General features: G+C 62.5%; 43 protein-coding genes (1 of these 43 running past the window's edge). 15 read left to right on the plus strand and 28 right to left on the minus strand.

Annotation, left to right across the window (positions count from 1 at the left end):
- Nucleotides 1-181 precede the first annotated feature (181 nt).
- On the plus strand, nucleotides 182-1,102 hold the full coding sequence (gene yegS / locus HX792_RS21750; RefSeq protein WP_176998024.1) for a lipid kinase YegS: 921 nt from the start codon (nucleotides 182-184) through the stop codon (nucleotides 1,100-1,102).
- Here yegS and HX792_RS21755 read toward each other — a convergent pair.
- The 3 genes from HX792_RS21755 to HX792_RS21765 form a co-directional block, all read right to left on the minus strand.
- Entirely contained in the window at nucleotides 1,061-1,720 is a 660-nt protein-coding gene (locus HX792_RS21755) for a response regulator transcription factor (RefSeq protein WP_176998025.1), read from the minus strand. The two genes, yegS and HX792_RS21755, sit on opposite strands and share 42 nt — an antisense overlap.
- Nucleotides 1,717-2,610: a sensor histidine kinase gene (locus HX792_RS21760; protein ID WP_176998114.1), complete on the minus strand. Its 894-nt coding sequence runs from the start codon at nucleotides 2,608-2,610 to the stop codon at nucleotides 1,717-1,719. Before HX792_RS21760 ends, HX792_RS21755 begins: the two co-directional genes overlap by 4 nt.
- 366 nt (nucleotides 2,611-2,976) lie before the next feature.
- Complete coding sequence (locus HX792_RS21765; protein ID WP_176998026.1) at nucleotides 2,977-3,426, minus strand: hypothetical protein; 450 nt, start codon at nucleotides 3,424-3,426, stop codon at nucleotides 2,977-2,979.
- A 553-nt stretch (nucleotides 3,427-3,979) separates the two neighbouring features.
- Here HX792_RS21765 and HX792_RS21770 point away from each other — a divergent pair.
- Together HX792_RS21770 and HX792_RS21775 are read left to right on the plus strand one after the other, a co-directional pair.
- Nucleotides 3,980-4,915 (plus strand): chemotaxis protein CheV, encoded by a 936-nt coding sequence (locus HX792_RS21770; protein WP_176998027.1) that lies wholly within the window; start codon nucleotides 3,980-3,982, stop codon nucleotides 4,913-4,915.
- Nucleotides 4,916-5,078: 163 nt separating this feature from the next.
- Nucleotides 5,079-5,885, plus strand: a complete 807-nt coding sequence (locus HX792_RS21775; protein WP_176998028.1) for an MOSC domain-containing protein — start codon at nucleotides 5,079-5,081, stop codon at nucleotides 5,883-5,885.
- A gap of 50 nt (nucleotides 5,886-5,935) precedes the next feature.
- On the opposite strand, the gene HX792_RS21780 is transcribed toward HX792_RS21775, so the two are convergent.
- The 8 genes from HX792_RS21780 to HX792_RS21815 all read right to left on the minus strand — a co-directional run bounded on the left by HX792_RS21780 (nucleotide 5,936) and on the right by HX792_RS21815 (nucleotide 15,246).
- Nucleotides 5,936-6,220, minus strand: coding sequence for a pyrimidine/purine nucleoside phosphorylase (locus tag HX792_RS21780; RefSeq protein WP_176998029.1), 285 nt, complete (start codon nucleotides 6,218-6,220; stop codon nucleotides 5,936-5,938).
- Between the two features lie 179 nt (nucleotides 6,221-6,399).
- On the minus strand, nucleotides 6,400-6,942 hold the full coding sequence (locus tag HX792_RS21785) for an exonuclease domain-containing protein (protein WP_176998030.1): 543 nt from the start codon (nucleotides 6,940-6,942) through the stop codon (nucleotides 6,400-6,402).
- Between the two features lie 73 nt (nucleotides 6,943-7,015).
- Entirely contained in the window at nucleotides 7,016-8,899 is a 1,884-nt protein-coding gene (locus HX792_RS21790; RefSeq protein ID WP_176998031.1) for an acetyl/propionyl/methylcrotonyl-CoA carboxylase subunit alpha, read from the minus strand.
- Between the two features lie 134 nt (nucleotides 8,900-9,033).
- Complete coding sequence (locus HX792_RS21795) at nucleotides 9,034-9,795, minus strand: enoyl-CoA hydratase/isomerase family protein (RefSeq protein WP_176998032.1); 762 nt, start codon at nucleotides 9,793-9,795, stop codon at nucleotides 9,034-9,036.
- Nucleotides 9,792-10,949: a citronellyl-CoA dehydrogenase gene (atuD, locus tag HX792_RS21800; protein ID WP_176998033.1), complete on the minus strand. Its 1,158-nt coding sequence runs from the start codon at nucleotides 10,947-10,949 to the stop codon at nucleotides 9,792-9,794. Before atuD ends, HX792_RS21795 begins: the two co-directional genes overlap by 4 nt.
- A gap of 13 nt (nucleotides 10,950-10,962) precedes the next feature.
- Nucleotides 10,963-12,579 (minus strand): geranyl-CoA carboxylase subunit beta, encoded by a 1,617-nt coding sequence (gene atuC / locus HX792_RS21805; RefSeq protein ID WP_176998034.1) that lies wholly within the window; start codon nucleotides 12,577-12,579, stop codon nucleotides 10,963-10,965.
- A 3-nt stretch (nucleotides 12,580-12,582) separates the two neighbouring features.
- A complete protein-coding gene (locus HX792_RS21810; protein WP_176998035.1) occupies nucleotides 12,583-13,455 on the minus strand; it encodes an SDR family oxidoreductase in 873 nt (290 codons plus the stop codon).
- A gap of 12 nt (nucleotides 13,456-13,467) precedes the next feature.
- The gene (locus HX792_RS21815; RefSeq protein ID WP_176998036.1) at nucleotides 13,468-15,246 is read right to left on the minus strand and encodes an acyclic terpene utilization AtuA family protein; all 1,779 of its coding nucleotides are present in this window, start codon (nucleotides 15,244-15,246) and stop codon (nucleotides 13,468-13,470) included.
- A 154-nt stretch (nucleotides 15,247-15,400) separates the two neighbouring features.
- Here HX792_RS21815 and HX792_RS21820 point away from each other — a divergent pair, with 154 nt between their 5' ends.
- Together HX792_RS21820 and HX792_RS21825 are read left to right on the plus strand one after the other, a co-directional pair.
- Nucleotides 15,401-16,024: a TetR/AcrR family transcriptional regulator gene (locus HX792_RS21820; protein WP_176998037.1), complete on the plus strand. Its 624-nt coding sequence runs from the start codon at nucleotides 15,401-15,403 to the stop codon at nucleotides 16,022-16,024.
- 93 nt (nucleotides 16,025-16,117) lie between these two features.
- Nucleotides 16,118-16,906, plus strand: a complete 789-nt coding sequence (locus HX792_RS21825; RefSeq protein WP_176998038.1) for an ABC transporter substrate-binding protein — start codon at nucleotides 16,118-16,120, stop codon at nucleotides 16,904-16,906.
- 122 nt (nucleotides 16,907-17,028) lie between these two features.
- Here HX792_RS21825 and HX792_RS21830 read toward each other — a convergent pair whose 3' ends face one another.
- Nucleotides 17,029-17,580, minus strand: a complete 552-nt coding sequence (locus HX792_RS21830; protein WP_176998039.1) for an RNA polymerase factor sigma-70 — start codon at nucleotides 17,578-17,580, stop codon at nucleotides 17,029-17,031.
- A 302-nt stretch (nucleotides 17,581-17,882) separates the two neighbouring features.
- Here HX792_RS21830 and HX792_RS21835 point away from each other — a divergent pair, with 302 nt between their 5' ends.
- The 3 genes from HX792_RS21835 to HX792_RS21845 all read left to right on the plus strand — a co-directional run bounded on the left by HX792_RS21835 (nucleotide 17,883) and on the right by HX792_RS21845 (nucleotide 34,397).
- Entirely contained in the window at nucleotides 17,883-18,635 is a 753-nt protein-coding gene (locus HX792_RS21835) for a thioesterase II family protein (RefSeq protein ID WP_176998040.1), read from the plus strand.
- A 51-nt stretch (nucleotides 18,636-18,686) separates the two neighbouring features.
- Nucleotides 18,687-31,565 (plus strand): non-ribosomal peptide synthetase, encoded by a 12,879-nt coding sequence (locus HX792_RS21840; RefSeq protein ID WP_176998041.1) that lies wholly within the window; start codon nucleotides 18,687-18,689, stop codon nucleotides 31,563-31,565.
- Between the two features lie 150 nt (nucleotides 31,566-31,715).
- Nucleotides 31,716-34,397 (plus strand): hypothetical protein, encoded by a 2,682-nt coding sequence (locus tag HX792_RS21845; protein WP_176998042.1) that lies wholly within the window; start codon nucleotides 31,716-31,718, stop codon nucleotides 34,395-34,397.
- 255 nt (nucleotides 34,398-34,652) lie between these two features.
- Here the strand turns inward: HX792_RS21845 and dsbG are convergent, their stop codons facing one another.
- Genes dsbG through dsbD form a run of 3 tightly spaced genes read right to left on the minus strand, consistent with a single transcriptional unit; the run spans nucleotide 34,653 to nucleotide 37,962 of the window.
- Nucleotides 34,653-35,414 (minus strand): thiol:disulfide interchange protein DsbG, encoded by a 762-nt coding sequence (dsbG, locus tag HX792_RS21850; RefSeq protein WP_176998043.1) that lies wholly within the window; start codon nucleotides 35,412-35,414, stop codon nucleotides 34,653-34,655.
- On the minus strand, nucleotides 35,390-36,232 hold the full coding sequence (locus HX792_RS21855) for a TlpA disulfide reductase family protein (RefSeq protein ID WP_176998044.1): 843 nt from the start codon (nucleotides 36,230-36,232) through the stop codon (nucleotides 35,390-35,392). The genes dsbG and HX792_RS21855 overlap by 25 nt, the downstream gene beginning before the upstream one ends.
- Nucleotides 36,232-37,962: a protein-disulfide reductase DsbD gene (gene dsbD, locus HX792_RS21860; protein WP_176998045.1), complete on the minus strand. Its 1,731-nt coding sequence runs from the start codon at nucleotides 37,960-37,962 to the stop codon at nucleotides 36,232-36,234. Before dsbD ends, HX792_RS21855 begins: the two co-directional genes overlap by 1 nt.
- A 174-nt stretch (nucleotides 37,963-38,136) precedes the next feature.
- Here dsbD and HX792_RS21865 point away from each other — a divergent pair, with 174 nt between their 5' ends.
- From HX792_RS21865 to HX792_RS21885, 5 genes are all read left to right on the plus strand, one after another.
- Nucleotides 38,137-38,820 (plus strand): response regulator, encoded by a 684-nt coding sequence (locus HX792_RS21865; RefSeq protein WP_176998046.1) that lies wholly within the window; start codon nucleotides 38,137-38,139, stop codon nucleotides 38,818-38,820.
- Complete coding sequence (locus tag HX792_RS21870) at nucleotides 38,817-40,139, plus strand: ATP-binding protein (protein WP_176998047.1); 1,323 nt, start codon at nucleotides 38,817-38,819, stop codon at nucleotides 40,137-40,139. The genes HX792_RS21865 and HX792_RS21870 overlap by 4 nt, the downstream gene beginning before the upstream one ends.
- Nucleotides 40,140-40,264: 125 nt before the next feature.
- Nucleotides 40,265-41,032, plus strand: coding sequence for an N-acetylmuramoyl-L-alanine amidase (locus tag HX792_RS21875; protein WP_176998048.1), 768 nt, complete (start codon nucleotides 40,265-40,267; stop codon nucleotides 41,030-41,032).
- Between the two features lie 247 nt (nucleotides 41,033-41,279).
- Entirely contained in the window at nucleotides 41,280-42,674 is a 1,395-nt protein-coding gene (locus HX792_RS21880; RefSeq protein WP_176998049.1) for an aspartate aminotransferase family protein, read from the plus strand.
- Nucleotides 42,675-42,757: 83 nt separating this feature from the next.
- Entirely contained in the window at nucleotides 42,758-42,982 is a 225-nt protein-coding gene (locus HX792_RS21885; RefSeq protein ID WP_176998050.1) for an MbtH family protein, read from the plus strand.
- A 75-nt stretch (nucleotides 42,983-43,057) separates the two neighbouring features.
- Here HX792_RS21885 and HX792_RS21890 read toward each other — a convergent pair whose 3' ends face one another.
- From HX792_RS21890 to minC, 7 genes are all read right to left on the minus strand, one after another.
- On the minus strand, nucleotides 43,058-45,211 hold the full coding sequence (locus tag HX792_RS21890; RefSeq protein ID WP_176998051.1) for a mechanosensitive ion channel family protein: 2,154 nt from the start codon (nucleotides 45,209-45,211) through the stop codon (nucleotides 43,058-43,060).
- A 72-nt stretch (nucleotides 45,212-45,283) separates the two neighbouring features.
- Nucleotides 45,284-45,460 carry a hypothetical protein gene (locus HX792_RS21895; protein ID WP_176998052.1) on the minus strand — a complete coding sequence of 59 codons (177 nt, stop codon included), beginning with the start codon at nucleotides 45,458-45,460 and terminating at the stop codon, nucleotides 45,284-45,286.
- A gap of 191 nt (nucleotides 45,461-45,651) precedes the next feature.
- Entirely contained in the window at nucleotides 45,652-46,941 is a 1,290-nt protein-coding gene (locus tag HX792_RS21900) for a M18 family aminopeptidase (RefSeq protein WP_176998053.1), read from the minus strand.
- Nucleotides 46,942-47,136: 195 nt separating this feature from the next.
- Nucleotides 47,137-47,772 (minus strand): RluA family pseudouridine synthase, encoded by a 636-nt coding sequence (locus tag HX792_RS21905; protein ID WP_005789965.1) that lies wholly within the window; start codon nucleotides 47,770-47,772, stop codon nucleotides 47,137-47,139.
- A 96-nt stretch (nucleotides 47,773-47,868) separates the two neighbouring features.
- The gene (gene minE / locus HX792_RS21910) at nucleotides 47,869-48,123 is read right to left on the minus strand and encodes a cell division topological specificity factor MinE (protein ID WP_010208824.1); all 255 of its coding nucleotides are present in this window, start codon (nucleotides 48,121-48,123) and stop codon (nucleotides 47,869-47,871) included.
- Between the two features lie 3 nt (nucleotides 48,124-48,126).
- Entirely contained in the window at nucleotides 48,127-48,939 is an 813-nt protein-coding gene (gene minD, locus HX792_RS21915) for a septum site-determining protein MinD (protein ID WP_016970146.1), read from the minus strand.
- A 165-nt stretch (nucleotides 48,940-49,104) separates the two neighbouring features.
- Complete coding sequence (gene minC / locus HX792_RS21920; protein WP_034117002.1) at nucleotides 49,105-49,842, minus strand: septum site-determining protein MinC; 738 nt, start codon at nucleotides 49,840-49,842, stop codon at nucleotides 49,105-49,107.
- A gap of 119 nt (nucleotides 49,843-49,961) precedes the next feature.
- On the opposite strand from minC, the gene HX792_RS21925 reads away from it, so the two are divergent.
- Nucleotides 49,962-50,897 carry a lipid A biosynthesis lauroyl acyltransferase gene (locus tag HX792_RS21925; protein WP_176998054.1) on the plus strand — a complete coding sequence of 312 codons (936 nt, stop codon included), beginning with the start codon at nucleotides 49,962-49,964 and terminating at the stop codon, nucleotides 50,895-50,897.
- 30 nt (nucleotides 50,898-50,927) lie between these two features.
- A complete protein-coding gene (locus HX792_RS21930; RefSeq protein ID WP_176998055.1) occupies nucleotides 50,928-52,058 on the plus strand; it encodes a patatin-like phospholipase family protein in 1,131 nt (376 codons plus the stop codon).
- An 88-nt stretch (nucleotides 52,059-52,146) separates the two neighbouring features.
- Here the strand turns inward: HX792_RS21930 and HX792_RS21935 are convergent, their stop codons facing one another.
- The 6 genes from HX792_RS21935 to alc form a co-directional block, all read right to left on the minus strand.
- Nucleotides 52,147-52,932 (minus strand): outer membrane protein OmpK, encoded by a 786-nt coding sequence (locus HX792_RS21935; RefSeq protein WP_176998056.1) that lies wholly within the window; start codon nucleotides 52,930-52,932, stop codon nucleotides 52,147-52,149.
- Nucleotides 52,933-52,947: 15 nt separating this feature from the next.
- On the minus strand, nucleotides 52,948-53,325 hold the full coding sequence (locus HX792_RS21940; protein WP_176998057.1) for a hypothetical protein: 378 nt from the start codon (nucleotides 53,323-53,325) through the stop codon (nucleotides 52,948-52,950).
- A 44-nt stretch (nucleotides 53,326-53,369) separates the two neighbouring features.
- Nucleotides 53,370-54,716, minus strand: coding sequence for a nucleobase:cation symporter-2 family protein (locus HX792_RS21945; protein ID WP_176998058.1), 1,347 nt, complete (start codon nucleotides 54,714-54,716; stop codon nucleotides 53,370-53,372).
- A gap of 225 nt (nucleotides 54,717-54,941) precedes the next feature.
- The gene (locus HX792_RS21950) at nucleotides 54,942-56,237 is read right to left on the minus strand and encodes a urate hydroxylase PuuD (protein ID WP_176998059.1); all 1,296 of its coding nucleotides are present in this window, start codon (nucleotides 56,235-56,237) and stop codon (nucleotides 54,942-54,944) included.
- Between the two features lie 51 nt (nucleotides 56,238-56,288).
- Nucleotides 56,289-56,792: an ureidoglycolate lyase gene (locus HX792_RS21955; RefSeq protein ID WP_016976354.1), complete on the minus strand. Its 504-nt coding sequence runs from the start codon at nucleotides 56,790-56,792 to the stop codon at nucleotides 56,289-56,291.
- Between the two features lie 120 nt (nucleotides 56,793-56,912).
- A protein-coding gene (gene alc, locus HX792_RS21960) for an allantoicase (protein ID WP_056786303.1) crosses the window boundary here: on the minus strand, nucleotides 56,913-57,671 show its 3' portion. Its footprint extends 237 nt past the window's final position; the window shows 759 of its 996 coding nt (coding positions 238-996); its start codon lies beyond the right edge, outside the window; the stop codon is at nucleotides 56,913-56,915.

The raw sequence follows: 57,671 nt of genomic DNA on the forward strand, positions 1-57,671 counted from the left end.
GCCGAGTGTTGGGGCAAGAGCGCTTTGCTTACTTTCGCGCTCTTCGAAAGTGAGCCGCCGTAAGGGCGGAACCAATATCAGCCGTTACCTAAATAACGGATATACACCCGGTAAACCAAACCAATCCCCCTCCCCAAAGGTCCACATCCTCCAAGCACCTTCGAATCAGGAGATTCACCCCATGACCACCCCCAAAGCCCTACTCATCCTCCACGGCAAGCAAGCCCTGAACGAGGACGTTCGCGCCGCCGTGCAGGCCAGGCGAGAACAAGGCTGGGAGCTGGCAGTACGGGTCACCTGGGAAGGCGGCGACGCCCAACGCCTGGTCAACGAAGCCCTGGAAGGCAACTACACCCATATCATCGCCGGCGGCGGCGACGGCACCCTGCGCGACGTGGCCGAAGCCATGGCCCTGGCCAAGACCGACGCCAGCCTGGTGCTGATGCCCCTGGGCACCGCCAACGACTTCGCCAAAGCCGCCGGCGTCCCCCTGGAACCCGCCCAGGCACTGGCGCTGCTCGACGTGCCGCCCACGGCAATCGATCTCGGCCAGGCCGGCGGGCAAATCTTCCTCAACATGGCCACCGGCGGCTTCGGCAGCCAGGTCACCGCCAACACCTCCGAAGACCTCAAGAAAGTCCTGGGCGGCGCCGCCTACCTGTTCACCGGCCTGACCCGCTTCAGCGAGTTAAAGGCGGCCTACGGTGAACTGGAAGGCCCGGGCTTTCATTGGAAGGGCGACCTGCTCGCGCTGGGCATTGGCAACGGTCGCCAGGCAGGCGGTGGGCATGTGCTGTGCCCGGGGGCACTGGCCGATGACGGCCTGCTGGACATCAGCATCCTGCCGGCGCCCCAGGAGGTGGTCGGCACGCTGCTCACCCTGATGACCGACGGCTGGGGCCTGGACAACCTGTTTGTGCGGGCGCGCCTGCCCTGGGTCGAGATCAAGGTGGCCGAAGGGTTGTACATCAACCTCGATGGCGAGCCGCTCAAAGGAGACGACCTGCGTTTCAGCGCCTTGCCCAAGGCCTTGCGCGTGCACCTGCCGGTGGGGTCGCCCCTAATCGTCCAGGCTGATGATCTGCTCGCGAACGGCGAATAACACCAAGCCCGCCACATCGAATATCTGCAAGCGCTTCATGATCTGCGAGCGGTGCGCTTCCACGGTCTTGATGCTCAGGCCCAGGCCGTGGGCGATCTCCCGGGTGGATTTGCCGCGCACGATCAGGCGCAGGATCTCCAACTGGCGAGCAGTGAGGTTGTGGCTGTGGGCGGCAGGGGAGGTCGGGCCCTGGCTACGTACCAGCGCCTGGTTGATCACCGTATGGGCGATGGCGGGGCTCAGGTAGCGTTCGTTGTTGCGCAGCGCCGCCAGGGCGTGTTCCAGCTCGTTGGCCGTGGTGTCCTTGAGCAGGTAGCCATGGGCACCGCATTCCAGCGCGCGCATGATCAGCTCGGGGTCGGTGTGCATCGACAGGATCAACACCTTGCTCTTGGGGTAGGCGGCCTTGAGTTGTTGCAAGGCGTCCAGGCCACCGGTGTGCTTCATCGACAGGTCCAGCAGCACAATATCAGGCTGCAGGGCGCTGAATTTTTCCAGCAATTGCGCGCCATCGCTGGCTTCGCCGATCACCGTATAGCCATGAATATCCTGGACCAGCGCACGTACGCCGGCCCTGATCAATGCGTGGTCATCCACCAGGAGTAATTTGCAGGTCACTCGAGAACCTTAGGGGAACTGGCCCGTTCGAGGGCGCGGGGCGCCCAGGGGAAAAGCGCGTCGATCCGTGTCCCTTGGCCTGGCTGGCTGCTGACGGTCAATGAGCCGCCAAGCTGATCGATCCGCTCTGACATGCCGGCCATGCCCCGTTGGCCTTCCAGGCCGGGGTTGATGGCGGGCGAAAAGCCCTGGCCGTCATCGCAGATACTCAGCGACAGGCCTTCGGGCAGGCGTTGCAGGCGCACCAACAGATTGCGCGCCTGGGCGTGGCGTAGCATGTTGGTCACCGCTTCCTGTGTGATGCGAAAGGCCGCGACGGCCATTTCTTCCGGGAGGCCGGTCAGCCGTTGCTGGCATTCCAGGCTCCAGTGAATCGAGGTGTTTTCCAGGGTCTTGAGCAGGTGCGCGCGCAGGCTCGCCTCCAACCCCAGGCTGGCCAGCTGCCGTGGGTTGAGGATGGCGGACACGTCGCGCACCTTGGCCAGGGTTTCATTGAGGGTGTTGCACAACACGCTGCATTGGCTTTGCAGGTCTTCCGGCAGGCGACGCTTGAGCCATTCGCTTTGCAGCTTGGCGGCGGTCAGCAACTGGCCGATGTCGTCATGCAATTCGCGGCTGAGACGATGGCGCTCGTTTTCCTGGACTTGCAGCAGGCGATCGGCGAGTTCCTGCGGCTGGAATTTGATCGACTTGCGCGAGCTCCATTGTTGCAGGCCCACCACGATCAAAGTCGCCGCGTTGAGCAGCAGGATCAACAACGGCAGTGGGGCTGAGCGAGCGTAGGCCCACAGGCTGACCAGCAGCGAACACAAACACAGGGCCAGGACCATACGGCGTGCATTGCTGCGGGACACGGACCTTGCGATGAGTGACTTGAGGCTGGTGTACATAGCGGATGAAGCCAATGAAGGTTCGCTGCGGGAAGACCGGTCACGGCGGCTGACAGGGCTCAGTGTGGAATGCGGTGCCGAATCGTTTTTATACATGATGAAGTTGAGTCACTTCGAGCGGGGCATAGTACCACCACTATTACCGTTGGTCGCCTGGCGCCTCACTTGGCAGCCTTATTAACCACGCAAACACCCTGGGCGGTAATCCCAGAGTTCAAAGAGAGGGCAGTTGTATTAATAAAGTTGGTTTGTATCGTTGTTGGGGTGATGGCTAATTGATATGTCCTGCCCGCAATTATGTAGCCTGCGTTTAGGTTGACGGTCGTTTTTAGATAACTCGCCTATTAATTACGACTTGCTCGTCACCTAAGACGCGTGGTGCATGCGCTGCTGCGGTTTATAACCGAAGTCTTTTTGTGGGATTTGCAAGGTCACAGTCGCAATCAGCGTTGTTTGCTCGGTTTCATCCAGCCCTAATTCTCCGGTGCGGATGTCGATCAACTCCAGTTGCCAGGCCAACAACCTCAAGCAGTCATGCAAGGCATTAAGCGCCTGGTCATGCAATTGCATGGGGCTCGCGGCATTGGCAATCAGGTACTGAATATGGCGCGAGAACTCGCTGATCGCCTGCAAGGCCAGGCCTTCGGCCTTTTCGGCCAGCTTGGCGAGGCTGGCTTTCATGCAGTCGATGGCGTCGCTGTCGTTGCGAATCAGATGCAAGTGGTTCAGGCACTCTTCCGACTTGGCCAGCAGCATTTCTGCTTCCAGCAGAAAATCGGGAAGTGCAGTTTGCCATTCGTTCGCGTTATTCATCATGCATGTCTCCGCAACATTAGGTCCGGTGATGAGATGCCGCATCGGGTGAATGGCTTAAAACTACCGCTGAAATATGACTGAAATCTGTAGCCCGCTTCTGGATTTCCAGTAGGACGCTTATTTGAATGATCACGAAAGCCGTGCGCGGCCCTCATTATCAGGGGCGATTGCACAACTTCAGTTGCCGACACGTGAATGTCTGGAAGACCCGTGGGCCGAGGGCTTGGGATGGCAAACAAAAGCCTGACTCCATTCATGCAATGAGAATGGCGTCACATTAATGGCTATTAGATATCGCGAATATCAGGTTGGGCCTGATTGTGTATAGGGGAATCCCTTACAAGGCGGAACCTCGCGTCGATTTCAATGTCGCGCGACGTCTCTGTAATGCCGTCTGGAGAGGCCGTTGCAGTAAAGCATGATGTCAGTGTGACATCAATGAATTTACGTGGCATTTTACCGGGGTCAAGGTCTGGCGGTTGCCGCCGATAACAAACCTTAATGAGCAGCACAATCTCTCAGCGCAAACCCACGCGCCCATCAGGAGTTTTTAATGGCCGGCATTCTCGACACGGTAGACCAACGCACGCAACTGGTGGGTGAGAATCGCCTGGAGATTCTCATGTTCCGCCTGGCCGGGCGGCAGTTGTTCGCGATCAACGTGTTCAAAGTGCAGGAAGTGCTGCAACTGCCCAAGCTGACCCTGATGCCCCAGCGCCACCCATTCGTGTGTGGCGTGGTCAACCTGCGTGGCCAGACCTTGCCGGTGATCGACCTGTCCCAGGCCATCGGCATGCGCCCGCTGGTACCTGGCCCGAACAGCACCATCATCGTTACTGAATACAACCGCTCCGTGCAGGCGTTCCTGGTGGGCGGCGTCGACCGCATCGTCAACATGAACTGGGAAGCCATCCTGCCACCGCCGACCAGCGCCGGCCGCCAGCATTACCTCACGGCCATCAGCAAGGTCGATGACCAGTTGGTGGAAATCATCGACGTGGAAAAAGTTCTCGCCGAGATTGTGCCGTACAACGCCAAGGTCTCCCGCGAAAAGCTCGAAGATCCGGTGCTCGAACGCGCCCGGGGCCGCGAAGTGCTGCTGGTGGACGACTCCAACGTGGCGCTGTCGCAGTTGCGCGACACCCTCGGGCAACTGGGGGTGAAGATGCACATCGCCAGTGACGGCCTCAAGGCGCTGAACATGCTCAAGGCCTGGGCCGACAGTGGCCAGGTGATGACCGACAAGTTGCTGATGATCTTCACCGACGCCGAAATGCCCGAGATGGACGGTTACCGCCTCACCACCGAGATCCGCAACGACCCACGTCTGCGTGGGCTCTACGTGGTGCTCCACACCTCACTGTCGGGCAGCTTCAACGATTCGATGGTGAAGAAGGTCGGCTGCGACAACTTCCTGTCCAAGTTCCAGCCGGACAAACTGGTGGACGTGGTGCGCCAGCGCCTGATGCTCGACCACGCCCCTGCCTGACAGCCCGCACGGTAACTTGTAGTGAGCGGGCTTGCCCCGCGCGGCGTAGTGTCAGGCGCCTCAACCTTGACTGACACACCGCGGCGCGGGGTAAACCCGCTCACTACAAAGACGGGCGTGTTTGGGATAGGGTGGCGGTTTATTCTTGCAGGAAAGCAGGCTCATGCTTCGTCTCAGCGCGTTGTACCGTTACCCCTTGAAGTCCGGCAAGGCCGAAACCTTGCAGCAGATCGGCCTGGATAAACTGGGGTTGGACGGTGACCGACGCTGGATGCTGGTGGATGAAGCCAGCGGGCGTTTCCTGACCCAACGTGCCGTGGCCAAGATGAGCCAGTTGTCTGCCCTGTGGAACAGCAGCGGCGGCCTCACCCTCAGCACCCCGGGCCTGGCCTCGCTGGCCGTGGCATTGCCCGGCAGCGAGGCCGAGTTGCGCGGCGTGACCATCTGGCGCGACACCCTGCGTGTACCGGACGCCGGTGATGAAGCCGCCGCCTGGGTCAGCGATTTCATCGGCAAACCCACGCGCCTGGTGCAGGTGCCTTTGGAACGCGCGCGCACGACCGAGGCCGGTTATGGCAAGGATGACGACCAGGTCGGGTTTGCCGATGGCTTTCCCCTGTTGCTGATCGGCCAGGCGTCGCTGGATGATCTTTCCCAGCGCATCGGCCGCCCCATGGAAATGCTGCGCTTTCGCCCCAACCTGGTGATCGAGGGCAGCGAGGCCTTTGCCGAAGACACCTGGAAACGCGTGCGCATCGGCGACGTGGAGTTTCGCGTGGTCAAGTCCTGTTCGCGCTGCATCCTCACCACCATCGACCCGGCCAGCGGCGAACGCAGTGCCGACCGCGAGCCCTTGGCCACGCTCAAGACTTATCGCGAACAGGACGGCGATGTGATGTTCGGCCAGAACCTGGTCAACGACGGCATCGGCCAATTGGCCGTAGGCATGTCGGTGACGATCCTGGAATAAAAAATGCCCGTCTCGCGAGAGACGGGCATTTTTTTGACGGCCCGAAAAGCTTAGCCGCGGTATTCGCACAGGTAAGCGGTGTCGACGGCGACCTTCAGTTGGAACTTGCTGTTGGCCGGTACGTTGAACTGGCTGCCGGCGGCGAAGGTTTCCCAGTCGGCGGCGTCTGGCAGCTTGACGGTCAGGGCGCCGGAAACCACGTGCATGATTTCACGCTGGGCGGTGCCGAACTCGTATTCACCCGGGGCCATCACGCCGATGGTCGCCGGACCTTCTGCGGTGCCGAAAGCGATCGACTTGACGGTGCCGTCGAAGTACTCGTTGACTTTGAACATGGGCGAATCCTCGGAAAATGGGTTAAGGCTTCCCGCTCCCCGTAGGAGCCGGCTTGCCGGCGATGGCGTCCGCGCGGGCGACGCAAGGCTTGAAGGCCTCATCGCCGGCAAGCCGGCTCCTACGGGTGAGCAGTATTTCGGAAAAGGGCGGCCAGTATGCCCAAGCCAGCGGAGGCTGCCTAGACCGGCAAAATCAACGGCAGCAGGCGTGCGGTGTTGCGTGCATCTTCCAGTGCCCGGTGTTGCTGGCCATGGAACTGCATGCCCGCCAGTTGCAACGCGCCGTTGAGCCCCAGCGGCTTGTCCAGGCGCCGGGCCTTGGCAAAGCGCTGCTTGAGGTTCACGTGGGGCGTGTCGGCCAGCGCGCTGGCTAGGCCGTGGCGTTGCCATTCCAACTCCAGCTGCGCACGGTCGTAGTCGCCCCAACTGGCCCAGCCTTCCAGGCGTGTCTGGTGCTGGCCCAGCCAGCGTTCGAACAACGGCCACACCTCGGTGATCGGCGCCGCAGCGTCGATGTTGGCCTGGGTGATGTGGGTCAGTTGGCGGCAGAAGGGCGTCAGCAATGGACGGCGCAGTGGCCGCACAAAGCGCTGGAAGTGATCCAGCTCGCGGCCCTGGCGGTTCACCAGGCTCGCGCCGATCTCGATGACTTCCATCTCCGTCACGGGCCAGCCGCCTTCATCCGTTGTGGCTTCAAGGTCAATAATCAGCCAATGAGGCATCGCGCAGGTTCCCGTACTCTTCCCTTCCTGATGGGGATAGAGCGTAGCCCGGCCGCGTAGTTCCGCCCAGGCCTTATTCGATCTCCAGCAACACCTGGCGATTGCGCACCTGGTCGCCGGCCGTCACTTGCAGCGTCTTGACCACGCCATCGAGCCCGGCGACCAGCGGGTGCTCCATTTTCATGGCCTCAAGCACCAACAGCAGTTGGCCTTTGCTCACCCGCTCGCCGCTGCTGACGCGCACATCGACGATCGCACCGTCCATCGGCGCCTTGACTGTGCCGCTGCTGGCATCGGCCTGGCGGCTGGCAACGTGTTGGGTGCGATTGATCACCGTAAGGCCGGGCAGCCACAGGTGGTTGCCATCGAGGTGGTAGGCGATACGTCGGCGGATGCCGTTGAGCACCAGAATGGCGTGGCGACCATCGGCAGTGAGTGGCAGTGGCTCGGCAGTGACGGTGTGCAGCTCGCCGTTGGCTTCCAGGCGATAGATACGAGGGGCGCCGACGTTGTTGCGCCATCCCGCCAGGCTGTGGGCATGCTGATGGGCGCTGTGCTGATAAAACAGCGCGGCGGCCAGGGCCAGGTGTTCTGCCGTCGCTTCCGGCTGGGCGATGTCACTGAAGTGCTCGGTGATAAAGCCGGTGCTGAATTGGCCGTCGATAAAGTCCGGATGCTTGAGCAGGTCCACCAGCAGTTGCTGGTTGGTGGTCACCCCCAACAGCAACGTGTCTTCCACCGCCCGCAGCAGTTTGCGCCGCGCCTCTTCGCGGGTGCGGCCGTGGGCGATGATCTTGCCGAGCATGGCGTCGTAGAACGGGCTGATGCATTGGCCCTGGCTGACACCATGATCGATGCGGGCACCTGGGGCCGGCTCCCAGCGCAACACCTCACCGGTTTGCGGCAGGAAACCCTGGGCCGGGTCTTCGGCGTACAGGCGCACTTCCATGGCGTGACCGCTCAGGGTCACCTCCTGCTGGGTCAGTGGCAACGCTTGGCCGGCAGCGATCTGCAGCTGCCAGTCCACCAGGTCGAGGCCGGTGATCAGCTCGGTGACCGGGTGCTCCACCTGCAGGCGGGTGTTCATCTCCAGGAAGTAGAACTGGCCGTTGCGGTCGAGCATGAACTCCACGGTGCCGGCGCCGACATAGTTCACCGCGCGCCCGGCCTTGAGGGCGGCTTCACCCATGGCGTGGCGCAGTGGCGCGGTCATCACCGGGCAGGGCGCTTCCTCGATGACCTTCTGATGGCGACGCTGGATCGAGCAATCGCGCTCGCCAAGGTGGATCAGGTTGCCATGGCTGTCGCCGAACACTTGGATTTCCACATGGCGCGGCTCGATCAGCGCCTGTTCGAGAATCAGCTCGTCGCTGCCAAACGCGTTCCTGGCTTCAGAGCGTGCCGTGTGCAGGTTGTCCAGGAGGGCCTCGGCGCTGTGCACCAGGCGCATGCCACGCCCACCACCGCCGGCGCTGGCCTTGATCATCAGCGGGTAGCCGATGCGCTCGGCCTCGTGTTGCAGTGTGGCGTCGTCCTGGGCGCTGCCCTGGTAACCGGCGATGCACGGCACCCCGGCGTCGAGCATGGCGAGCTTGGACAGGCGCTTGCTGCCCATCAGTTCGATCGCCTCAGCGCTGGGGCCGATAAAGATCAGACCGGCGTGCTGGCAGGCGCGGGCGAATTCGGGGTTTTCCGAGAGAAAGCCGTAGCCGGGGTGGATGGCGTCGGCGCCGGTGAGTGTGGCGGCGTTGAGGATGGCGTCGAGGTTGAGGTAGGACTGTTGCACCGGGGCAGGGCCGATGCACACGGCTTCATCGGCCATCTGCACGTGCAGGGCTTGGGCGTCGGCGTCGCTGTAGACGGCCACGGTGCGGTAACCCAGGGCTTGGGCGGTGCGCTGGATGCGGCAGGCGATTTCGCCGCGGTTGGCGATGAGGATTTTGCTGAATGCGGGCATGGGGTTATCCCTTGGCTGGTGGGGTGTCGGGTTGGGCCTCATCGCCGGCGAGCCGGCTCCTACATTGGATTGGGTTCACACATCGCTATGTGTGAATGCCGTCAACTGTGGGAGCTGGCTTGCCTGCGAAGGCGTCATTTGCACCACTTTGGCTTTCTCTTCTGCACAAACGCCTGTGTCCCCTCTATCCCTTCTTCACCCCTCACGGACTCGGCAAACCACTGCGCCCCGCGATCCAGCACAGCCTCCAGAGGTTCCTCCACACTGGCCAGCAACAAGGCTTTGGTCCGCGCATTTGCTCCCGGTGCACACTTGAGCACCTGACCCAATACCTCATCCAGCCGCTCCGCCAACGCCTGTGGATCGCGCTCGGTAAAGTGCACGACGCCCAGTCGCTCGGCCTCCACCCCATCAAACCGCGCCGCCGTCAGCGCCAGCCTGCGTGCCTGGGTCAAACCAATCCTCTTCACCACAAACGGTGCAATCTGCGCTGGCAGCAACCCAAGGCTGGTCTCCGGCAAACCGAACTGCGCCTGGTGGTCGGCAATCGCAATATCGCTCACACAGGCCAAGCCAAAACCACCTCCCAGCACCGCGCCTTGCAGCACCACGATCAGCACCTGCGGCACGGCTTCGGCCTCTTGCAGCAAGGTGCCGAACGCGCGGTTCAGCGCTTCCAGTTGGTTGCCCGCAGTGACCAGGTCCTTCACGTCCGCCCCGGCACAGAAATGCCCGCCGGCGCCGCTGATCACCACCGCCCGGGTCTCACCGTCCAAATGCGCCAGCACGCTGCGCAGCTCGTTGACCATCTCCAGGCTCATCGCATTGCGGCATTCGGGGCGGTTGAGGGTGATGTGCAGCACGCCGTTGTGAGGTTCGAGCAGCAGGGTGTTCATGATTTTTTCCCGGGCAGGGTGCCCATCAGTTTGCAGATGATGCCCAGCATGATCTCGTCGGCCCCGCCGCCAATCGACACCAGGCGTACATCGCGATACGCCCGTGCCATCGGGTTGTCCCACATGAAGCCCATGCCGCCCCAGTATTGCAGGCAGCTGTCGCTGACTTCACGGCCCAGGCGCCCGGCCTTGAGCTTGGCCATGGAGGCCAGGCGGGTCACGTCCTGGCCCTTGATGTACTGCTCGGTGGCCTGGTAGACCAAGGCGCGCAGGCATTCGATTTCGGTGGCCAGTTCAGCCAGGCGAAAGTGGATGACCTGGTTGTCGATCAGCGCCTTGCCGAAGGTCTGGCGTTCCTTGCAGTAGTCGATGGTGTTGTCGATGCAGGCTTCCAGGCCCTTGATCATGTTGGCCGCACCGAACAGGCGCTCTTCCTGGAACTGCAGCATCTGCATCATGAAGCCCGCGCCTTCGTGGCCGATGCGGTTGCGTTGTGGCACGCGCACGCCGTCGAAGAACACCTGGGCCGTCTCGGAGCTGTGCATGCCGAGCTTTTCCAGGGGCGGGCTGACGCTGATGCCGGGGGTGTTCATCGGCACCATGATCAAGGATTTATTGATGTGCGGCTTGTCGTCGGAGGTGTTGGCCAACAGGCAGATAAAGTCGGCACTGGGGGAGTTGGTGATCCACATCTTGCTGCCGTTGATCACGTAGTCGTCGCCGTCTTTGCGCGCATGGGTCTTCAACCCGGCCACGTCGGAACCGGCACCGGTTTCCGACACGCCGATGCAACCCACCTGCTCGCCGCTGATGGCCGGGCGCAGGAACTCGTCGCGCAGTTCATCGGAGCCGAAGCGGGCGAGGGCGGGGGTGCACATGTCGGTCTGCACGCCGATGGACATGGGGATGCCGCCGCAGCGCACCGTGCCGAATTCTTCGGCGGCGACGATCGAATAGCTGTAATCCAGGCCCATGCCGCCGAATTGCTCCGGCTTGGAAATGCCCAGCAGGCCGAGTTCGCCGGCCTTGCGGAAGATGTCGTGGATGGGAAAGCGCCCGGCTTTTTCCCATTCGTCCACGTAGGGGTTGATCTCGCGGTCGACGAAGGCGCGCACGGTGCGGCGCAGTTCCTGGTGTTCCTGGGTAAAGATCATTTTTATTGTTCTCCTAAAAACGCGCTACACCGAAGGTATTGGCGTGCAACTCACGCACCTCGGCCTCATGGCAGATATCCAGCAAAAAGCCGAGCAAGGTGCGGGTGTCCCGAGGGTCAATCAGCCCGTCATCCCACAGGTTCGCGCTGCCGTACAGTGCGGTGGACTGGCTGTCGAGCTTCTGCGCGGTGACCTGCTCCAGCATGTCCAGCACCTTGGGGTCGGGCACCAGGCCGTCTTTCAACTGCTTGGCCTCGGTGACGATGCGCAGCACCTTGCCCGCCTGCGCGCCACCCATCACCGCCGTGCGGCTGTTGGGCCAGGCGAAGATGAAGCGCGGGTCCAGGCCACGGCCGCACATCGCGTAGTTGCCGGCGCCGTAGGAACCGCCGACCACCACCGTGAGTTTAGGCACCCGGGCGTTGGCCACCGCCTGGATCATCTTGGCGCCGTGCTTGATCACGCCTTGTTGTTCCGATTCGGTGCCCACCATGAAACCGGTGGTGTTGTGCAGGAACAGCAGCGGCGTGCGGCTCTGGTCGCACAGCTGGATAAACTGCGCGGCCTTGCTCGCGCCTTTCGGCGTGATGGGGCCGTTGTTGCCGATCACACCCACGGCGCGGCCCTGGATATGCAGGTGGCCGCAGACGGTGTGGGCGTCGAACTCGCCCTTGAATTCGAGAAACTGCGAGCCGTCGGCCAGGCGTGCGAGGATTTCGCGCACGTCGTAGGGTTTTTTCGGGTCGTCCGGGATAAGGCCCAGCAGCTCATCGATGGGGTACAAAGGCGCTGCGTAGGTCTTTTTTTGCGTCACAGGCAGGCGATCATTCCAGGGCAACAGGCCCACGATCTCCCGGGCAATACGCACACCGTCCGCATCGTTTTCCGCCAGGTATTCGGCGGTGCCGGCGATTTGCGCGTGCATCTCGGCGCCGCCCAGTGCCTCATCCGTGGCCACTTCGCCGGTCGCGGCTTTAAGCAGCGGCGGCCCGGCGAGAAACAGCTTGGCCTTGCCGCGCACCACCACCACGTAATCCGACAGCCCCGGCTGGTAGGCGCCACCCGCTGTGGCCGAACCGTGCACCACGGAGATCTGCGGCAGGCCCATGGCCGACATGCGCGCCTGGTTGGCGAAGCTGCGTGCGCCTTCTACGAAAATCTCGGCGGCGTAGTTGAGGTTGGCGCCGCCGCTTTCGGCGAGGGTCACCACCGGCAGTTGGTTTTCCATGGCGATCTGTTGCAGGCGCAGGGACTTTTTCAGGCCGGTGGGGGAAATGGTGCCGCCCTTGATTGCGCTGTTATTGGCCACCACCAGCATGCGCACGCCGCTGACGTAGCCGATGCCGGCGATCAACCCGCCACCGGCGGCGCTGCCATCCTTGTCGTCGTGGAGCTTGTAGCCGGCCAGGCCCGCCAGTTCCAGGAAGGGCGCGCCGGGGTCGAGCAGCAGGTTCAGGCGCTCGCGGGGCAACAGTTGGCCGCGCTTGTCGAACTTGGGCTTGGCCTCATCGGCCTTGGCCAGCAGGTTTTGTTCCAGCTGGCGCAGGTGGGCGAGGGCGGCGAGCATGGCTTCGCGGTTTTGGGCGAACTGGGCGCTGTGGCTGTCGATCAGGGATTCAATCACCGGCATGCTTTAGTGCTCCGCCTTGAGTACATCCGGCAGGTACGCGCGGTGGAAGCCATTGAACGGCTCGCTCGGCGGCTGCGCCTTGTGCAGCGGCCAGGCGCGGTTGCCCAGGCTGGCGGCGCCGTCGATGCGCAGGGTGCTGCCACTGATGAAGGCAGCGGCGGGGCTGAGCAGGAACACGATGGCCGCGCTGACTTCCGACTCGGTGCCGATACGCTTGAGCGGCACGTGCTCACGTAATGTCGGGATCACCGCCTTGAACGCCCCTTCGTAGGTGTCCATGCCACTGGAGGCAATCCAGCCCGGCGCCACGGCGTTGACGCGCACGCCGGCATAACCCCATTCGAAAGCGGCCGTCTTGGTGAAATTGTCCATGCCCGAACGCGCCGCGCCCGAGTGGCCCATGCCCGGCATGCCGCCCCACATGTCGGCGAGCATGTTGACGATGGCGCCGCCGTGTTTGCTCATCGACTGGTTGAACACTTCCCGCGCCATCAGGAAGCCGCCCACCAGGTTGGTGCGCAGCACGGTTTCAAACCCCTTCTGGTTGATCGAGGCGAGTGGCGACGGGTATTGGCCACCTGCGTTATTCACCAGGCCGTGGATCGGGCCATGCTCGCGCAGCACCTGGCTGACCAGCGCCTTCACCGCGTCCTCATCGCGAATGTCGCACGCCAGCCAATGGGCCGTGCCGCCGTCTTCGCTGATTTCGGCGGCCACCTTCTGCAGTTTTTCCGGCTTGCGCCCCACCAGGATCACCGTGGCGCCGAGTGCCGCCAGTTCATGGGCGGTACAGCGGCCAATGCCACTGCCGCCCCCGGTGACTATCACGGTTTGCCCCTGGAACAGGTCGGCTTTGAAGATCGAGTCGAAGGCCACGGTGACGGTCCTTTAGCGGAGTTGATCGGCGATGTGTTGCGGCACGGCGATGGGGATTTCCAGCAACTGCTGGGCGAATGCCTTGCCCTGGGGGTCGATGCGCAGGCTGGCGATACCGCCGCCACCCAAGGCGTTTTCCAGCAGGAAGTTGAGGCTGTGGCTGCCGGGCAAATACCAGCGTTCGACGCGGCCCTGCACAGGATCGAGTACGTGGCCCATCCAGTCGACGATCACCTCCGGGGTCAGCGCCTCGGCGATCCACGGCAGGTAGTCGGGATGCCTAGCGATCACGCCGATGTTGCTGTGGTTGCCCTTGTCGCCGGAACGCGCCACGGCCAGTTTCACCAGTGGCACGCTGGCGTCGGCCGCACCTTGGGGTTTGGGCGGATCGAGCGGCGCGGCGAGGGGGGCGAGGGCGGTGTCGGCAGGCAGTACGCAAACGTGGCGCTCACCCTGGAACTCGACCACCGGCTTGCAGAGGGTTTTGTCGATCAGGAAGGAGAACAGCCGAATCAGCGGGTACACCGTCGGCCGTCCGCCGACGATGCCCGTCAGCCCCGGCGCCATGCCGGTGGCCGCCTGGGCGATCTCGCGGGCGAACAGCACCAGCGCCTGTTTGTTCGGGTGACGCACCGCCAGTTTCACCACCACCTCGCGGCAGTCGTGGCGCAGGGCGTGGGCGCCGTAGGTGGCTTCACTGCCGAGCAGTTCGATATTCACTTCGGTGTAGGGCGCCCAGCCGCGCTGGCTGAACAGCTCCGAGGTCTTGTTGATGATCGCCTGGCTGACGCGCTCAGCCTTGGCCACGGCGTCGATCCCCGCCAGCAGGCAACTGGCGGTGCAGCGAAACCCGTCGGGGTAAGTGGCGCTGACCTTGTAGTGAGCGGTGGGCGGCGAGCCCTTGGCGCCATGCACGCGCACGCAATCGAGGCCGTGTTGCTGCAATTGGACCTGGCTGAAATCGCAGATCACGTCGGGCAGCAAATAGGCGCGCGGGTCGCCGATTTCATACAGCAGCTGTTCGGCCACGCTCAGCTCGCTGATCAGGCCGCCCGTGCCGTCGGCTTTGTTTACCGTGAACGTTCCGTCGGCGCTGACCTCGACGATGGGAAAACCGATGTGCTCGTAGTCCGGTACGTCACGCCAATCGGTGAAATTGCCGCCCGTGCACTGGGCGCCGCATTCGATGATGTGCCCGGCCAGCGCGGCGTGGGCGAGGCGGTCGTAGTCCTGCCAGGACCAGTTGAATTCATGCACCAGCGCTGCGCTGACCACGGCGCTGTCCACCACGCGGCCGGTGATCACGATGTCGGCGCCCAGTTCAAGCGCCTTAGCAATGCCGGGGGCGCCGAGGTAGGCGTTGGCCGAGACGCACATCGGCGGCAACGGCGCGCCGTTGAACATGTCGTGGATGCCGTGCAGGTGCTTGAGTTGGGAGTGCAGGTCGTCGCCCAGCAGCACGGCGATTTTCAGCGGCACTTGCGCCTTGTCGCAGGCGGCCTGGAGGGCGGCGGCGCATGCCTGGGGGTTGATGCCGCCCGCGTTGCTGATGACGCGGATGCCCTGGCGCTGGATATCGGCCAGCAGCGGTGTGAGCACCTCGACAAAATCCGTGGCGTAGCCGGCCTGGGGATCTTTCATCCGGGCGCCGGCGAGGATCGACATCGTGACTTCCGCCAGATAGTCGAACACCAGGTAATCCAGCGCGCCGCCGTGTACCAATTGGGCGGCGGCGGTGCAGGTGTCACCCCAGAACGCGCTGGCGCAGCCGATACGAACCGTCTTGCTCATGAGAAGTCCTTCTCCAGAGGGCTGGCGTCGAGACTACCAAGCAAGCGCTTGGTTTGTAAACTCTCGACACAAGTTTTGACCCAAGCGCTTGCTTGGTTGGCGACCACGGCCTAAATTGCCGCCCAAGACGTCAGAAGCAGTGAAGGAGAGAGACATGGATGAGCACAAAGCCCTGCGGGTGATGCGCACCATGGTCGACGAAGGCCGTTTGACCGACCCTGACAGTGCGCGGGGCAAGTTGCTGCAAACCGCGGCCCACTTGTTTCGCAACAAGGGCTTTGAGCGCACCACGGTGCGCGACCTGGCCAGTGCGGTGGGCATTCAGTCCGGCAGCATCTTTCATCACTTCAAGAGCAAGGACGAGATCCTGCGGGCGGTGATGGAAGAAACCATCCACTACAACACCGCGATGATGCGTGCCTCGCTGGAAGAGGCTGCAGATGTGCGCGAGCGCGTGCTGGCGCTGATTCGCTGCGAGTTGCAGTCGATCATGGGCGGCAGTGGCGAGGCCATGGCGGTGCTGGTGTACGAGTGGCGTTCGTTGTCGGCCGAAGGCCAGGCGCAGGTGCTGGCGCTGCGCGATGTGTACGAAGCGCTCTGGCTGCAGGTGCTGGGCGAAGCCAAGGCGGCGGGCTATATCAAGGGCGATGTGTTTATCACCCGGCGCTTCCTGACCGGCGCCTTGTCCTGGACCACCACCTGGTTCCGCGCCCAAGGCAGCCTGACGCTTGAGGAGTTGGCCGAAGAAGCCCTGTTGATGGTTCTGAAAGCCGACTGACGCGCAAGCTATTAATTTGGCGGTGGAAAGTTGTCTCGCCCGACAAAAACGCCTAGCTTATCGCCATCAATGTGTTGAACGGTGTGTGCCTCGATGTTTTCGCCATGGCGGCTGGCTGCAGGACTAACTCTATGGGCACTGGGTACCGCGTGGTGGATGCCGGCTTCGGCTGCACAATTGGTAAGGATTGGGGCGGCGCATTTTCCACCGTACACCGTACGCCCTGAGCAAGGCGCCGACACTGGTTTGTTGCCGCAACTGGTGGAAGCCCTGAACGCCTTGCAGACTGACTACCAGTTTGTGCTGGTGCCCACTTCCATCCCGCGCCGCTTTCGTGATTTCGAGCAGGGCCGGGTCGACATGGCCATCTTCGAAAACCCCGACTGGGGCTGGAAAGAGATTCCCCACACCAACGTCGACATGGGCCTGGAAGATGCCGAAATCTTCGTCGCCCAGCGCGAGCCCAATCGTGATCAAAGCTTCTTCGCCGACCTGACCGGCAAGCGCCTGGCGGTGTTCAGCGGTTATCACTACGCCTTCGCCAATTTCAACCCCGACCCCAAGTACATGGCCGAGCACTTCAACGCCACGTTGACCTATTCCCATGACAGCAATTTGCTGATGGTGGCGCGCGGGCGAGCCGATATCGCGTTGGTCACGCGTTCGTACCTGAGTGATTTCATGGTGCGCAACGCGGACATGGCCGGGCAGTTCCTGGTGTCCGAGCGTATCGACCAGGTGTATCACCACTACGCGTTATTGCGGCCGAAGGCGCCGATCTCGGGGGAAGCGTTTTCCGCGTTGCTCAAGCGCTTGCGGGACAACGGGCAGATGCTGAAGATTTTCGAGCCGTATCGCATCGACGTGATGGCGACGCCCTGACAGAAACAACCCCTTCCAAACTGTAGGAGCCGGCTTGCCGGCGATCGCGGTGTATCAGCGACATCTGTGCAACTGACCCACCGCTATCGCCGGCAAGCCGGCTCCTACAGGTTCCTGGTGTCTCAGACCCGGCGCGCAAACGTATCGCTATGGCTGCCCGACACTTTGCGGCAGTGCACCAGTGCATCGCGGATCATGAAGTTGACCAACGTCGGCGAGACGCCCAGTTCCTTGGCGATGTCCTTTTGCGGCACGCCGTGCAGGCGGTACATCTCGAACGCGTAGCGGGTGCGCTGGGGCAGCTCCGTCAGGGCGTCGGCGATGTTTTCCAGGGTGTTGAAATTGATGTGGGAGGTTTCCGGTGAAGCGCCGTGAATGACCACATTCAAGCCTTCCTCTTCCGTCCCGGAGTATTTGAGCTCCAGGGCTTGCTTGCGGTAGTGATCGATCGCCAGGTTGCGCACGATCTGGAACAGATAACTCAATTGGGCCTTGAACGATGAGGTGATAGTCGGCGCCGATTGCAGCCGGAAGTAGGCGTCCTGCACTACGTCTTCGGCACGGGAGCGGCACCCGGTAATGCGTGCCGCGATCTTCACCAGAATCAGTCGATTGTCGACGAATGCCTGAAGAAGCGGTGAGTCGCACCTGCCTGTGGTTACTTGTTCCGTCATGGAAATCACCTTGTCGCAAAAGAGGTTAGGGGAGGGCGTCCTTGCTGAGGCCTCCTACACATCGGGCAACAAATTATGCTTAATGATAATGATTGTCAAATGAGAAGGCGAACTAATCTTATGCTTTCTTGTTCGGTGTGAACCACGTCTCACGCACCCCCGGCGACTAATTATTTGCCGGTGCCGTCCGTTCTTCTGGGTGACAGGTCCGTTAGCAAAACGGCCAAGGATCCGTACCCGCAGGAGAACGAAATGGGTTTTTATCGTGCATACAGCGTGTTTCAGTTTGGAGTCGTCACGCGATGACCACGCCGACTCGACTGCGCCTGTTCTGCCTGCCCTATTCGGGTGCCAGCGCCATGGTGTACGCACGCTGGCGCCGAGTCCTGCCTGACTGGTTGCAAGTGTGCCCGCTGGAATTACCCGGCCGTGGCATGCGCATGGATGAGCCCTTGCAGCGCGATATCAAGGCCTTGGCCGCGCAGCTCGCCGATGAAATCAGCCGCGACCTGGACGGCCCTTACGCGTTGTTCGGCCATAGCCTCGGTGGCCTGCTGGCGTTCGAATTGGCGCACGCGCTGAATGCACGCAACGTCCCCGCGCCATTGGCCTTGTTTGCGTCCGGCACTGCGGGCCCTGCGCGTCGTGACGTCAGCGAATACGCCGTCGAAAAAACCGACGAACAACTCGTCGCCCGACTGCGCGAACTGCAAGGCACCGCCGAAGAAGCCCTGGCCAACCCCGAACTGATGCAGTTGATGCTGCCGATCCTGCGCGCCGATTTCCTGCTGTGCGGCAGCTTCACCTATGGCGAGCGTGCGCCGCTGGGCATGCCGATCCATGTGTTCGGCGGCAAGCAAGACAGCGTGCGCGCCGACCAGTTGCTCGACTGGCAAATCGACGCCGCCAGTGGTTTCTCCCTCGATCTGTTCGACGGTCACCACTTCTTCCTTGTGCAGCACGAAAGCGCCGTGCTGCGTTGCCTACGCCGCTATGCCGACGAACACCTGGCCCGCTGGCGCAATGGCGCGGCGCGGCAACGTGTGGCCGGCTGAACACTCCCGAATTCCCGATTTTCCCGTAAGCCGATTTCAGGCAGGAACCCCATGATGGACGCCTTCGAACTCCCCCAAACGCTGGTCCAGTCCCTTCAACGTCGCGCCGCGCAGACCCCGGACAAGACCGCCCTGCGCTTCCTCGCCGACGCTGCCGAGCACAACGTGGTGCTCAGCTACCGCGACCTGGACCAACGCGCCCGCACCATCGCCGCCGCCTTGCAGGCCAATGCGGATTTGGGCGACCGTGCCGTGCTGTTGTTCCCCAGCGGCCCGGATTACGTCGCGGCGTTCTTCGGTTGCCTCTACGCGGGCGTGATCGCGGTGCCGGCGTATCCGCCTGAATCCACGCGCCGTCACCATCAGGAGCGCCTGCTGTCGATCATCAGCGATGCCGAGCCGCGCCTGCTGTTGACCATCGCCAGCCTCGCCGAGGGCCTGTCGCAGATTGAAAATGCGCCCCCCGTCTTGAGCGTCGACAGCCTGGAAAATACCGGCGATTGGACTGGCCCGGTCCTGCACCCCGACGACATCGCCTTCCTGCAATACACCTCCGGTTCCACCGCCTTGCCCAAGGGCGTGCAAGTCAGCCACGGCAACCTGGTGGCCAACGAAGTGCTGATCCGTCGCGGTTTTGGCATCGACCTCAACCCGGACGACGTGATCGTCAGCTGGCTGCCGCTGTACCACGACATGGGCCTGATCGGCGGCCTGCTGCAACCGATCTTCAGCGGCGTGCCGTGCGTGTTGATGTCGCCGGCCTACTTCCTCGGCCGGCCGTTGCGCTGGCTCGAAGCGATGAGTGAATACGGCGGCACCATCAGCGGCGGCCCGGATTTCGCCTACCGCTTGTGCAGCGAGCGGGTCAGCGAGTCGGCCCTCGAGCGCCTGGACCTGAGCCATTGGCGCGTGGCTTATTCCGGCTCCGAGCCGATCCGCCTCGACACCCTGGAACGCTTCGCCGAGAAGTTCGCCACCTGTGGGTTCACCCCGAACAACTTCTTCGCTTCCTACGGCCTGGCCGAGGCCACTTTGTTTGTGGCCGGTGGTACCCGTGGCCACGGCATCCCGGCACTGCGTGTTGATGAGCACGCCCTGGCCGCCAACCGCGCTGAACCGGGGCAGGGCAGTGCGATCATGAGCTGCGGCACCAGCCAGCCGGACCATGCGGTGCTGATCGTCGACCCCCACACTCTCACGGAACTGGCCGACAACAGCGTCGGCGAACTCTGGGCTACTGGCCCGAGCATCGCCCACGGCTACTGGCGCAACCCCGAGGCCACCGCCAAGACCTTCGTGCAACACGCCGGCCGCACCTGGCTGCGCACGGGCGACCTGGGCTTTATCCGCGAGAGCGAGGTGTACATCACCGGCCGCTTGAAAGACCTGCTGATCGTGCGCGGCCACAACCTCTACCCGCAGGACATCGAGCAGACCATCGAGCGCGAAGTGGAAGTGGTGCGCAAGGGCCGTGTCGCGGCATTTGCCGTGAATGACCAGGGCCTGGAAGGCATCGGCATCGCCGCTGAAATCAGCCGCAGCGTGCAGAAAATCCTGCCACCCGAAGCGCTGATCAAGGCGATCCGCCAAGCCGTGGCCGAGGCCTATCAAGAGGCGCCAAGCGTGGTGGTGTTGCTCAACCCCGGCGCGCTGCCCAAAACCTCCAGCGGCAAGGTGCAACGTGCGGCCTGTGCCCTGCGCCACGCCGATGGCAGCCTCGACAGCTACGCGCAGTTCCCCGGCCTGCAAGCGCACGCTGGCGACGCAGCGCTGGAATCCGAATTGCAGAGCCAGATCGCAGCGATCTGGTGCGAGCAACTGCACGTGGCAACGGTCGCGGCGGATGATCACTTCTTCCTGCTCGGCGGTAACTCCATCACCGCCACCCAAGTCGTGGCGCGCCTGCGCGAGACCCTCGGCCTGGAGCTGAACCTGCGCATGCTGTTCGAAGCCCCGACCCTGCAAGGTTTTACCGCCAGCGTCGCGCAATTGCAGCAGGACGGCGGCGTCGCCCAAGGCGCGATCCATGCCTTGTCGCGCCAGGACGAACTGCCCCAATCCCTGGCACAGAACCGTCTGTGGATCACCTGGCAACTGGACCCGCAGAGCAGCGCCTATACCATTCCCGGTGCCCTGCGCCTGCGCGGTGAGCTGGATGAAGACGCCGTGCGCGCCAGCTTCCAACACCTGATCGAGCGCCACGAAGCGCTGCGCACACGCTTCTATGAGCGAGACGGCCAGGCGTTCCAGCGAGTCGACGCAACCACCGGATTCGACCTGCAAGTCATCGACCTCAGCGACCTGCCCGCCGCCGAGCGTGAGGCCCGCGCGCAACAGATCCGCGAGGACGAAGCACGCACCCAGTTCGACCTGGAAAAGGGCCCGCTGCTGTGGGTGACCCTGGTGCGCCTGGACGATGAAGAGCACCAGCTGCTGGTGACGCTGCACCACATCATCGCCGACGGCTGGTCGCTGAACATCCTGATCGACGAATTCTCCCAGCTGTACGCCGCTGCCACCCAAGGCCAACGCCTGGAGCTGCCGGCACTGGCCCTGCAGTACGCCGACTACGGCAGTTGGCAGCGCCAATGGCTGGCTGAAGGCGAGGGCCAGCGTCAACTGGCGTACTGGAAAGCGCAGTTGGGCGATGAGCATCCAACGCTCAGCCTGGCCACCGACCATCCGCGCTCGGCACAACACCGCCGCAGTGCCGAACGCCACACCGTGCGCCTGGGCGCGAGCCTCAGCGAAGCCATTCGCCGGACCGCCCAGGCCAACGAGTCCACGCCGTTCATGCTGTTGTTGGCGGCGTTCCAGAGCCTGCTCTATCGCTACAGCGGCCAGCGTGATATCCGCATCGGCGTGCCCAATGCCAACCGTCCGCGCCAGGAAACCCAAGGCCTGGTCGGCTTTTTCATCAATACGTTGGTGTTGCGTGCCGAGTTGGACGGGCGCCTGCCGTTCACTGAGCTGCTGACCGCAACCCGCCGAGCAGCGCTGGGGGCCCAGGCTCACCAGGACCTGCCGTTCGAACAACTGCTGGAAGCCTTCCCCCAAGCTCGCGAGCAAGGCCTGTTCCAGGTCATGTTCAACCACCAGCAGCGCGACTTGAGCGCCTTGCGCCGTCTGCCCGGCATGCTCGCCGACGAGCTGCCGTGGCACAGCCGCGAAGCCAAGTTCGACCTGCAACTGCACACCGAAGAGGACCGCAACGGGCGCCTGAGCCTGTCGTTCGACTACGCCGATGAACTGTTCGAAAAGGCGACCATCCAGCGCCTGGCCGAGCACTATATCAACCTGTTGCAGGCCGTCTGCGAGCAACCCCGGCAAGCCATCGGCGACCTGGTGCTGATGCCGCACGACGAACAGGCGCGTTACAGCGAAGCCCCCTGCGCGCCGGCCCAACAGTGGTTGCCCGAACTGCTCAACCAGCAGGTCTCGGACAACACCGCGCTGGTCTGGGATGGCGGCAGCCTGACCTTCGCCCAACTGCACACCCAGGCCAACCGACTGGCCCATTACCTGCGCGACAAAGGCGTCGGCCCGGACGTGTGCGTGGCCATCGCCGCCGAGCGTTCGCCGCAGTTGTTGATCGGCTTGCTGGCGATCATCAAGGCCGGTGGCGCCTACGTACCGCTGGACCCGGATTACCCCGCCGACCGCCTGGCCTACATGCTCAAGGACAGCGGCGTGCACCTGCTGCTGACCCAGACCGCGTTGCTGGAACACCTGCCGACAGCCGAGGGCGTTTGCGTCATCGCCATGGACAGCCTGCACCTCGATAGCTGGCCGACCCAGGCCCCCGGCCTGCACCTGGATGGCGACAACCTTGCCTATGTGATCTACACCTCCGGCTCCACTGGTCAACCCAAAGGCGTGGGCAACACCCATGGCGCCTTGGCCGAGCGTTTGCAGTGGATGCAAGCCACGTATCAACTCAACGACACCGACGTGCTGATGCAAAAGGCGCCGATCAGTTTCGACGTGTCGGTGTGGGAATGCTTCTGGCCACTGATCACCGGTTGCCGCCTGGTACTCGCTGGCCCGGGTGAACACCGTGATCCGCACCGCATCGCGCAATTGGTGCAGGAACATGGCGTGACCACCCTGCACTTTGTGCCACCGCTGTTGCAGCTGTTTATCGATGAGCCGCTGGTGGCTGAATGCACCAGCCTGCGCCGCCTGTTCTCCGGCGGTGAAGCCTTGCCCGCTGAGTTGCGCAACCGCGTGTTGGCGCAGTTGCCGGCGGTGCAATTGCACAACCGCTATGGCCCGACCGAAACCACGATCAATGTGACCCATTGGCACTGCACCGCCGCAGATGGCGAGCGCTCGCCGATTGGCCGCCCGCTGGGCAATGTGATCTGCCGCGTGCTGGATGAGCAGCTCAACCCCGTGCCGCTGGGCGTGCCGGGCGAGTTGTGCATCGGCGGTATCGGCCTGGCCCGGGGTTACCTGGGGCGCGCCGGGTTGACCGCCGAGCGTTTTGTCGCCGACCACCAGGGCGCGCGCCTGTATCGTACCGGTGACCGTGCCCGTTGGACGGCCGATGGGGTTATCGAGTACCTCGGCCGCCTCGATCAGCAGGTCAAGTTGCGTGGCTTCCGGGTGGAGCCGCAAGAAATCGAAGCGCGCATGCTGGCCCTGGACGGCATCGCCCAGGCCCTGGTGCTGGTGCGTGATGCGCAACTGATCGGTTACTACACCGCCCACACCGAGCGGGATGAAGCCGATGTAAAAACCGCCCTGGCTGCCGAACTGCCGGAGTACATGGTGCCCGCGTTGTTGATGCGCCTGGACAGCATGCCCCTGAGCCCCAGCGGCAAGCTCGACCGCCGTGCGTTGCCCGAGCCCGTGTGGCAAACCCGCGAGCACATCGAGCCCGAAACGCCGTTGCAACAGCAGATTGCTGCGATCTGGCGTGAAGTTCTCGGCGCGCCGCGCATCGGCCTGCGCGATGACTTCTTCGCCTTGGGCGGGCATTCGTTGCTCGCCACCCAGATCATCTCCCGCACCCGCCAGGCGTGCGATGTGGAGCTGCCGCTGCGCACCCTGTTTGAAGCCAGCGAACTGGGCGCCTTTGCCGAGCAGGTCGGGCAGATCCAGGCCTCGGGCCAGCGCAACCAGCAAAGCGCAATCGCCAAAGTCGACCGCCGCCAGCCTGTGGCGTTGTCCTATTCCCAGCAGCGCATGTGGTTCCTCTGGCAGATGGAGCCGGACAGCCCGGCTTACAACGTGGGCGGCATGGCGCGCCTGCGCGGCGTGCTCGACGTGGGCCGCTTCGAGGCCGCGTTGCAAGCGTTGATCATGCGCCACGAAACCCTGCGCACTACCTTCCCGAGCGTGGATGGCGTGGCGTACCAGAAGGTCTCGCCACAGACCGGCCTGCGCATGGACTGGCAGGACTTCTCGGCATTCAACGAAACCGAGCGCCAGCAGCGCCTGCAGCAACTGGCCGATCACGAGGCCCACACCCCGTTCAACCTGGAAACCGGGCCACTGCTGCGCGCTTGCCTGGTCAAGGCCGGCGAGCAGGAACACTACCTGGTGCTGACCCTGCACCACATCGCCACCGAAGGCTGGGCCATGGACATCTTTGCCCGTGAACTCAGCGCGCTGTACGAAGCCTTCATCGACGAGCGCGACTCGCCGCTGGCGCCGTTGCCGGTGCAGTACCTTGACTACAGCGTGTGGCAGCGTCAGTGGCTGGAGTCTGGCGAACGCCAGCGCCAACTCGACTATTGGACGCAGCAGTTGGGCAACGAACACCCGCTGCTGGAACTGCCCGGCGACCGCCCACGGCCACCGGTGCAAAGCCACCAGGGCGAGCTGTACCGCTTTGACTTGAGCGATGACCTGGCCGCCCGCGTGCGTGCCTTCAATGCCGAGCGCGGCCTGACCTTGTTCATGACCATGACCGCCACCCTGGCCGTGTTGCTCTACCGCTACAGCGGCCAGACTGACCTGCGCATCGGCGCCCCGGTAGCCAACCGTATCCGCCCGGAAAGCGAAGGGCTGATCGGCGCGTTCCTCAACACCCAAGTGCTGCGTTGCCAGCTCAATGGGCAGATGAACGTCGGCGAGTTGTTCGAGCAAGTGCGTCACACCGTCATCGAGGGCCAGTCCCATCAAGACCTGCCGTTCGACCACTTGGTGGAAGCCCTGCAACCGCCGCGTAGCGCAGCGTACAACCCGCTGTTCCAGGTGATGTGCAACGTGCAGCGCTGGGAATTCCAGCAAAGCCGGCAACTGGCGGGCATGACCGTCGAGTACCTGGCCAACGATGCCCGCGCCACCAAGTTCGACCTCAACCTGGAAGTCACCGACCTCGACCATCGCCTGGGTTGCTGCCTGACTTACAGCACCGACCTGTTCGACGAGCCGCGCATTGCACGCATGGCCGAGCATTGGCGCAACCTGCTGGAAGCGCTGATCGCCGATCCGCACCAGCGACTCAGCGAACTGCCGTTGCTCACCGTCGTCGAGCAACACGCGTTGCAAGACAGCCTGGGTATCGAAAAGGGCGAGCATCGCCTCGACCAGTGCATTCATCAGCTGTTCAGCCAACAGGCCGCAGCCCGTGGCGATGCCCCTGCACTGACCTTTGCCGGCGCTACCCTCAGCTACCGCGAACTGAACGAACGCGCCAACCGCCTGGCCTGGATGCTCCGCGAGCGTGGCGTCGGCCCGCAGGTGCGTGTCGGCCTGGCGTTGCCGCGTTCCCTGGAAATGGTCGTCGGCCTGCTGGCGATCCTCAAGGCCGGTGGCGCCTACGTGCCGCTGGACCCGGAATACCCGCTGGACCGCCTGCACTACATGATCGAAGACAGCGGCATTGGCCTGCTGCTCAGCGACGCGGCAATGTTCGAAGCCCTCGGTGAATTGCCGGCGACGGTGGCGTGCTGGTGCCTGGAAGATGACCTGCCGGTGCTCGCTAACTACCCGTCGGATGAGCTGCCGTTTATCAGCTTGCCGCAACACCAGGCGTACTTGATCTACACCTCCGGCTCTACCGGCAAACCGAAAGGCGTGGTGGTGGCCCACGGTGAGATCGCCATGCACTGCGCGGCAGTGATCGAGCGCTTCGGCATGCGCGCGGACGACTGCGAGTTGCACTTCTATTCGATCAACTTCGATGCCGCCACCGAGCGTTTGCTGGTGCCGTTGCTCAGCGGTGCCCAGGTGGTATTGCGCGCCCAGGGCCAGTGGGATGCCGAGGAAATCTGCGGGCTGATCCGCACCCATCGCATCAACATTCTGGGCTTCACACCCAGCTACGGCAGCCAGTTGGCGCAATGGCTGGCGACCCAGCAACAGACCTTGCCGGTGCGCATGTGCATCACCGGTGGCGAAGCACTGACTGGCGAACACTTGCAGCGCATTCGTGCGGCGTTCCTGCCCGAGGTGTTCTTCAATGCCTATGGTCCGACGGAAACCGTGGTCATGCCGCTGGCCAGCCTGGCGCCCGAGCAACTGGAAGAGGGCGCTGGCAGCGTGCCGATCGGCAGCATCATCGGCGACCGCGTGGCCTATATCCTCGACGCCGACCTGGCGCTGGTGCCCCAAGGCGCGACCGGCGAGCTGTACGTCGGCGGCGCGGGTTTGGCCCAGGGTTATCACCAACGCCCGGGCATGACGGCCGAGCGTTTTGTTGCTGACCCGTTCGCCCATGACGGCGGGCGCCTGTACCGCACCGGTGACCTGGTGCGCCAGCGCGCCGATGGCTTGGTGGAGTACCTGGGGCGGATCGACCATCAGGTGAAGATCCGTGGTTTCCGCATCGAGCTGGGCGAGATCGAAACCCGTCTGCTGGAGCACGAAGCCGTGCGTGAAGCGGTGGTGCTGGCGCTGGATTCGCCGAGCGGCAAACAGCTGGTGGCGTACCTGGTCAGCGATGCCGAGCACGGCGCGCTGCGTGACGCACTGAAGGCTCATCTCAAGGCGCAACTGCCGGACTACATGGTGCCCGCGCACCTGATCGTACTCGACAGCATGCCGCTGACCGCCAACGGCAAACTCGACCGCCGTGCCTTGCCGCAACCGGACCCGGAGGCCAACCGTCAACAGTACGTGGCTCCGCGCAATGAACTGGAAAGCACGTTGGCCGCCATCTGGTGCGCAGTGTTGAACGTGCAGCAAGTCGGCCTGGACGATAACTTCTTTGAACTGGGCGGCGACTCGATCCTGTCGATCCAGGTGGTCAGCCGTGCGCGGCAGGCGGGTATTCACTTCAGCCCCCGTGACCTGTTCCAGCACCAGACCGTGCAAACCCTCGCCGCCGTTGCCACGCGCACCGAGCAAGTCACGGCGGAGCAGGGCGTGCTCACCGGCCGCTCGGGGCTGACGCCGATCCAGCATTGGTTCTTCGACACCGAGATCCCGAACCGCCAGCACTGGAACCAGGCGCTGTTGCTCAAGCCGTTGCAACTGCTCGACCCACATCGCCTGGAGCAAGCGCTGCTGGCGGTGCTGGAGCACCACGATGCCCTGCGCCTGAGCTTCACCTCGCGTGATGCGCATTGGCACGCCGAACACTTGGCCGTACCGCAAGGTGGCGTGCTGATGCAGGCGCAAGTGCGCGACATGGCTGATTGCACCGCGCTGTTCACCGACACCCAACGCAGCCTCGACCTGGAACACGGCCCGCTGTTGCGCGCCTTGCTGGTGGACGGTCCCGAGGGCCAGCAACGCCTGCTGATTGCGATTCATCACCTGGTGGTGGACGGCGTGTCCTGGCGTGTGTTGCTGGAAGACCTGCAAAACGTCTATCGCCAATTGAGCGACGGCCAGTCCGTCAGCCTGCCAGCCAAGACCAGTGCGCTACGCGATTGGGCCGCCCGCTTGCAGGCCTATGCCGGCAGTGAATCCCTGCGTGAAGAGTTGAGTGTGTGGCAACACCAGTTGGCCGGGCCTGACGCGGCATTGCCGGTGGCGCGCCCGCAAGGCTCGCTGCGCAATCGCGATGCCGACACGGTGAGCGTGCGCCTGGGCATCGAACCTACCCGGCAGTTGCTGCAACAGGCGCCGAGCGCGTATCGCACCCAGGTCAACGACCTGCTGCTGACCGCCCTGGCCCGTGTGCTGTGTCGCTGGAGCGGCCATGCGTCGGCGCTGATCCAGCTGGAAGGCCACGGCCGCGAAGCGCTGTTCGATGACATCGACCTGACCCGCAGCGTCGGCTGGTTCACCAGTGCTTACCCGCTGCGCCTGACGCCGCACGCCGGGCAGGGCGACTCGATCAAGGCGATCAAGGAGCAACTGCGCGGCGTGCCGCACAAAGGCTTGGGGTATGGCGTGCTGCGTTACCTCGCGGAGGAGGGGGTCAAGCACGCCATGGCGGCGTTGCCGACGGCAGGCATTACCTTCAACTACCTCGGCCAGTTCGACCAGAGCTTCGGCAGTGATGCGCTGTTCCACCCGCTGGACGAATCCGCAGGCCTGGCCCACGACCCCGATGCGCCGCTGCCCAATGAGTTGAGCGTCGACAGCCAGGTGTACGGCGGCGAGCTGGTGCTGCGCTGGACCTTCAGTCGCGAGCGCCACGATCAACACACCATCCGTGAACTGGCCGACGCGTACCTGGCCGAGTTGCAAGGCCTGGTTGCCCATTGCCTGCAGGACGAGGCCGGTGGCCTGACGCCGTCCGACTTCCCACTGGCACACCTGACCCAGCCGCAACTGGATGCATTGCCGGTACCGGCCGCCGTCATCGAAGACGTGTACCCGCTGACCCCGATGCAGGAGGGCCTGTTGCTGCATACCTTGCTGGAACCGGGCACCGGCCTCTATTACATGCAGGATCGCTACCGCATCAACAGTGCCCTGGACCCCGAGCGTTTCGCCCAGGCCTGGCAGGCGGTGATCGCCCGTCACGAAGCCCTGCGCGCGTCGTTCTGCTGGAACGTCGGCGAAGACATGTTGCAAGTGATCCATAAACCGGGCAGTACGCCGATCGAATACCTGGATTGGAGCAACGACCCGGAAAGCGAACAGGAACCGCGTCTGCAAGCCTTGCTCAAGGCCGAGCGCGAAGCCGGGTTCGATCTGCTCAACCAGGCGCCGTTCCACCTGCGCCTGATCCGCGTCGGTGCCGAGCGCTACTGGTTCATGATGAGCAACCACCACATCCTCATCGATGCCTGGTGCCGTTCGTTGCTGATGAACGATTTCTTCGAGATCTACAGGGCCCTCGGCGAAGGCCGCGACGCGCAGTTGGCCACGCCGCCGCGCTATCGCGACTACATCGCTTGGCTGCAACGCCAGAACCTCAATGAAGCGCGCCAGTGGTGGCAGCAGAACCTGCAAGGCTTCGAGCGCACCACGCCGATCCCGAGTGACCGGCCATTCATGCGTGACCACGCGGGTCACGGCGCCATGGTGGTGGGCGACTGCTACACCCGCCTCGATGCCCGTGACGGTGCGCAACTGCGTGAGCTGGCCCAGGCTCACCAACTGACGGTCAACACCTTCGCCCAGGCGGCATGGGCCTTGGTGCTGCGTCGCGTGAGCGGTGATCGCGACGTGCTGTTTGGCGTGACCGTGGCCGGGCGCCCGGTGGAAATGCCCGAGATGCAGCGCACCGTCGGCCTGTTCATCAACAGCATCGCATTGCGGGTGAAGCTGCCCGAGGACGATCAACCCTGCAGCGTGCGCCAGTGGTTGAGCAGCCTGCTCGACAGCAACATGCAGTTGCGCGAGTACGAATACCTGCCGCTGGTGACCATTCAGGAGCACAGCGAACTGCCCAAGGGCCAGCCGCTGTTCGACAGCCTGTTTGTGTTCGAAAACGCCCCGGTGGAAGTCTCGGTGCTGGACCATGCACAAAGCCTGAATGCCACCTCGGACTCCGGCCGCACCCACACCAATTTCCCGCTGACCGCCGTGTGCTACCCGGGCGATGACCTGGGCCTGCACCTGTCCTATGACCAGCGCTATTTCGACGAAACCACCGTGCAAGGCATGCTCGCTGAGTTCAAGCGCTTGCTGTTGGCGCTGGTGCAGGGCTTCCATGGCGACATGGCCGACCTGCCGTTGATTGGCGAACAGGAACGCGCGTTCCTGCTGGACGGCTGCAACCAGAGCGAACACGCCTACCCGCTGGAACGCAGCTACATCGCGCTGTTCGAAGAGCAGGTGGCCGCGCATCCGCACCGCATCGCCGCCAGTTGCCTGGACCAGCAGTGGACCTATGACGAACTCAACCGCCGCAGCAACGGCCTGGGCCACGCACTGATCGCAGCGGGTGTCGGCCTGGACCAACCGGTGGCCTTGCTGGGCGAGCGTAACCTCGACCTGCTGGGCATGATTATCGGCAGCTTCAAGGCCGGTGCCGGCTACCTGCCGCTGGACCCGGGCCTGCCGAGCCAGCGTCTGCGCAGCATCATCGACTTGAGCCGCACGCCGCTGCTGGTGTGCACCGAGGCATGCCGCGAGCAAGCCATCGAGCTGCTGGACGGTTTCGACTGCCAGTTGCTGGTGTGGGAAGAAATCCCGGCGCGTGGCGAGAACCCTGGCATCTACAGCGGCCCGGACAACCTCGCCTATGTGATTTACACCTCCGGCTCCACTGGTCTGCCCAAGGGCGTGATGGTGGAGCAGCGCGGCATGCTCAATAACCAGTTGAGCAAGGTGCCGTACCTGGACTTGAGCCCGGTGGACGTGATCGCGCAGACCGCCTCGCAAAGCTTTGATATTTCCGTGTGGCAGTTCCTCGCTGCGCCGCTGTTTGGCGCACGGGTGGACATCGTGCCGAACACCCTGGCCCATGATCCCCAGGGCCTGCTGGAACATGTGCAGGCCCAGGGCATCACGGTGCTGGAAAGCGTACCGTCGCTGATCCAGGGCATGTTGGCCCAGGACCGTGTCGGCCTGGACGGTCTGCGCTGGATGCTGCCGACCGGTGAGGCGATGCCGCCTGAATTGGCGCACCAGTGGTTGCTGCGTTACCCGGAGATTGGGCTGGTGAACGCTTATGGTCCTGCGGAATGCTCGGATGACGTGGCGTTCTTCCGCGTCGACCTGGCCTCTACCCGTGGCACTTACCTGCCGATCGGTACACCGACCGACAACAACCGTTTGTACCTGCTCGATGGCGCACTGGAGTTGGTGCCGCAAGGCGCCGTGGGTGAGGTGTGCGTGGCGGGCACCGGCGTCGGTCGCGGTTATGTCGGCGACCCGTTGCGCACGGCGCCGGTGTTTGTGCCGAACCCGTTCGGCGCACCGGGTGAGCGGCTGTATCGCACCGGCGATTTGGCGCGCCGTCGCAGCGACGGCGTGCTGGAGTACGTCGGGCGTGTCGACCATCAGGTGAAGATTCGCGGTTACCGCATCGAACTGGGTGAAATCGAAGCGCGCCTGCATGAGCAACCGGAAGTCCGGGATGCGGCGGTGGGCGTGCAGGAAGGCGTCAACGGCAAGCATCTGGTCGGCTATCTGGTGGCGGCGGATGAAGCATTGAACCCAAGCGAACGCCTGGACCGCATCAAGCAGCGCCTGCGTGCCGAATTGCCGGAATACATGGTGCCGCTGCACTGGCTATGGCTCGACCGCCTGCCGCTCAACGCCAACGGCAAACTCGATCGCAAGGCGCTGCCGGCCCTGGAGATCGGCCAGTTGCACTGCCAGGACTACCTGGCGCCGCGCAACGAACTGGAAACCACCTTGGCTGCGATCTGGGCTGAAGTGTTGAAAGTGGAGCGGGTTGGGGTGCAGGACAACTTCTTCGAACTGGGCGGGCATTCGTTGTTGGCCACGCAAATTGCCTCGCGGGTACAGAAGACGTTGCAGCGGGATGTGCCGCTGCGGGCGATGTTCGAGTGCAGCACGGTGGCGGAGTTGGCCGAGTACATCGATGGGTTGGCGGCCAATGAGATCAGTGCCGAGAAGGTGGATCGGTTGAGTGATCTGATGGCGGAGTTGGAGGGGTTGTAAATCTACCATTGATCGGAAAAGGCAGTGTTTCCGGTCGGACCTGTCAGTTCTCACAGTTGGCGAAGGCGTGCTTCAAGAGCTCACTTCAGGAGGAAGCCCTGGGCCTTTATCGGGCTCGGGCATTCCCTCTTCGAACACGGAGTTCTTACCATGGCTAAAAAGATTTCAACACCTGAAGCGCGATCGGCCATTGCCAAAGCACCACACAAAAAAAACGCGAAGCCCAAGGCGCTGGAGGTTGAAAGCCCATCAATCTCCAGTGAGTTGGAGGGTGTTGTTGAACCCTCGCGAATGGAGGGGAGTTACCTGACTGTCGATCCACGTATGGATGGCGGACCGATCACCGTCCACTTCAGCACAAAAGAACGGCCTGGACCGACGTTTGAAGACATCCTGGACGACAGCGACGAGCCGGGTGCCAGGAACATTCATATTCCACTGGTCTACCTGACGACCGCCATGGGGTTCACGCTGCTGGTGTCCTATGAGGGGACATCACAGGGGCAGCCTGCTGCTTCGCGAGTTAAGGAATTCGGGGTTTCGTTCTACCCGGCCAGCGAAAGCGAAGACCTGGCGCCTCGGCTGCTGCACGAAAAAATCGTCCACAACACCCCGACTTACGACATGCATGACCACGCCGGGGATGAAACAGTGCTTGTGCCTGTCCCTCTTCTGGCCAAAAAGGGTGACAAGGTTTATTGCACGGCTGTCACTGAGCAGGACGCTATTCCCTACACTTTTTATACCGTGGTGTATGGCCACGTGTTAACGGAGGAAGAGGCCGTCGCCGGGCACGTACTCAAATTCTTTATAGCCCGTGGCTGGCTGGCACGCCGCAAGCCCTGGCGCTCCATCACCCTTCAATCTGCCTGGATAACCAGCGGTTTGGCGGCCGAGCCCCCGGCTGATATCGACCCTCACCTTGAGACGCGCCTGCCGGCCAACGCCCTCGAAATCCAGCGCCGTCGCACGGCTGCGTTGATCGTTGATCATGGGTTGGACCTGCTGCCTCCTCATCTGCGGCAGTCTGTGCAATACAACGGTGGATGGTGCCTTAACCCCGAACTCACCAAGGCTGGCGGGAACGTTGACGTTCCCGGCTTCGACAGTTATGCCGACGATGTCGTCTGTTTTCATGTCAGTGGTCCAGGTTTTGGCACGAAGCCTCTTGGCTGCGTGACAATTGAGCAGGACGGCGACCTTGCTTCAATTGAGCTCTCGGCGTGTGACATTGCCTGTTTCTTCGGTAAAACGATGACGCTGGGCTACACAGTTCAATTTCCCAATAGCGAAGGGTCGCAGCCATCACCAGAGCAGAGCGTTAACGTTTCAGTGCCCCAGCTCCCTCATTCCGATATTGAGGAAGCCACTCAAGGGACGGTGGACCTTGTTACATTCTCGGGGAATGCCACGGCCCTGGTGCCGGTGTGGAGCTATGCCGAGTGCTCAAATCGTTGTTGGATGTGGTTGATAGGTAAGCGCGCAGAGGGGGGAACCTCCCGGTTCGATATTCTAACGAGCGAGCCCGTGACGGATGAATGGAAAAACAAAGGGGTTGAAGCGTTTGTTTTGAGGGCTGAACTGCAGAAGCTCGACGATTGCAGCGTGTTTGAACTGCATTTCGCGGCAGGTTTTTGTGACACCACTGATTTGGCGGGAGCCCATGAATTCCCTGTTCAGACGTTCGAGATCGAACAGGAGCCTTTGGTGCTGCTTGCGCCTAAGGTGACTGAGGCGGTCGGCTCGGACTTGACCGCCTACAACGGGCGCAATGGCGTGCATGTCGAAGTGAATTACGTCGGCAATGATCCGCGCCACAGCATCAGCGTCTGCTGGAAAAAACCGGACGGTACTTGCTGGCCATTGGCATCAAAACCCGGCAGTAACACCGCAAGTGTCGTCTTCACGCTGCCTGCGGAAGCGGTGATCGAAAGCATGGGCAAGACCGTCCCGATTACGTACACCGTGACAACCGCGTGCAAACTGCAGACGTCGCTGCCGTTGAACTTGGATATCACCTTGCCGGTACGGCTGGAAACCCCCAACGTGTTGGAGGCCACACCGCCCAGGACTCAGAACGCCGTTCTGGACCTGAGGGCGTTTGCCGGAAATGCCAATTCCCTTGAGGATCCGATGTGGTTTCTGCGGGCCGGGCAGAAGTGCTGGTTGTACGCTACCGGTACTGGGGTAAATGGCTCCCCTTACACGTTCACTGTCTATGCGGGTAGAGCTATTACTGCGACGGAGGCGACAGCTGGGGTGGCGGGCCCTGTACTGCGCACGGAGTTGTCCAAGTTGAGGAGCAACAGCTCGTTAACCTTGACATTCAAGGTGACACCCGACGGCAGCTTGAATGAGAGCAATGCGGTGGTATGCCCTCCGCGAGTATTGACAGTGCGTTTGCCATTGGATGATTTCACTACCTTTTCCGGTAACAACTGGAACGGCTGGCTCCCCGGGCCTGCGTCTTTGGGGGAGATGAGATACGCCTCGTACTTTGGCAAGCCTTGCGTGGCGAATGGGACAGCAAGTACTGCTGCGGTGGGCAATGTTCTTTATAAAGACTTTACCGGGCTTTTGGTCGGTGCGACCTATGAGTTCAGCATTCTTGCCTGCACCTATAACGGCGCTGCTCCATTGCCAAGATTGTCGCTGAGAGCCGGGACTGGGGCTGTAACGGCAGTCACAACCTTTTATTACATGGCGTGGACACCACTGAAGGGAACGTTTGTTGCGAATGCAACATCCATGCGACTAGAGATCTGGAGTCATGAATCGACGGGTATTTCTGGCAATGACTATGCGATCACTGATATTCGGGTTCGTGGATAGTCAAAGCCCCCTTTTGCCTTTAACGATGCTCCTGCCTTTTGGCAGGAGCTTTTTTTCATGCAGGCCCTCAAAATCATTCCCGGTGAAATCAGTGCCGAGAAGTGGATCGGCCGAGGGATCTGATGGCGGAGTTGGAGGGGCTTTAATCTTCACTGCCTGTCAGAGCGCTATCGCCAGCAAGCCGGCTCCTACAGTGGGAACGCGTTTCACCTGTAGGAGCCGGCTTGCCGGCGATGGCGTCTGCCTGGACGCCGCTTATTTCGGCCCGAGGATCTTCACCAACTTATCCGGCGACGGTGCCCCTTGCTGTTGCTGCAAGCCACCCTTGTCATCCAGGTAGAAAATCGCCGGCGTCGCCGACAATTCCAGCTCATCCATCAACTTCATGTTGGCATCGAGTTTGGCTTCGATATCGGCCGGGATCTTGTCCAGTGCCTGCAACTTGCTGCCTTTGCCGGCGGCTTCGTGTTCTTCCAGGGCTTTTTGCGGGTCTTTGGCGGCGAACAGCGCGGCGGATTTGCCTGGGCTGTCTTCGCGGATGATGCCGACCATGATGTGGCGCAACTGCACCTTGCCGGCCTTCACCCACGGGCGGGCCTGTTCCCAGAACATGTTGCAGTAGGGGCAGTTGGGGTCGCTGAACAGGTAGACGATGCGTGGCGCGTTTTTGTCGCCGTCCTGGATCCAGCTGCTTTTTTCCATCTTGGCCCAGACTTCCTTGGCCATCGGCGCGTACACCAGTTTTTCCAGGGGCGCGCTGCTCAGGTCATTGCCCTGGGCGTCGTACAGGTTGCCGGCGATCACGTTTTTACCGTCGGCGGTCAGGTACAGCGCCATGCCACGGTTCTGGTATTGCGCGGCGTAGCCAGTGAGGCCGCTGGGCGCGTCGAATTTACCGAGGATCTTGGCACCCTTGGCCTCGATCTGTTTGATCGGAGCAGGCCACTCTTCGGCCTGGGCCAGGGTGGCCGCGAGCGTCAGCGGCAGCGAGATCAGCAGGTGGCGGAGGCTTGGCATGTCGGTTTCCTTATTGTGGCGTCGAAGGGTTCCATGGCACGGGCCAGGCTGGCCTGGGACAGTTCGCCCAGGTGGCTGTTGATCAGCCGCCCATCGGCTTGGTAGAACAGGGTAGTCGGCAAGGCCATCGAGCCCACGGCCTGGCCGAGGCGACCGCTGGCGTCGAACAGCACGTTGTCCAGCGTCAGGCCCTGGGTGGCCAGGAAGGTGCTGACGCTTTGCATGCTTTCGGCCTGATTGACGAACAGGAAGGTCACGTCGGGGCGTTGGTGCTGCGCGCGCTCCAGCACCGGCATTTCGCGTCGGCATGGCGGGCACCAGGTGGCCCACAGGTTGATCACCAGCGGGCCGCCTTTGTAGTCGGCCAGTTGCACCACGTCGCCATTGGCGTTACGCAAAGTAATTTCAGGCAGTTGCGAGCCCTTGTCATAGAGGCTCAGGGACAAACTGGTCAGGCCCCAGAACACCAGGCCGGTGACCACTCCGGCGCTTAGCGGCTTGCGCAGGGCCGGGCGGCGCCAGCCGTAGGCCAGGGCGCCGAGTATCAGCACGATCACGCCGGGCCAGGCGAGGAAACCCCCGTCGCGCAGGTCGACCATCTGCAGCCAGTCGTTGCGGTAATCGCTCCAGTACATCAGCACAAAGCTGATGCGCGCCGCCAACATGCCCAGCAGGAACAGGCTGAACAGCACCGATTCCGGGTTCTCGCCGCCACGCTTGGCCACGCGCCAGCCCACCACGGTGGCCAGGATCAGCGCGCTGATCAGCAGGATGTGATTCAGGGCGATGGCGAAAGTACCGATGGTCAGGGTCAGCATCAGCGCGCGTCTCGGGTTTGCGTCCAGCGTTGCAGGAAGGCGGCAGCATCCATTTCGCCGGTGATGCGTTGGGCGCGGCGTTCTTCACCGTCCGGGCCGATCCACACAAAACTTGGCGGCCCTGGCACTTTGTAGCGGCCGAGCAGCTCGCGGCTGGCGGCGTTGTCGGCGGTGACGTCCAGGCGCAGCAGGCGCACGTCCTTGAGCGCGTCCATCACCTCGGGTTTACCGAAGACCTGTTTTTCCATGATCTTGCACGACACGCACCAGTCGGCGTAGTAGTCCACCAGCACCCACTGGCCCTGGGCCTTGGCGCTGTCGAGCTGGCTTTGCAGCACGGTCGGGTCGTTGATCGTCATGAAGGCGTCGTGGGCGCTCGGTGCAGCCGCCACTGTCGAGCCGCTGTAGACCTTCAGCGGTTGCCACAGGTCATCGCTGCCACCGGCCGCACCCACCACCAGCACTGCGCCCCACAGACCCAGCACCAGGGAGCCGGCACCGAAAACCTTGGCGGCCAGGCCGTATTCGCGGGCCAGGGTCCAGCCGCAGTAGGCCATGATCAGGGCCAACGCCCCCCACAGGCCGATCCACAGGCTGGCATCGATCACCGGGCGGATCATCAGTACCGCGCTGCCGAGGAACAGGAAGCCGAAGATACCCTTGACCAGGTTCATCCAACTGCCGGACTTGGGCAGGACACCGTTGCCCAGGGTCACGAGTAACAGCAGCGGCACACCGATGCCGATGCCGAGGGTGAACAGCGCGAGGCCGCCAAATACCACATCGCCGGTTTGGCCGATGTACAGCAGCAGGCCTGCCAGGGGGGCCGTCATGCAAGGGCCCACCACCAGGGCTGAGAGGGCGCCGAGGATGCCGGCCCCCACCATGCTGCCACCGCTTTGCTGGCGGCTGAGGTTGTCCAGGCGATCACGCAGGAATGCCGGCAGTTGCAGTTCGAAGAAGCCGAACATGGGCAGCGCCAGCAACACAAACAGCGTCGCAATGGCGCCGAGCACCCAGGGTTGTTGCAGCCACGCCTGCAAATTGGAGCCCAGCAAGGCTGCCACGACGCCCAACGCGGCGTACACCAGGGCCATGCACACCACGTAGCTGCCAGCGAGGGCGAAACCGCGTCGCGGGCTGGCACCACTACCCACTACCAGGCCAGCGAGAATCGGCAACATGGGCAATGAGCAAGGCATGAACGCCAGCCCCAAGCCGAGTACGAAAATAGCCAGTAACGCCCAGAACAGATTTTGTTCACTGAGGAACCTGGCGATTTTCTGGTCGTCGGCCGTACCAACAACCGCTGCGGGCTTGGTTGACCCACCCAGGTCCACGGTGATCGACTGCGGCGGGTAGCACAGGCCAGCATCGGCGCAGCCTTGCCAGCCCAGCTTGACCTGGCCGGTGGCGCCGGCCGGGATCTTCACTTCCAGGCCCTGGCGGTACACTTGCTGTTCGCCAAAGAATTCGTCGCTGTGGGCTTCACCCTGCGGCAGCGTCGGTTTTTCGGCCAGGCCGTCGAACTTCATGCGCTGCTGGTACAGGTAGTAACCGTCGGCAATCTGCCAATACAGCTGGGTTTCGCCACTTTCCAGGCGCTCGGAGGTAAAGGTGAAGGCTTTGCCCACCGGGAGAAAGTCAGGTTTGGTCTCAAAAGGATTGCCTGGCGCTGCCTGGGCGAATCCTGCGAACAACACCAGCAAAAAGGTAAACAGATGCCGCATGGTCAAGCCTTAGTTCGTTGCAAGTCAGCACACAATGTGTGGCGTTGATTAACCGATGATTAACCGAAGCTATTCTAAAGTGTAGGGAAAGTCTGAGCGCGCCTCTTTTCGCGGCATAATCGGCGCTTAATCCGTGGCCTCTTTAATTCCCCCATCTTTCATGAAGGGTTCAGCATGCACGTACTGGTCTGTGAAGACGACGAACTGATCGCCAGCGGCATCGTGGCTGGCCTCACCGCCCAGGGCTTTACTGTCGAACGCGTGGGTACGGCTTCTGCCGCGCGCGCGATGCTCAAGGCGGCCACGTTCGACATCATGGTGCTCGACCTCGGCTTGCCCGATGAAGACGGCCTCAAGCTGCTGCAGCAACAGCGCAGCCAGGGTCTGGAGATTCCGGTGCTGATCCTCACCGCCCGCGACTCGGTGACCAACCGCGTCGACGGCCTGCAAGCCGGTGCCGACGATTACCTGCTCAAACCCTTCGACCTGCGCGAACTCGCTGCGCGCCTGCAAACCCTGCTGCGGCGGGTGGCGGGGCGCAGCGTCAACCTGATCGAGCATGGCCGCCTGGCCTATGACCCGAGCAGCCGTGAGACTTTCCTGGGCGGCGAGCCGGTGGACCTGTCCCGTCGCGAGCAGGCACTGTTGCAAGCGCTGCTGCACAACAAGGGTCGCGTGCTGTCCAGCGAGCAGCTCAAGGACAGCGTCTACGGGTTCAATGACGAACTGGAAAGCAACGCGCTGAACGTGCACATCCACCACCTGCGCCGAAAATTGGGCAACGGCATTGTCGAGACCGTACGCGGCCTGGGTTATCGCCTCGGGCCGGCAGATGCGGGTGGAGAGGACGCTTCGTGAAAAGCCTGCGCCTGCGCCTGACGTTCAAGCTGGGCGCTGCCTTTGTGCTGATCTGGGCCCTGGCAGCCGCCTGGATGCTCAACGACCTGCGCAACCAGATGATGTTTTCCCTCGACCAGCGCCTGGTGGCGTCGGCGCGCATGGTGGCCGGGCTGACCGAGCAGATGCCCGGCCTGGCCAGCGTGAGTGGCGGCACGCATTTGCGCACCGAGCAATTGAACGTGCCGGGCGGCATGGCCTGCCAGGTCAGTTCCCTGCGCGGGGAAATCCTGGCACGCAGCCACACCACGCCGGATGAAGGGCTGGAGTCGCGCAAAAGCGGTTTTCGCGACCAGATGATCGATGGCGTGGGCTGGCGCAGTTTCACCCTGTCCCGGGGCGACCTGCTGATCACCACCGCTGACCGCCAAGTGGAGCGTGAGGCGCTGAACCTGTCGATCCTGCTGGCGGCTTCGGTGCCGGTGGGCGTGGCGTTGCTCGGTTGCCTGTGCCTGCTGTGGCTGGGGATCGGCCAGAGCCTGTTGCCGCTCAATCGCATGCGGGACGCCTTGATGCGCCGCAGTGCCGATTCCCTTGAACCGCTGCAGATCCATCCGCTGCCCAGCGAGCTCAAGCCGCTGCTCGACACCCAGAACCAACTGCTGCAACGCATCGCCAAGACCATCGAGCGCGAGCGCCGCCTGACGGGGGACGCCGCCCATGAACTGCGCAGCCCGCTGACGGCGATCAAGACCCACCTGCAAGTGGCGCGCATGACCGACGGTGCCGCGCGGGACCAATCCCTGGCTCATGCCGAGGAGGGCGCCGACCGCCTGCACCGCACCCTTGAACAGTTGCTGTTGCTGGCTCGGGTGGAAGGCAGCCTGTCGTTTGACGACGGTTTGCAGTCCAGTGCCGAACAAGTGGCACGCCTGGCGATCCAGGACGCCAACGCCGGGGACAACTCGCGCATCGATCTGATCCTGCCGGAAGGTCTCAGCGACCGGCCGGTGGAAATGCCCGTGGGCCTGGCCGTTGCAGCCTTGCGCAACCTGTTGGACAACGCCCTGCGTCACACGCCGGCCGATACGCGTGTGGAACTTAGTGTATTCACCGACGCCGAGCACGTGGTGTTCCGCGTGCGTGACCACGGCAAGCAGATCTCTGCCGAAGACCTGCAATACCTGACCCAGCGTTTCTGGCGCAATGGCAGCAGCGAAGGTTGCGGCCTGGGCCTGGCCATCGTGCAAGCGATTGTGCAGCGCTGCTCCTGCTCGCTGAAGTTCGACAGTCAGCCCGATGGCTTGCGGGTCGACCTGGGAATGCCGCTGCGTCGCTGATTTCTTTTCTTTCAGGTGCCAATTAGTTACCGCCCGCTTGAGGTTCAACGCTTCAGGATGGCGGTAATTTTTTTGTGCTTGAACGGGCCGAATGAGTCGGCCTGTAGTGAAAAGGACGGCTTTTTATGTTGGTCATCGATACCAGTTTTCCTGCCACCGGCTTCAACGAACGCTACGGCGAGCCCGTGCGGCAGGTGATCCTGCATTACACCGCGTTGCCCTTTGCGTCATCCCTGCGCATTTTGACCCAGGACGGTGTGAGTGCGCATTACCTGGTGCCTGACCCCGAAGAACCCAGCTATCGCGCGGCGTCCTATGACGAGTTGCGAGTGTTTCGCCTGGTGGACGAAAGCAGGCGCGCCTGGCATGCCGGGGTCAGTCACTGGGAGGGGCGCGACAACCTCAACAGCCGCTCGATCGGTATCGAGCTGGTCAATCTGGCGCGGGATGATGCGGGCGTCTTCACCTTTCCCGCGTACGCCGAGGAACAGATCGAGGTGTTGATTGCGCTGCTGCGCGACATCGTGGGTCGCTATCCACAGATAGAGCCTGCGGGCATCCTCGGGCACTCGGATGTGGCGTTTGGGCGCAAGAGCGACCCAGGGCCCAGTATGCCCTGGCGGCATCTGCATGAAGCGGGCATCGGCGCATGGTTCGATGAGGCGACGCGGGCAATGTACCAGCGCCGGTTTTGCGTCGAGTTACCGCCAGAGGTGGAGGTGGAGCGGGCGTTCCAGCGTTATGGGTATGCGCCGGCGAAGAACCGGCAAGGCTTTGAACAGCGCACGCGGGCGTTTCAGATGCACTTTCGGCCCCGGGATTATTGCGGTTTCCTGGACGCAGAAACCTGCGCAATTTTGTACGCACTGAACGAAAAATACCGAGGCCTCTAACGTCTGGTTCCTGCGGGTCTATGGATTCACACCGTCCAAATGTGGGAGCGGGCTTGCCCGCGAATACGGTGGTCCAGTCAGCATTTTTGGTGACTGACAGTCCACCTTCGCGAGCAAGCCCGCTCCCACCTCTGGATCTTCATCCCTCAGTTAAAGATCGGTGGCCACTAAATCCCTCCCGCGCTGATGCGTTTCCAGAACAGGAAATCCGTGCGCATGCCCCTTGGGCCCGATGAGGGATCTTGTAATGTCCGTCGCTATCAGCCATATCGAAGACACCCCGCTTCAAGAAACGCTTTACCAGTTTGACGAGTCCCCGCTGCTGGCCCGCCAGCGCCAGCAGGAATCCAATGCCCGCAGCTACCCTCGGCGTATCCCCCTGGCGCTCAAGCGCGCCAAGGGCATCTATGTGGAAGATGTGGAAGGTCGTCGTTTCATCGACTGCTTGGCCGGTGCTGGCACCTTGGCGCTGGGGCATAACCACGCGGTGGTGATCGCGGCCATTCAGCAGGTGTTGAGCGACGAACTGCCGCTGCACACCCTCGACCTGACCACGCCGGTCAAGGACCAGTTCGTGCAGGACCTGTTCGGCTTGCTGCCGGCTGAGTTGGCGCGCGAAGCGAAGATCCAGTTCTGTGGCCCCACGGGCACCGATGCGGTGGAAGCCGCGTTGAAACTGGTACGCACCGCCACCGGTCGCAGCACCGTGCTGTCGTTCCAGGGCGGTTACCACGGCATGAGCCAGGGCGCGTTGAGCCTGATGGGCAGCCTGGGGCCGAAGAAACCACTGGGCGCACTGCTCGGCAATGGCGTGCAGTTCCTGCCGTACCCTTATGACTACCGCTGCCCGTTTGGCCTGGGCGGCGCCGAAGGGGTTCGCGTCAACCTGCATTACCTGGAAAACCTGCTCAACGACCCGGAGGCGGGCGTCTTGCTGCCGGCGGCGGTGATTGTGGAAGTGGTGCAGGGCGAAGGTGGCGTGATCCCGGCCGATCTCGATTGGTTGCGCGGCCTGCGGCGCATCACCGAGCAGGCGGGCGTGGCGTTGATCGTCGATGAAATCCAGAGCGGTTTCGGCCGCACCGGCAAGATGTTTGCCTTTGAGCACGCCGGGATCATTCCGGATGTGGTGGTGATGTCCAAGGCCATCGGCGGCAGCCTGCCACTGGCCGTGGTGGTGTACCGCGACTGGCTCGACACCTGGCTGCCCGGCGCCCATGCCGGGACGTTCCGCGGTAACCAGATGGCGATGGCGGCCGGTTCGGCGGTGATGCGCTACCTCAAGGAGCACGACCTGGCCGGCCATGCCGCCGTCATGGGCGAACGCTTGGGTGAGCACCTGCGCATCCTGCAACGGGATTTCCCGCAACTGGGGGATATCCGTGGCCGTGGGCTGATGCTCGGCGTGGAGCTGGTGGACCCGAACGGCAAGCCCGATGTTCAGGGCCACCCACCGGTGCATCGTCAGCTGGCACCGCTGGTGCAGCGCGAGTGCCTCAAGCGCGGCCTGATCCTGGAGTTGGGCGGGCGCCATGGCAGCGTGGTGCGCTTCCTACCGCCGCTGGTGATCACCGGCGCCGAAGTCGACCGCGTCGCCGAGATCTTTGGCCGGGCGTTGGCCGCAGCGGTGGCCAGCCTCTAATTTTTTTGCAGGTTGGTACGTTTCTAAAGATATCAGCGCTGCGCACGGTGCGCGGCCAACCTTATTTGCGATGGAGAACAGCAATGACCTCAGTATTTGACCGCGACGACATCCTGTTTCAGGTAGTGGTCAACCACGAAGAACAGTATTCGATCTGGCCCGACTACAAGGCCGTGCCGGAAGGCTGGCGCACCGTGGGCAAGAGCGGCCTGAAGAAAGAGTGCCTGGCCTACATCGAAGAAGTCTGGACCGACATGCGCCCGTTGAGCCTGCGCCAGAAGATGGACAGCGCTGCATTGGCAGGCTGATCCACATCCACCCCTGTAGGAGCCGGCTTGCCGGCGATAGCGATTTCAAGGTCGCCATCGCCGGCAAGCCGGCTCCTACAGTTCGGGTTTTGCTGTTGCTGTCACCACCTGCACGCTCAAGCGCGGCGTCGCCAGGTCCAACCCCGCTTCATCCAGATGCCGCTTCAACGACAAGTTGAACGCCCGCGACACTTCCCACTGTTTGATCGGCGCCGTCTTGAACCGGGCGCGCAGGATCGCGCTGCCCGACTCGAAACTCTCCACACCCTGGATCTCCAGCGGCGACCAGATATTGCGGCGTTGCAGCGGGTCGTTGCGCATTTTCTGACCCACGTCGCGCATCAGTTTGATTGCATCGTCGATTTCCATGTTGTACGGGATCGCCACCCGGAAGATCGCGTAGCCGAATTCCCGCGAGTAGTTCTTGATGCTCTTGATCTCGCTGAATGGGATGGTGTGCACGATGCCGTCAATGTCGCGCAGGCGCACGGTGCGGATGGTCAGGCCTTCGACGGTGCCGAGGTGGCCGCCGACGTCGACGTAGTCATCGATGGCCAGGGAGTCTTCGATGATGATGAACAGGCCGGTGATCAAGTCTGCTACCAGCGATTGCGCACCAAAACCAATCGCCAGGCCGATCACACCGGCACCGGCCAGCAGCGGCGTGACGTTCATGCCCATGTTCGCCAGGGCGACGATCGCGGCAATGATGAAGATGGTCACGAACAGCACGTTGCGGATCAACGGCATCATGGTCTGCGCGCGTGCGTTGGCCAGGCCTTTGCGCGAGCGGGTGAGGGCATGGTGGATGGCGGTGTCGCTGAGGATCCAGATCAGCCAGGCGAACAGCAAGGTCCCGGCCAGGCCGAACAGTTTGACGCTGACTTCATGCCCGTCGCCTTCGGTAAAGCGGATCAGCGACAGGCCCCACACCCGCAGGCCCAGTTCGATAAACACCAGCCACACCATCAGGTGCGCCAAGGTGTAGACAAAGCTTTTCAGGCGCTCGGAGTACAGCGCATGGCGCTTGTGGCCGCGCTGCGGCTTGAGGGCGTGGCGGCGTACCAGGCCGTTGATCACCATGCACAGCACCAGCAGCACCGTGCACAGCAGTGACTGGCGCAGGGCGGTGCTGGTGTCGCCGGCCGACACGAAGGTGGCGAACAGCGAGATGCCCACCAGCAGCAGGGCCGGGATGTACCAGAATGAGCCGATGATCTCGATGGTGTCGCTGAGGGCACGGCGGGTCAGGCGACGCGACAGCGGCTGGTTGCGGATCAGGTGGGCGATGGGGCGGCGGAAACGCAGGATGAACACGCCGGTGGACAGCGCCGCCATCACATTGGCCACGGTCGCGGCCGTGTGGGACAAGTGCTGCCCCAGCGCTGCGACCAGTCGCGGGTCGCTCAAGGCCTCGCCGAAGGCAGCAAAGCTGCCGATCCACCACAGCGGGCGGAAGGCCTGGTGACGCAGGATGTACAGGGCTCGATGGCGGTGCGGGCCGTCGAGCAGGGAAAAGGCGATCACGCAGATGGCCGAGAAGCAGGTGCCCACCACCAGCGCGTAGGCCAACACCATCGCCAGGGATTTGCCCAGGGAAGAGGGCAGGGCATAACTCAGGTACACCGTGATCACCAGGGCGATCAGCCATGGCCCCAGTTTGCGCAGGGCGAAACGCACCATGTCCCAGGTGCGCGGGTGCTGCGGCAGTTCTTCGGGCAGGCCGAAGCGCTCGCGTACCCGGTGGCTGAGCCAGATCAGCGCGGCGGCCAGCAAGCTCCACACGGCCAGGATCAGGGCAAAACCGAAAATGATCGGCAGCCATTCGCTGGCCGGCAACATCAGGGCATCGAGTTCATCCTTGGCCAGGTCGATTTCGTTGGACCAGCGCCCCAGCGGGCTGTCGGCCCCGGAAAACTGCGCTTCGAGGTTGGCCAGGGTGCCGCCGATCAAGCCCAGCACACCTTCTTCGGTGGCCGGTTGGGCTTTTTTCGTGGCTTCACGGAGTTTTTTCAGGTCGCTCAACAGCTGGGTGCGCTGCTGGTCGTTTTCCAGGGTCTTGATTACCTCGTCCAGCGACTGCCCCAGCGGCACATCGGCCTGGGGTTGGGACTTGGTGGCGTTGCCCAGCAGGCCGGGCAGGCTCACGGCCTGGGCAGGCGCGAGCGGCAGCAACATGAGCAGGGCGATCAGCAGGGTGCAGGGCAGGGCGAACAGACGGGAGAACACTAGGCGGTCAACCTTGGAAACGACGGGTTGATCGAGTGTACGAGGCCGCTATGCCAGATGCGAGTGCATTTGTCATTCCGCCAGTTTGGCGAGGATCTTGTAGACCACCGTGCCCAGTATCAGCAGCATGCCGATCCACATGCCAAACACGCCGAGGGGCTTGTCGCGAAAGTTGAAACCCGTCGCCAGCAGGATCATGCCGATCAGGATCGGGATAAGCATGGCGTGGAACGAGGACATGGAGATCATGGGACGACGGCCTTGTCGGAGTGGGAATACTGACAAGTCTAGGTCGGATTACAGGAAATGGCGTTGATGTGTGTCAGATAGCGTTGGGTGTTCGGGAGATCGCTATCGCAGGCAAGCCAGCTCCCACATTTTGATTTGTGAACACATTCAAATGTGGGAGCTGGCTTGCCTGCGATGGCCGCGCCGCGGTCTCAGGGCAGGTCGCGGCTGGCGTAAAACGCCCCCAACACCTTCACCAGATGCGCCAAATCATGGCTGCCGCACAACTCACGTATCGAGTGCATGGCAAAGGTCGGCAAGCCGATGTCCACGGTGCGCACACCCAAGTGGCTGGCGGTGATCGGGCCGATGGTGGAGCCGCAACCCATGTCGCTGCGCACCACGAAGCTCTGCACCGGCACTTCCTGGGCCATGCACAGGTGGCGGAAGAAGCCTGCGGTTTCGCTGTTGGTGGCGTAGCGCTGGTTGCTGTTGACCTTGATCACCGGGCCCGCATTGAGCTTGGGGCCGTGGTTGGCGTCGTGCTTCTCGGCGTAGTTGGGGTGTACGCCGTGGGCGTTGTCCGCCGATACCAACAGGGATTTCTGAATGGTGCGTACGAATTCATCACCTTCGGGCAGCAGGCGGCGCAGGGTCTGTTCCAGCATCGGGCCATCGGCGCCGCACGCCGAGCAGGAGCCGACCTCTTCGTGGTCGTTGCACACCAGCACGCAGGTTTCATCGCTGTCGCTGGTGAGCAAAGCCTGCAGGCCGGCGTAGCACGACAGCAGGTTGTCCAGGCGTGCGCCGGCGATGAAGTCGCCATTGAGGCCGATCACTGCGGCGCTCTGGGTGTCGTAGAAGCTCAGCTCGTAGTCGAGCACCACGTCGGCGTTCAGGCCGTGTTCGCGTGCCAGCTGTTCGGTGAGCACGGCGCGGAAGTCCACGCGCTCGTCACCGGCAAATTGCGCGAGGATCGGCGGCAGCTCGGTCTGGGCATTGATCGCCCAGCCCTGGTTGGCTTCACGGTTCAGGTGGATGGCCAGGTTGGGGATGATGGCAATTGGCAGCTTGAAGTCGATCAGTTGGCTTTCGACCTTGCCATCTCGGCGGAAGGTGACGCGGCCGGCCAGGGACAGGTCGCGGTCGAACCACGGCGCCAGCAGTGCGCCGCCGTAGACTTCCACGCCCAACTGCCAGAAGCCCTGGCGTTGCAACTCGGGCTGGGGCTTGACCCGCAGGCATGGGCTGTCGGTATGGGCGCCGACCAGGCGAATGCCGCCCAGCAACGGCGAGTGGCGGCCCAGCTTGAAGGCAATGATCGAGGAATCGTTACGGGTGACGTAATAGCGACCGTTGGCCTCGGTGGCCCAGGTTTCGCGCTCGTCGAGCCGCTGGTAACCCGCCGCTTCCAGGCGCTGGGCCAGGGCAGCAGTGGCATGAAAAGGAGTAGGGGAGGCCTTGAGGAAGTCGATCAGGCCTTGATTCAACGCTTCGCGCATAAATAGCTCCAGACAGCAGTGCGCGGAGTTTACCGTATTGGCTCGGGATTTGGCGTGTGACTGCTCTCTCGAGCATCACTCATAACCCCTGTGGGAGCTGGCTTGCCTGCGAAGGCGGTCTATCGGTAAAAAATGTGGTGCTGACACACCGCTTTCGCAGGCAAGCCAGCTCCCATATTTGATCGGGTTCACCCTTCAAAAGGGAGCAGGGCACTCGAAGCGCAGGCGTTCGCCGCTTTGCGGGTGGGTGAAGCTCAGCATGCTGGCGTGCAGGCACAGGCGCGGCCAGGCGGCCAGGGCTTGTTCGTGGGCATAAAGGCCATCACCGAGCAGCGGGTGGCCGATGGACAGCATGTGTACGCGCAATTGATGCGAGCGCCCGGTGATCGGCGTCAGTTCCACGCGGCACCAGTCGCCACAACGTTCCAGCACTTTCCAGAAAGTCAGCGCATGTTTGCCGAACTCATGGTCCACCACGTGGCGTGGCTTGGTTGGCGGGTCGTAGCGCAGGGGCAGGTCGATGCTGCCGCTGTCCAGCTCCGGTTGGCCCCAGGCCAGGGCGGTGTAGGCCTTTTCGGTTTCGCGGTCATGAAACTGGCGGGACAGTTCGCGGTGGGTATCGGCGTCCCGGGCCAGCAGGATGATCCCCGAGGTTTCCCAGTCCAGTCGATGGACGATGCGGGCTTCGGGGTAGCCGTTTTCCTGCAGGCGGGTGATCAGGCAGTCCTTGTTGTCATCGGCGCGGCCGGGCACCGAGAGCAGCAGGGTCGGCTTGTTCACCACCAGGACGGCGTCGTCCTGATGCAGGATATGGATATTGGACAGCGGCATTAAACAGCCTCGTAACAAACGCCAACGGCGGCTCGCCCACCCGGTCCCCAAAAAGGGATCAGAGTGAACGAGCCGCCGTGGCGGCCGCCTGTTCGATCAACGATCAGGCAGGGTGATATTGAGTTCCAGAATCGAGCAGCTGCCGTCGTTTTCCAGGGCGACATGCACATCGTCGTTCCCGATATTGACGTACTTGCGGATCACCTCGACCAGTTCCTTCTGCAAGGCTGGCAAGTAGTCCGGCGTGCTGCGTTGGCCGCGTTCGTGCGCCACGATGATCTGTAGACGCTCTTTCGCTACCGACGCGGTCGTTGGCTTTTTGTTGGCGCGAAAGAAGTCGAGAAATTTCATTGTTTAGTTGCCTCCAAAGATACGCTCGAAGAATCCCTTCTTCTTGACATCGAGGAAGCGATGTTCCACGGACTTGCCCAGCAGGCGGTCGACGGCATCGCTGTACGCCTGGCCGGCGTCGCTCTGGTCGTCGAGGATGACCGGAACACCTTGGTTGGAGGCTTTGAGTACGGCCTGGGATTCTGGAATCACGCCCAGCAGGGTCACTGCGAGGATTTCCTTCACGTCTTCAACACCCAGCATTTCGCCGTTGCTGACGCGCTCAGGGTTGTAGCGGGTGAGCAGCAGGTGCTCCTTGATCGGGTCTTCGCCTTTTTCGGCGCGCTGGGACTTGCTGGCCAGCAGGCCCAGCATGCGGTCCGAGTCACGTACCGAGGAGACTTCCGGGTTGGTCACCACGATGGCTTCGTCAGCGAAATACATCGCCAGGTGCGCACCGGTTTCGATACCGGCCGGCGAGTCGCAGACCACGTATTCGAAGGTTTCCTTCAGTTCGGCCAGGACTTTGCCTACGCCTTCTTTGGTCAGCGCGTCCTTGTCACGGGTCTGGCTGGCGGCCAGCACGTACAGGTTCTCGAGGCGCTTGTCCTTGATCAGGGCCTGTTGCAGGTTGGCTTCGCCGTTTACCACGTTGACGAAGTCGTACACCACGCGGCGTTCGCAGCCCATGATCAGGTCGAGGTTACGCAAACCGACGTCGAAGTCGACGATGACTGTCTTGTGGCCGCGCAGAGCGAGACCGGTACCGATAGCGGCGCTGGTGGTGGTCTTACCCACACCACCCTTGCCGGATGTAACCACGAGAATCTTGGCCAAGGTGTTTCACCCCTAAGGAAAAAGGACTTTTCGGTCCCTGAAAAACATCTCTTGGAACTCGCTGCAGGCGGACAGCCTTGTAGGAAAAATAATTCCTACACAAGTAATGCCGGTTTCGCTGTGCTATCAGAGTCTAGAGATGCTTGGAAAATGCGGCAGTATCCGTTAAAGACGGATGATGTTCAACACATCGCCCGACAGGTTGACCTGCACCGAAGCCCCCCACAGCGGATCACGGCGCAAATCTTCTGAAACCTTGTACTGGCCTGCGATGGACACTAGCTCAGCGGTTAACTGCTGGCAAAAAATACGCGCCTTGGTATCACCCTTGATGCCGGCGAGGGCACGTCCGCGCATCGGGCCGTATACATGGATGTTGCCATCAGCGAGAAGTTCCGCCCCCGGGCTGACCGAGGAGATCACCACCAGGTCGCCACCCTGGGCGTAAATTTGCTGCCCGCCGCGTACGGGCGAGGTGATGATCTTTGTAGGCTTGATCGCAGGCTCGGGTGGTTTTTCCGGTTTTTTCTTCTCTTCACCGACCAATGGTTCCAGCGGACGCTCGCGCGCACCGGACGGTGGCAGTACTGGCAGTTCAATGGCGATGGCGGCGGCAATGTCTTCGATACGGCTGGCACGGATCGCCAGGGTACGCAGGCCATGGGAGCGGCACACACGCATCAGGCCGGGCAGGTCGATGGCACCCTGGCCGGCGGGCAGTTTGTCCAGGGCCAGCACTAGCGGGGCATTGTTGAAGAAGTTCGGCGCCAGGGCGACCTTGGCGGCCAGTTGGCGGTCCAGGGCATCGAGGTCGTTGCGGGCCAGTTCCAACACGGTAATGGCGAGCATGCTGCCTTTTAACTGGAACACGGGATCTTGGTCTAGCGGTTCGGTTTGGCTCATGGTCGGCAAAAGCGGCTTGTCACGAAAAGTGTCGAGACTTATAACGAGAACATCCACGGGCCGCAAGCCGGGTCGAACCGTTGTAGAATGCGCGGCCCTTGTCTTTACCGGAATCTGTAATGGATCGCCCGCGTTTTCGAGCTGTATTTTTTCACCCGCGTTTTTGGCTGTTATGGCTGGGACTCGGCCTGTTGTGGCTGATCACCCAATTGCCCTACCGCGCGTTGCTGACCATTGGTCGCCTGCTGGGCGCCGGCATGTACCGCGTGGCCGGCGAACGCCGCCGCATCGCCGCGCGCAACCTGGAGCTGTGCTTCCCGGAGATGTCTGCCAAAGCGCGCAAGCAACTGCTCAAGGAAAATTTCGCCTCCACCGGCATCGCCTTCTTTGAAATGGCCATGAGCTGGTGGTGGTCGCGTCAGCGCCTGGCGCGCCTGGCCCATGTCGAAGGGCTCGAGCACCTCAAGCAGGCGCAGCTGGACGGCAAGGGCGTGATCCTCATGGCCCTGCATTTCACCACCCTGGAAATCGGCGCAGCCCTGCTCGGGCAAAAGCACACCATTGACGGCATGTACCGCGAGCACGGCAATGCGTTGTTCGACTTCGTGCAGCGCCGTGGCCGCGAGCGTCATAACCTCGATTCCCTGGCCGTCGAGCGCGAAGACGTGCGCGGCATGCTCAAGCTGCTGCGCGCCGGCCGGGCGATCTGGTACGCGCCGGACCAGGACTACGGCGCCAAGCAAAGCATCTTCGTGCCGCTGTTCGGCATCCAGGCGGCCACCGTGACGGCCACCAGCAAGTTTGCCAAGCTGGGCAAGGCGTTGGTGGTGCCGTTCACCCAAGAGCGCCTGGCCGATGGCAGCGGCTATCGCCTGGTGATCCACCCGCCGTTGGAAGACTTCCCTGGCGAATCCGATGAAATCGACTGCCTGCGGATCAACCAGTGGGTCGAGGCCTCGGTACGTGAATGCCCCGAGCAGTACCTGTGGACGCACCGGCGCTTCAAGAGCCGGCCACCGGGTGAGCCCAAGCTCTACGAGAAACGCCGTCGGTAAACCTTACTTTTCCCCACATGGAGTGACGCGATGCGCCCAGCTGAACCGGTTACAGGTTTGATTCTTTCCGGTGGCGGGGCGCGAGCGGCGTATCAGGTGGGGGTGCTGGCGGCGATTGCCGAACTGCTGCCACCGGGGGCACCCAACCCCTTTCCGGTGATCGTCGGCACCTCGGCTGGCGCGATCAATGCGGTGAGCCTGGCCAGTGGCGCCATGGACTTCACCGCCGCCATCGGGCGCCTCACGGCGTTCTGGCAAGGCTTTCGCAGCCATCTGGTGTTGCGTAGCGACTGGCCCGGGGTGATCCGCCAGGCGAGCCGCTTCTTTATCCATAGCCTGCTGGGTTTTGGTGCCCAGGTGCCCGTGGCGCTGCTCAACAGCACGCCGCTGCGCGATCTGCTCAACGACAAACTGCACCTGCACGGCATCGATGAAGCCATCCGCAATAAGCACCTGCACGCGGTGGCGGTCACGGCGTTTGGCTATGAGTCCGGGCAAGCGGTGACCTTCTACCAGGGCGGCGGGACCATTGACGCCTGGCTGCGTCATCGACGCATCGGCGTACCCACCCAACTGACGGTTGAACACCTGCTGGCCAGCTCGGCCATCCCCTTGCTGTTCGCCCCGGTGAAACTCGACCAGGAGTATTTCGGTGACGGCGCGGTGCGCCAATCGGCGCCCATCAGCCCGGCCTTGCACCTGGGTGCCAGCCGCGTGCTGGTGGTGGGGGTCAGCGGCAACCCGCGAGGCAATGAACCAGCGACGCAGCGCACTTTCACCGGCCAGGAGCCGACCCTGGCGCAGATCGGCGGGCACATGCTCAACAGCACCTTCATTGACAGCCTGGAAAGCGATATCGAACTGCTGGAACGCTTGAACCAGTTCAGCCATGCCGCCCCCGGGTTGGCGGCGGTTGAAGTGCTGGTGATTGCGCCGAGCCAGCCGATCGACGAGATCGCGGCGCGGCATCGGCAGGAATTGCCGGCGGCACTGCGCCTGTTCTTACGCGGGCCGGGAGCGACCAAGACGAGCGGGGCGGGGGTGTTGAGCTACTTGCTGTTCGAGGCAGGGTATTGCAGTGAGTTGATCGAGCTGGGGCGGCGCGATGCGTTGGCCAAGCGTGAGGAACTGTCGAAATTCCTCGGGCTCACACCGAATTAAATGTGGGAGCTGGCTTGCCTGCGATAGCGTCCTCAAGAGCGCTATCGCAGGCAAGCCAGCTCCCACAGGAGGCGGGTGTGGTCAGCCTTTAGAAGTGGTATTTGACCAGCAGGCTCGCCGTGTCCTGGTTGGTTTCGAACGCACCGGTATCCTGGATCCCGTACTTGTTCTTCCAGTAGTCGTACTCGATACCCACGTACAACTTCTTGTCACCCCAATGCAGCGCCTTGCCCAAGTCATATTTGATCTGTGGGTTGAAGTGCAGGTTGGCGTGGTAGGTACCACGGGACGTCTTGTCGTTATCCACGACCCAGTCCATGAAGCCGTCGATCAGCACGTTGGAGTCGCCCACCGGAATGGTGTAGGACCACACAGGCGTGATCTGCCAAACGTTGTCACCCGGGCGATTGCCTTCGGTCTGGCGCTGGTAGAAGTTCAACTGGAAGTAGTCGAAACCCGGGACGTTCAAGTCAAAACCCGGGCCTACCAGGTACGACTCATTGTCACCTTCGCCGAACTCGTAGGTGAACGCCAGCAGCACATCTTTGATTGGGCCAAACGACAGGTCCTTATCGAAAATCTTGCCGAACGACAGGCGTGGGCTGAACTCGCCATAGTAAGTACTGGGGCCGACGTTGCCGTCTTCCTTGCCGTTGTAAAAGATGCGGTCGACGAACAGGAAGTTGTCGCCGTACTTCCATGCGTCGGCATGTTCGAACGTGACGGTCTGTTGGATCTGCGGGTTGACGGTGAAGTTCTTGCCCCACAAGTAAGTCAGGCTGTTGTTCTGCCACTGCAACAAGTCACCGGCCACGGCTTGGCCACCGGCCAGCAGGGATCCCGCCAGCATCAGGCCTTTGAACATAGGTTTCATTCGGTTGCTCCCGAGTTAAAGTTTTATGGTTTTTCTTCTACGCAGGCGCTCTGATGTGGCGCCTTTTGGTTCGCTGCAAAAATCGTCTGTTTGGTCAGCTTTAGTGCTTTTAGCAAGACCTGCGCCAAGGTTTTTAAAAAGCCAAAAAATCCCCGTCGGCTGCATGATATGCAGTCGAATCCGGAAGACTTTTTGCGTAGGTTGGCCGCAGACAACAGGCCGGGATAAGTTGGCCTTGCAGTCAGCTTTTACATCTGCTGTTTTTTTTTGAGTCGATTCGAGCGGGCGCGGAGAATACTGGCTCCCAGGCCTGGGCTCAAGTGCGCTGTAACAGAGCGCGTGGGGCGAGAATGGGGCGCGGCTTGTGGCCGGCCCCAGGTGGGGGGTATGCATGCTTGTCTTCCCGTTTCGTTATTGTTTTTGTGCGAACGAAGGAATCAATGCGTGTGGGCAACGGCAGGTCGTTCAGAACCACCGAGGATGTTGAACAGGATATTCAGCGACAACGCGCTGAGGGTGGCCATGGCGATGCCACTGTGGGTAATCGGGCTCATCCACAGCGGCAGCTGCGCGAAGAATTCCGGGCGTACCACGGGGATCAGGCCCATGCCGATGCTCACCGCCACCAGCAACTGGTTGCGGCGGTCGGCGATGTCGGCTTCTTGCAGGATCTTGATCCCGGTGGCTGCCACCATGCCGAACATGGCAATCGCCGCGCCGCCCAGCACCGCCGGTGGAATCGACGCGACCAGGTAGGCCGCCTTGGGCAGCAGGCTCAGCACAATAAGGAACACCCCGGCCATGATCGTCACCGAGCGGCAACGCACGCCAGTCATCTGCACCAGGCCGATGTTCTGGGCGAACGAGGAATGGGTGAAAGTGTTGAAAAAACCGGCGAAGAACGACGCGCCGGCATCGCACAGCAGGCCACGACGCAGCATCTTCGGCGTCACGTCCTGGCCGGTGATCTTGCCCAGCGCCAGGAACATCCCGGTGGACTCGACAAAGATGATCACCACCACCAGGCACATCGACAGGATCGGCGCCAGCTCGAACTTGGGCATGCCGAAGTGCAGCGGCGTCACTACTTGCACCCAGGGCGCCATCGCCAGGCCGCTGAGGTCAACCATGCCGAGCGCACCGCACAGAGCGTAGCCCAGGCCCATACCGATCAGCACCGAGATATTCACCCAGAAGCCGCGCATGAAACGGTTGATCAGCAGGATGGTAGCCAGTACCAGTGCGGCAATGGCCAGGTAGATCGGCGAGCCGAAGGTGGCAGCCGCGCTGCCGCCGCCCGCCCAGTTGACGGCCACTGGAAACAACGACAGGCCGATGGCGGTAATCACCGTGCCAGTCACCAATGGTGGAAAGAAGCGCACCACCTTGGACATGAACGGTGCGATGAGCATGCCGAAGAACCCGGCGGCGATGGTCGCGCCAAAGATCCCCTGCAGGCCGATGCCGGGCATGCCGGCCATGGCCACCATGCTGCCGACGGCGGCGAAACTGGCGCCCATCATCACCGGCATGCGAATGCCCACCGGGCCGATGCCGAACGACTGCACCATGGTGGCGATGCCGGCCACGAGCAGGTCGGCGTTGATCAGGAAAGCGATTTCTTCACGGCTCAGACCTGCGGCCTGGCCAATAATCAGGGGCACGGCGACGGCGCCGCCGTACATCAGCAAGACGTGTTGCAGGCCTACCAGAATCAGTTGCAAGAGGGGCAGCCGCACCATGGCGGGCGCGGCAGGAATCTGCGGTTCGGCTAACTCGGTCATGCAACACCTCGGATCTTTTTTATTGTTGTGTTGTTTGGCATTCAATTGCCGGGTGGAACTCAATCTTCAAACTTGCACGGTGCCAACTGTGGGAGCTGTTTTATGTGGGAGCTGGCTTGCCTGCGATAGCATCACCTCGGTACACCTGATGCACCGAGGTGCCTGCATCGCAGGCAAGCCAGCTCCCACACAAACCCGCTCCAACATTGGATCTGCGTGGATCAATTAATTGGTACGCGCCCCCTGGTTGATCCAGGTGCCAATCAAATCCCGCTCCTGCTGGGTCATCTGGGTGATGTTGCCCAGCGGCATGATCTGGCTGGCCACGGCCTGCGCTTGAATGCGCGCCGCCTGCTGCTGGATCTGCGCCGGGGTGTCGAACATCACCCCGGCCGGCGCGGTGCTGAACAGCGGGCTGGTCGGCTTGGCCGAGTGGCACACGGCGCAGCGTTCCTGGATCACACCGTGCACCTTGTCGAAATCAATCGTGGCCTGGGCCGGGGCAGCGGGGGCAGCAGCCGGTTCGGCAGGTGCGGCGGGTTTCAAGCCACCACCCAACGCCGTTTCCGGCAACGGCTGGTACTCGATGGCGGCAGGCGCCTTGGCCACATCCGGTGCGGTCGACACCGGTTTCGGGCCGGTCACGTAGGCCAGGCAAATCATCGCCAACGCGCCGACGGGCAACGTCCACGCATATTTCTGGCTGTCATGACGGGTGTTGAAGTAGTGACGCACCAACACCGCAGCCACCGCGATACCGGCCAGGATCAGCCAGTTGTATTGGCTGCCGTAGGTGCTCGGGAAGTGGTTGCTGATCATGATGAACAGCACCGGCAGGGTGAAGTAGTTGTTGTGACGCGAACGCAGCAAGCCTTTGGCCGGCAGCGCCGGGTCTGGCGTGCGGTTCTCGGCGATCGCCGCCACCAGAGCGCGTTGCGCCGGCATGATGATGCGGAACACGTTGCCCACCATGATGGTGCCGATCACCGCACCCACGTGCAGGTAGGCGCCACGGCCGCTGAACACCTTGCTGAAGCCATAGGCTGCCGCAATTAACAGCACAAACAGGATGAAGCCGAGCAGGGCAGGGCGCTTGCCCAGGGCCGAGTCGCACAGGAAGGAGTAGATGAACCAGCCGGCGAACAGCGAGCCGATGCCCAGCAATACGCCTTCAGGCCCACTGAGGCTGCTGCCCGGGGCCAGCAGGTACAGGGTGGGGTTGGAGTAGAACACCACGCACAGCAGCGCGATCCCCGACATCCAGGTGAAATAGGCTTCCCATTTGAACCAGTGCAGGTTGTCCGGCATGGTCGGCGGGGCCAGTTTGTATTTTTCCAGGTGGTAGATACCGCCACCGTGGATCGCCCACAAGTCACCGGCCAGGCCGTCCTTGGGGTTGACGCGATTGAGGTTGTTTTCCAGCCAGACGAAATAGAAGGAAGCGCCGATCCACGCGACGCCAGTGATCATGTGAACCCAGCGCACGCTCAGGTTCAGCCATTCCAACAGATGTGCTTCCACAGTCTTTACCTCTCGCCTGTCACCCTTGTTGTCGGGTGATCAGACCTTCTCTTATTGGTGGGGGGCGAGGATCAACCGCTCATCCTCTTTGAAAAAATGCTCATCGCAGTTATTGCCTGTGCCACTGCGATCAACCACCAGGAAGTCATCCCGCTTTTCGATCGTCAGCACCGGGTGGTGCCAGACGCCGCGATGGTAATTAATGCCCTGCCTGCCGTTGGTAACGAAGGCGCGGACCAAGCCCGATACAGGTTCATCGCCAAGTGGCGCGACCACGATCAGAAAGGGGTTGCCGAGCAGCGGAATGAAAGCCTGGCTGCCCAGCGGGTGTCGTTCCAGCATGCACACGGTCAGTGGCATGTCCTGCGCGTCGGCGCGGAAGATGCTGATGATCGCATTGTCCTCAGGCTTGGCGGTTTCCACCGTGGCCAGTTTATGGAAGCGCATGGTCGACCCGTTGTTGATCATGAAGTGATCGCTGCCATCGGTTTCGATAACGTCTCCGAAAGGGGCGAAGGCTTCTTTGGTCAGGGGTTCGATCACGAGTGTGCGCATGGCTGTCTTCTTATCCGAATTCTGTGTTGTTTGATCTATCGTCATCGCAGGCAAGCCAGCTCCCACAGGAGAATGCATTCCAAATGTGGGAGCGGGTTTACCCGCGATTGGGTTCACCGCTTACTTGGCGACTTTGCCGAGTACACGCAGGCGGCTCACACCCCCATCCGGGAACACGTTCAGGCGGATGTGGGTGATGGGGCCCAGCGCCTTGATCTGCTCGGCGAAGGTGTGTTCAGCGTGCATTTCCAGTTTCTGCGCCGGCAGCAGTTCGCGCCAGAACAGCGATTGGGTTTCGATCTGGCTGTCGGTGCCGCCCTTCACGAACGCGCCCTGGATCGAGCAAGTGTCCGGGTAGTTGCCCTTGAAGTGCAGGGTGTCGACGATGATCTTCTCGATCTCGCCCGGGTGGCCCAGGGCGACGATCACCCAGTCATTGCCAGGCGTGCGACGACGTGCGGTTTCCCAGCCGTCGCCCATGTTGATGCCACGGCCCGGGTTGAGGATGTTGCTCATGCGGCCGAAGTGTTCGTCGGAGCACGCCAGGGCACGGCCGCCGTTCAATGCAGCCGCCAGGTCGACCTGTTCGTTGTCACCCACCGAGGACCAGTCGCGGAACGGCACACCGTACACACGCAGACGGGCCACGCCGCCATCCGGGTAGATGTTGAAACGCAGGTGGCTGAACGCCTGGTCGTTATTGATCTCGTGGTAGTGGTGGCTGTTGCCTTGCAGCTCGACGGCCGACAGCACTTCCACCCACTGGGTGTTGGCGTCTGGCTCGCCCGAGGCCAGGAAGCAGGCTTCCAGGGAGGCCGACGGCGGGAAGTTGCCGGTGAAGAATGAAGTGTCGATGTCTACGCCTTTGATCGAGCCCGG

The sequence above is a fragment of the Pseudomonas sp. B6002 genome (genome assembly GCF_013385985.1).
In the GTDB taxonomy this organism is placed as follows: Bacteria; Pseudomonadota; Gammaproteobacteria; order Pseudomonadales; family Pseudomonadaceae; genus Aquipseudomonas.

Bases quoted from the DNA above. Each gene is read 5' to 3' on its own strand.
- yegS (WP_176998024.1), top strand. From the start codon at position 182: ATGACCACCCCCAAAGCCCTACTCATCCTCCACGGCAAGCAAGCCCTG.
- HX792_RS21760 (WP_176998114.1), bottom strand. From the start codon at position 2,610: ATGTACACCAGCCTCAAGTCACTCATCGCAAGGTCCGTGTCCCGCAGC.
- HX792_RS21765 (WP_176998026.1), bottom strand. From the start codon at position 3,426: ATGATGAATAACGCGAACGAATGGCAAACTGCACTTCCCGATTTTCTG.
- HX792_RS21770 (WP_176998027.1), top strand. From the start codon at position 3,980: ATGGCCGGCATTCTCGACACGGTAGACCAACGCACGCAACTGGTGGGT.
- HX792_RS21775 (WP_176998028.1), top strand. From the start codon at position 5,079: ATGCTTCGTCTCAGCGCGTTGTACCGTTACCCCTTGAAGTCCGGCAAG.
- HX792_RS21780 (WP_176998029.1), bottom strand. From the start codon at position 6,220: ATGTTCAAAGTCAACGAGTACTTCGACGGCACCGTCAAGTCGATCGCT.
- HX792_RS21785 (WP_176998030.1), bottom strand. From the start codon at position 6,942: ATGCCTCATTGGCTGATTATTGACCTTGAAGCCACAACGGATGAAGGC.
- HX792_RS21790 (WP_176998031.1), bottom strand. From the start codon at position 8,899: ATGCCCGCATTCAGCAAAATCCTCATCGCCAACCGCGGCGAAATCGCC.
- HX792_RS21795 (WP_176998032.1), bottom strand. From the start codon at position 9,795: ATGAACACCCTGCTGCTCGAACCTCACAACGGCGTGCTGCACATCACC.
- atuD (WP_176998033.1), bottom strand. From the start codon at position 10,949: ATGATCTTTACCCAGGAACACCAGGAACTGCGCCGCACCGTGCGCGCC.
- atuC (WP_176998034.1), bottom strand. From the start codon at position 12,579: ATGCCGGTGATTGAATCCCTGATCGACAGCCACAGCGCCCAGTTCGCC.
- HX792_RS21815 (WP_176998036.1), bottom strand. From the start codon at position 15,246: ATGAGCAAGACGGTTCGTATCGGCTGCGCCAGCGCGTTCTGGGGTGAC.
- HX792_RS21820 (WP_176998037.1), top strand. From the start codon at position 15,401: ATGGATGAGCACAAAGCCCTGCGGGTGATGCGCACCATGGTCGACGAA.
- HX792_RS21825 (WP_176998038.1), top strand. From the start codon at position 16,118: ATGTTTTCGCCATGGCGGCTGGCTGCAGGACTAACTCTATGGGCACTG.
- HX792_RS21830 (WP_176998039.1), bottom strand. From the start codon at position 17,580: ATGACGGAACAAGTAACCACAGGCAGGTGCGACTCACCGCTTCTTCAG.
- HX792_RS21835 (WP_176998040.1), top strand. From the start codon at position 17,883: ATGACCACGCCGACTCGACTGCGCCTGTTCTGCCTGCCCTATTCGGGT.
- HX792_RS21840 (WP_176998041.1), top strand. From the start codon at position 18,687: ATGATGGACGCCTTCGAACTCCCCCAAACGCTGGTCCAGTCCCTTCAA.
- HX792_RS21845 (WP_176998042.1), top strand. From the start codon at position 31,716: ATGGCTAAAAAGATTTCAACACCTGAAGCGCGATCGGCCATTGCCAAA.
- dsbG (WP_176998043.1), bottom strand. From the start codon at position 35,414: ATGCCAAGCCTCCGCCACCTGCTGATCTCGCTGCCGCTGACGCTCGCG.
- HX792_RS21855 (WP_176998044.1), bottom strand. From the start codon at position 36,232: ATGCTGACCCTGACCATCGGTACTTTCGCCATCGCCCTGAATCACATC.
- dsbD (WP_176998045.1), bottom strand. From the start codon at position 37,962: ATGCGGCATCTGTTTACCTTTTTGCTGGTGTTGTTCGCAGGATTCGCC.
- HX792_RS21865 (WP_176998046.1), top strand. From the start codon at position 38,137: ATGCACGTACTGGTCTGTGAAGACGACGAACTGATCGCCAGCGGCATC.
- HX792_RS21875 (WP_176998048.1), top strand. From the start codon at position 40,265: ATGTTGGTCATCGATACCAGTTTTCCTGCCACCGGCTTCAACGAACGC.
- HX792_RS21880 (WP_176998049.1), top strand. From the start codon at position 41,280: ATGTCCGTCGCTATCAGCCATATCGAAGACACCCCGCTTCAAGAAACG.
- HX792_RS21885 (WP_176998050.1), top strand. From the start codon at position 42,758: ATGACCTCAGTATTTGACCGCGACGACATCCTGTTTCAGGTAGTGGTC.
- HX792_RS21895 (WP_176998052.1), bottom strand. From the start codon at position 45,460: ATGATCTCCATGTCCTCGTTCCACGCCATGCTTATCCCGATCCTGATC.
- HX792_RS21900 (WP_176998053.1), bottom strand. From the start codon at position 46,941: ATGCGCGAAGCGTTGAATCAAGGCCTGATCGACTTCCTCAAGGCCTCC.
- HX792_RS21905 (WP_005789965.1), bottom strand. From the start codon at position 47,772: ATGCCGCTGTCCAATATCCATATCCTGCATCAGGACGACGCCGTCCTG.
- minE (WP_010208824.1), bottom strand. From the start codon at position 48,123: ATGAAATTTCTCGACTTCTTTCGCGCCAACAAAAAGCCAACGACCGCG.
- minC (WP_034117002.1), bottom strand. From the start codon at position 49,842: ATGAGCCAAACCGAACCGCTAGACCAAGATCCCGTGTTCCAGTTAAAA.
- HX792_RS21925 (WP_176998054.1), top strand. From the start codon at position 49,962: ATGGATCGCCCGCGTTTTCGAGCTGTATTTTTTCACCCGCGTTTTTGG.
- HX792_RS21930 (WP_176998055.1), top strand. From the start codon at position 50,928: ATGCGCCCAGCTGAACCGGTTACAGGTTTGATTCTTTCCGGTGGCGGG.
- HX792_RS21935 (WP_176998056.1), bottom strand. From the start codon at position 52,932: ATGAAACCTATGTTCAAAGGCCTGATGCTGGCGGGATCCCTGCTGGCC.
- HX792_RS21940 (WP_176998057.1), bottom strand. From the start codon at position 53,325: ATGCATACCCCCCACCTGGGGCCGGCCACAAGCCGCGCCCCATTCTCG.
- HX792_RS21945 (WP_176998058.1), bottom strand. From the start codon at position 54,716: ATGACCGAGTTAGCCGAACCGCAGATTCCTGCCGCGCCCGCCATGGTG.
- HX792_RS21955 (WP_016976354.1), bottom strand. From the start codon at position 56,792: ATGCGCACACTCGTGATCGAACCCCTGACCAAAGAAGCCTTCGCCCCT.